Source organism: Tamlana sedimenti (genome assembly GCF_038148895.1).
In the GTDB taxonomy this organism is placed as follows: Bacteria; Bacteroidota; Bacteroidia; order Flavobacteriales; family Flavobacteriaceae; genus Tamlana.
This window is the reverse complement of the sequence record NZ_JBBVGQ010000007.1, coordinates 1-57,671: the sequence shown is the minus strand read 5'-3', so window position 1 is coordinate 57,671 and position 57,671 is coordinate 1. Positions and strand designations below refer to the sequence as shown.

Here is a 57,671-nt window from a genome sequence, read left to right as displayed (position 1 = left end):
CCAGAAACGGTTTCAACATTATTCAGGGCATCAAGAATTTCCCAATGGCGTGCGTTGAGTTGAACGGAGTCTTTGCTTTGGTTTTCAATGGTAATGGTATACCCAAAGGCATATTGTATTTTATAGTTTTTATAAAATGAGCCTTCAAAAGTAGTTTCAACCGAAATTTTAATGCCTTTTGTTACTTGCTGAACCATGCTAACTGTTGATAAACAAAGTGTTTTGCGCTGCTAAAATAATCAAAATTAAGTTTTGAGACTTAAATTTTAACGTGTTTGGTTGAAAAATTAGTTGAAATGCGTTTTAATTCGAGATATTAACTGAGCTGCCTTCACCAAGTCCGATGATTTGGTCATAGCGCGCCCCTAAATCTCTATAGTAAACCAGTACTTTGTAGTTGTTTTCGGTTTGATAAAAATTTCCGTCAATTATGCCCTCATCAATACTACCATCGTCATTTATAACAACATATTTATAATTATAAAACCCTTGTTTCAACAAAATAGGTTTTTCAAATCTATTTTGGCTTTCGTTGTATTCCATTCGGGTGCTTTCATCAATGGCGTAATTATTAAAATTTCCATAAACATGAACGGCCTTATCTTTAAAACTGTCGTTAGCGATCAACGAAAAATGCATCCAAACATAATCGGCTTCAATGCTCGGGTCATCGGCATCAATATTCAAAATAACATAGTTTCCGTTAATATCGGGGTTGTAGGTGTAGGGTCTGTTGGCGCGCGAAATATTGGCGTAAAGATAGTTGTGGTAAAGCTCTTTTAAATCGATAAATTGAATGCCGGTGTTTGCGGCTCGTACATCTTTGTTTTCAAAGAAAAAATATTCATTTCCTCCCCAAAAACTAGTTTCAGTATCGTATTTATAAATGAGTTGATTGCCGATGGTATATTGTGGTTTTAAGTTTGAAATTAAAGTGTGTAAATTGTTGTTTTGAATGATGACTGCCTTTACTGTTTGTTTTGGGTTATTGAATTGCATGTTATTCGGTGTGATAACTATGTCCACACGCTGTTTTTCTTCAATAAATTGAACATCACGTGAACGCTTTATACTCACTCCTACGCTGGCTTTATCTTCGTAAATCATGAATTTTCTGGAGAAAACCAAGTCGCCATTATTGTTGTAAATTGAAATGAGATAATTACCAGATACTTTTAAGCCTCGAGTCTGCCCATTCGGAATAGTCAATCTATAATGCGAATAAATTTGATAGGTGTTGTATGAGTTTTCATAATCGCGAATACGTTGATTATCAAAACCCTCCATAAATTCTGAGCGAACCAAAACAGACGGTGTCCAATCAAAATTAAAATGTTCAATTTTATAGTAATAATCGTCCTCATTGCCGTTCAGGGCATCAAATTCCAAAACCAAATATTCGCCAAGTCTCAGAATGGGTAATTGAGTTTCTGCTGTATTGCCTCTAAAGTTTATGGTTTTAATGTAATCGGGCGGATTTACCTCTTCAACCTGCGCGAAAATTAAGGTCGGAATCAAGCAAAAGCAATAGAGCAAAACAGACTTCAATGTCATTTCTTTCATAATTATTTGGTAAATATATGCAATTTCTATGCCCTAACTTAATCTTTTATTTAGAACGGTTATAAATAAAATAACTAACAAATAATTGAACGAATAATATAGGTATTAATTTGTATTTTTGCCCCGATTTTTAGTAAACTAATTACAATAAAAAATATGTCAAACGACATTCGTATTAAAAAAGGTCTGGACATAAAACTTATTGGTGAAGCTGAAAAAACCTTGGAAGAGGCCGTTATCAGCAACTACTGCACCATAAGACCAGAGGATTTTCATAGCGTTACACCAAAACTTGTTGCAAAAGAAGGAACCACCGTAAAAGCTGGTAGTATTTTGTTTTATGACAAAAACAAGGAAGCTGTGAAATTTGCATCTCCTGTTTCAGGAAAAATCGTTGAGATTCAAAGAGGGCCAAAACGACGCATTGATGCCATTAAAATTGAAGCAAGTAAACCGCAAACTTATGTAGATTATGGTAAGTTTGATGTTGAAGGTTCAAAGCCAGAAGCAGTTAAAGCACATTTACTAAGTACTGGTTGCTGGCCGTTCATTAAACAACGTCCTTATGATGTAATTGCAAACCCAGATAAATCACCAAAAGCTATATTTATCTCTGGTTATGCCAGTGCACCATTGGCGGCCGATTTAGATTTCACTTTACAAGGAAAAGAAGCGGAATTACAAGCTGCAATCAATGCATTAGGGAAATTAACAGAAGGTAAGGTTCATGTTTCGGTTGGTGCAAAATCAAATTCACCTCTTGCAGGGCTTTCAGGAATAACTTTGCACAAGGTTTCTGGCCCACATCCATCAGGTAATGTTGGTACACAAATCAATAAAATAGACCCTATTAATAAGGGAGAAGTAGTTTGGACTGTTAGTGCCCAAGATTTAGTTATTATTGGAGAGTTGTTGTTGACCGGAAAATTCAATGCAGAGCGCATTGTTGCTTTGGTTGGGTCTTCGGTTAAAAAACCAAGATACTTCAAAACAATTATCGGAAGCGAAGTGTCTACTATAGTTTATGATAAGGGTATTGAAAAATTTAGAGATACCCGAATTATTTCTGGAAACGTTTTGTCTGGAAAAGAAATAAGACCAGATGGCAGTTTAGATTATTACAGCAATGTGATTACTATAATTCCAGAAGGAGATGATTATGAGTTGTTTGGTTGGACAAAACCTGTATTCAATAAAATATCAACGTCCAGAGCATTGACTTTTTCTTGGTTAAACCCGAAGAAAAAATACGAACTCGATACGAATACGAACGGTGAGCATAGAGCTTTTGTTGTAACCGGAAGCTATGAGGCGGTTTTTCCATTGGATATTTACCCGATGCAAATTTTAAAGGCTTGCATGTATCAAGATTTAGATGAAATGGAAGCTTTGGGAATGTACGAGGTAGCTCCGGAAGATTTTGCATTAACAGAGTTTATATGTGTGTCTAAACAACCACATCAAAAAATAATAAGAGAAGGATTAGACTTAATGCTTAAAGAGATAGGATAATGGAATTGAAAAAGAGATTACATATTTTAAAAAGAAAGTACAGGAACAAAAAATTTGCTCCCGCTTTCAATGCTTTGCATACTTTTTTATTTCTTCCAGATGAGACTACCCATGGTGGAACCCATATAAAAGCTGCGGACGATTTAAAGCGTACCATGAACACGGTAATCATGGCTATGGTTCCTTGTTTGATTTTTGGTATGTTCAATGCAGGGTACCAACATTATTTGGCTTTGGGAGAAATACAAGCGGTGTCGGGTGGTTTCTTCAGCAGCGAATTTTGGACGCTCGATAATTTTATGGTTGGCTTTTGGAAAATTCTTCCATTGGTTATTGTTTCCTACGGTGTTGGTCTTGGAATTGAGTTTTTGTTTGCTATCATCAAAAAACATGAAGTTGAAGAAGGTTATTTGGTAACCGGAATGTTGGTACCATTAATTGTTCCAGTTGATATTCCATTGTGGATGTTGGCTGTTGCTGTTGCTTTTGGTGTGGTGATTGGAAAAGAAGTTTTTGGTGGAACCGGAATGAACATTTTAAATCCGGCATTAACCATCAGGGCATTTTTGTTCTTTGCATATCCAACTTGGATGTCTGGTGATAAAGTTTGGGTTCATGGAGCGGTTGCTCGAGATGAAGCTATTGCGGCGGGTCAAAATTTAGATGCCATTTCTGGTGAAACTATCTTAGGTAGTTTGGCACAGAGTAAAGATATTGTTTATTCAACTGCAGATATGTTTTTAGGTTTTATTCCAGGTTCTGTGGGTGAAACATCTGCATTGCTTATCCTATTGGGCGGATTGTTTTTAATCTTCACGAAAATAGGAAGTTGGAGAATCATGCTGTCATCAGTTGTAGGCGCTATTGTAATGGGGTTGATTTTTAATCAGGTAGTAGATACAGGTATAGTTAGTGAAAGTAGCAAGTTCTTCGGATTGATGAATACACCTTTTTGGGAACACTTACTTATTGGTGGTTTTGCTTTTGGTACTGTGTTTATGGCAACAGATCCAGTAACGGCTTCACAAACAAATAAAGGTAAATGGATTTATGGTTTCTTGGTTGGATTTATATCGATTATGATACGTGTGTTCAACCCAGCATATCCAGAAGGGGTGATGTTGGCTATTCTTCTTATGAACGTATTTGCACCAACCATTGACCATTATGTTGTTCAAGCTAATGTGAAGAAAAGAATGAAACGTTTAAAAGTTAAAGCGGCTTAATTATGGCAATTAATACAGAAAAAAATTCATACACTATTTTATTCGCCATTGCGATGGTAGTTGTTGTGGGGGCCTTACTAGCCTTTACAGCTTCTGCATTAAAACCGAAAATTTCAGAAAACATGCGTATAGAAAAGCAGCAAAATATTCTATATGCCATGGGAGTAAATAACAATGAAGGTGGTAGTGCCGAATTCGTTGCGACTACCGAAGCTTCCGAGCTGTTTTCTAAATACATAATAGATCAGGTTGTAATCAAGAACGGCGAGGTTTCAAAAGACGACCAGGCGTACTTAATCGACTTGAAAAAGGATAAGGCTGCTGCTGCAGGTGATGCATCAAAACGCAACCTACCTCTTTTCGTTGGAGAGAAAGACGGAAAAACATTTTACGTTATTCCTATTTATGGAAAAGGACTGTGGGATGCCATTTGGGGATATGTTTCTTTAGACAAAGATATGGTAATTCAAGGGGCATATTTTGACCACAAAGGAGAAACACCTGGTTTAGGAGCAAATATTAAAGAGCGTTTTTTTATGGATGATTTTATTGGCGAGCATGTATTGGATGCCAACGGAAACTTTAAAGGTGTTGATGTTGCCAAAGGAAATTCAGATCCAACAAATAAAGACAAAACAGATAATGAGGTAGATGCAATTGCTGGTGCTACAATTACAGGCAACGGTGTATCAGCTATGATTAAAAGTGATTTAAAGCTTTACAAACCTTATTTTGATAATCTAAAAAACAATTAATTTATATGGGACTTTTATCAAAAAAAGATGCCAAGTTAATTACAGATCCATTAGCGGATAATAACCCAATTACTATTCAGGTTTTAGGTATATGTTCGGCATTGGCAATTACGGCACAGTTGAAAGCATCAATTGTTATGGCTATCTCGGTAATGGCTGTTTTAGGTATTGGTAATGTTGTTATTTCTTTAATGAGAAACATCATTCCTTCAAAAATTAGAATCATTGTTCAATTGGTTGTTGTTGCTGCTTTAGTAATTATAGTTGACCAAGTGCTCAAAGCATTCTCTTATGAATTAAGTAAAACATTATCCGTATTCGTAGGGTTAATCATTACCAACTGTATCATTATGGGGCGTTTTGAAGCCTTCGCCTTAGGTAATGGCCCATGGCGTTCGTTTTTAGATGGTATAGGAAATGCAGCAGGCTACGGTGCCATCTTAATTATAGTTGGGTTCTTTAGAGAATTGCTTGGATCGGGTACTTTATTAGGTTTTAAGGTGTTGGGTGATCCTATTGAAAAAACTGGTTTGTACGCCATAGGTTATGAAAATAACGGTTTTATGCTGTTGTCGCCAATGGCATTAATCGTTGTGGGTATTATCATTTGGGTGCAAAGAACAAAAAATAAAGCATTAATAGAAGATCATTAAAATAGTAGGCAGTTGGCAGTCGCAGTAAGCAGTTACTGAAGACTAAATACTGAATACTGAAGACTTATAATAATATGGAACATATAGAATTATTTTTCAAATCAATATTTATAGACAACATGGTATTTGCCACGTTCTTAGGAATGTGTTCTTACCTTGCTGTATCTAAAAAAGTAAGTACGGCTGTAGGTCTTGGTGCCGCCGTAATCTTTGTTTTGGCTATTACGGTACCCTTAAACTGGTTGTTGGACCAATATCTTTTGCAACCCGGTGCTCTAACTTGGTTGGGTGAAGAATATGCCGATTACGATTTAAGCTTCTTATCATTCATCATGTTCATAGCAACAATTGCTACCATGGTGCAATTGGTTGAAATTGTGGTTGAGAAATTTTCACCATCATTATACAATTCACTTGGTATTTTCTTGCCACTTATTGCTGTAAACTGTGCTATTTTGGGAGGTTCACTATTTATGCAATCTCGTGAAATTCCTTCTTTAGGTTTAGCTTTTAATTATGGTATTGCCTCAGGAATAGGATGGTTTTTAGCTATTTTGGCTATTGCAGCTATTCGTGAAAAAATCAGATACTCTAAGGTGCCGCCAGCGTTAAGAGGATTAGGTATTACCTTCATCATTACAGGTTTAATGGCTATAGGTTTTATGAGTTTTGGAGGTATGTTAACAGGTGGTGATGATGAAGGCGCAAAAGAGGAAAAAACTGCTTCAGTTCAGAAAGAAACAGAAGATAAGGTCGTATTGAGCGAAGTAGAAAATACAGACGAAGAAGTGTTAGCTAACAACATAAAAGTAAATGAGTAACATGATTTTAGCCGCAAGTACAACAGGAACAATTACAGTAACAGTAGTAGCGTTTTTGGTTATTACGTTGTTGTTGGTTGCATTACTATTAGTTGTAAAACAAAAATTATCGCCTTCGGGCCCAGTCAAGATTACCATAAATGGTGAAAAGGAAATTGAAGTGGCCTCTGGAGGAAGTTTGCTTTCAACTTTGGGTTCAAAGAAAATATTTTTACCGTCTGCCTGTGGTGGTGGTGGAACTTGTATTCAATGTGAATGCCATGTGTTGTCTGGTGGAGGAGAAGCTCTTCCAACAGAAACCCCTCATTTTACAAGAAAGGAATTGCAGCATGGTGCACGTCTGGCTTGCCAAGTAAAGGTTAAGCAAGACATGAACATCACCATTCCTGAAGAGGTTTTTGGTATTAAAAAATGGGAGGCTGTTGTTGTTCGTAACTTTAACGTAGCGTCTTTTATTAAAGAGTTTGTGGTTGAAATCCCTGAGGACATGAACTACAAAGCTGGTGGTTACATTCAAATTGAAATTCCAGAATGTGAAATAAAATATTCTGATATTGATATTACGGCACACCCAGAAGAGCATGAAACTCCAGATAAGTTTCAAGCAGAATGGGATAAGTTTGGCCTTTGGCCTTTAGTCATGAAGAATGATGAAACAGTGGAAAGAGCCTATTCCATGGCTTCTTACCCAGCTGAAGGTCGTGAAATTATGTTGAATGTTCGTATTGCCACCCCACCTTGGGATCGTGCTAAAAATGGTTGGATGGATGTTAACCCCGGTATAGCTTCATCATATATTTTCTCAAGAAAGAAAGGTGATAAAGTAATTATTTCAGGACCTTATGGTGAATTCTTTATCAACGAGTCTGATGCCGAAATGCTTTATGTAGGTGGTGGTGCTGGTATGGCGCCTATGCGTTCACACTTGTATCACTTATTTAAGACTTTAAAAACAGGTAGAAAGGTGACCTATTGGTACGGTGGACGTTCTAAGCGTGAGTTGTTCTATTTAGACCATTTTTATAAATTAGAGAAAGAGTTTCCTAACTTCAGATTTTTCTTGGCATTATCAGAGCCTTTACCAGAAGACAATTGGAAAGTTAAAAAAGATATTGATTCTCCAGGTGATGGTTTTGTTGGGTTCATCCACAACTGTGTTATAGATAATTACCTAAGTAAACACGATGCTCCAGAAGATATTGAGTTATATTTCTGTGGACCACCATTGATGAACAAAGCTGTTCAAAAAATGGGAGAAGATTTTGGTATCCCAGATGAGAATATAAGATTTGATGACTTTGGAGGCTAGAAGATAATCGCTATTTAGCATCTCATTATAAAAATTAACCCAGTACAAATGTATTGGGTTTTTTTGTTTTAGTATTTAAGCTGAGATTTTTTCAGATTGAAAGTGAGCTTCATTAGTTTCAACTTCAAATAATTTGTTATAATCCATAACATTTGAGATACCATCAAGTTCACATAAAAAAGTAACAACGGCAGATAGTCCATCAAATAAAATATTTTTATCGGTTGGGTTTTTAGGTCTTACATGTCTATGGTGAAATGGTAATTGGTAACCACAAGCACTTAAAAAAACAGATTCAATCTGTAATAATTCCAAAGGGGAATATCCATTGAATTTCCTGCCAAGGTTTTGGTGTACAAGCCCAAGGTAATTTAACCTCAAACTTCCGTGGTCATCAGATAGATGTTTCCAGCTATCGGTATTGTCCAAAATATTTCCAACAGCACATTGTTTACAGCATTCTGGATTTAATGTGTTGTTGTGAAAAGCAGTATAAAGCCTTCTTATAGCATTTTCAAAGCGGATTGTTGTTTTCATCTTATTAAATTAGACATAATTCATTAAGAATCAAAAAAAAATGGCTGAATTTAGATTTTAAAATTCCTTTCTAAGACTATCCATTATAGGTATTACATGATATTTCAAATTGTCGTCACATTGTTTTAATATTCGGTAATGTAAATGCAACATGCCAATTACCAAGCCATCAAATTCTGGTTCGAGCTTTAATTTTTCAAGAAAAATAGAATATTCTATTTTATCCATAGTCAACCCTTCCTTTGTGTTATAGGCAACACGTTCTTCCTCATTGAGTATATTGTTAAGGGCAGATTCCATAGTCTGTCTTGCTGTAATAAGCGATTCATTCCAAGATTTAAAAAGTTTCTGGGAATTATAATAGTCTATAATTCTATTTTTAAGTTCTTCATTTTTTAAAAGCTTAATATTTCCAGTTGATCTTAAATCAGTAATAGTGTTTTCATAGGTTTGAGGGAATTGTACAAAACCAGCTTGAGAGAAACTAAAAATAAGAGCTAGCGTATCTTTATAGATTTTATTGCCAAAGTCAATTGAATCAAGCTTTGTCTTTTTTATATCATAATCGTTATCAATAAATTTTAAAATATTATTTAGTTTTTGAATGTTTCTATTAGCATTTCTACTCTTTCTTATATATTCTAAAGAATCTTTTTTAATGTCGGTGTACAAACTTTCATAATATGTTTTTTCGAGCTTTTGAAGTTTTCTTTGCTCATTCCAATTATTAATCTGTAATGCAATTAAAATTCCTAGAACCACCAATACAATTTCGCCAATAGCATATTTTAGGTAGTTGGTGGTTTTTCCCTCTGCTAATAGTTTTTTACGAATACTTCGAAATAATTTAATCATGTTGTGCGTATATGGTTAGCCAAAATTATTTGTTGTAGAAAAGTTAGGGCTTTACAAAAATTATTGTTTCTCTAAAGTTACGTTTATAATGTATTTTAAAATATGATTGGCAAAACAAACTGAAACAACAAAATTAAAAGAGCAACGGAAATTAAATTCAAGATAATCCCAACACGGGCCATTTGGTTTACTTTTATATAGCCACTGGCAAAAACAATGGCATTTGGAGGAGTTGCCATAGGGAGCATAAAGGCACAGCTGCTGGCAATAGTTACAGGAATTAGCAGATATAAAATATTTATTTCTAAACCTATGGCTATGCCTGCCACTACGGGAGCTAATACCGCTGTTAAGGCTACATTGCTCATTAGTTCTGTCATAAACAACATTAAGGCTATAAGTATCGAAGCCATGACCAATACACTGATGTTGCAATTTGAAATGATATTGGCTACAACATCTACAATACCGCTGGCCGACATGCCGTTTGCTAGGGCCAATCCTCCACCGAATAATATTAAAATTCCCCAAGCTAATTTTTGGGTATCGTTCCAATGCAAAACAAAGTCTCCTTTTTTAAGGTTAAAAGGAACTGCAAATAAAGCAATGGCACCTAAAACGCTAATCATGGTATCTGATAATCCCAAGTTTGGAATTAATGAATTGATAAGGCTCCTGAATATCCATAAGGAAACGATAACCGCAAAAACAGTTAAAACGTGTTTTTCTTTGGGGGTGGTTTTACCCAATTTTTCGAGTTCAATGTCAATAAAATCCTTTGATGCATTAAATACCAATCCTTTATTAGGAAACATCCATTTTACCAATACCAAATAAATTAGTGCAATTAAAAGTGCAGAAAAAGGTAGCCCTAAAACCATCCATTTTAAAAATGAAATTTCAATATGATATTCATTTTCAAGAAGCCCAATTAAAACCGAATTCGGCGGTGTGCCAATAACCGTTGCAATGCCACCGGCATTGGCCGAAAATGCAATACCAAGCATAACACTTACGGCAAAATTCAAATCTTTTTTGGTAAAACCGTCTTCATCATCAATCAGTAATTTTATTACAGACATAGCGATGGGTAGCATAACCACGGTACTGGCCGTATTGCTAATCCACATACTCATGAAACCGGTGGCAATCATAAAACCGAGGATAACTTTGTTGGGTGTAGTGCCAGTTCTTTTAATAATATTCAAGGCAATACGCTTATGCAAGTTGACTTTTTCTAAAGCTAAAGCCAAAACAAATCCACCAAAAAACAGAAAAACTATGGGGCTTCCGTAATTTGAGCCAACATTTGCCATGGGCATAACTTTAAAAAGTGGAAAAAATAAAAGTGGGAGCAAAGCGGTAACAGAAATAGAAACAGCTTCGGTAATCCACCAAAGCACCATCCAAACGGCCAATGCTATAACCGTAGTTGCTTTTTGGGAAATAATTTCCGGAGTTATAAATTGAATGATGACAAAGAGTAGTGGCCCGATTAAAAGTCCGATTCTTTTAGAAAAGGGATGTTTAGTCATTTATTTTTAGATGGTTAAAGTTTTATATCGCGCTTTAAATTGTTTCAGCTTTTTAATCCAGTGGTTGATAAAGGTATCAATATTCTAATTCTTTTAAAATAGACTTGCTTGAATAGGTACCACTTAAGTTAAAATTATTTTTGGCCAGTTTTGTATTTCCTTTTTTTAAATAAGCCAAGCTCAAATAGTAGTGGGCATCTTTTAAATATATAAAAGTATTGTGTAACGTTTTTTTATCAATTAACAGCAAGAGGAAAGATACAATTATTTCAAGTTAAGGCAAATATTAAATCATCAAATGGTTATCAGGTTGCTAATTTACTTGTACATAGTTCTTTTTATTGTTAAACTAAGGGTTGCCTATTATGCCATATTTTACAATTAAGACGAAAGAGATTAAAAGTGTCATCAACAAATTAACTTTTTATACTTTTGTACCATGAGTCAACCCCTAACCAAACAAGAACTACACAATCTTGCCATGAACCATGTTGGAAAGGAACTGGAGGAACGCGGTTTTGAGTTTATTGCTGTTAACAGTAAACTGAAAAAGCATCCGCAATTTGTCTGTATCGATAAAAATAAACAGTACTATTTTGTTATTGTGAGAGCAGTAATTTTGCCTGACAATCCCAATAATTATGATGTTGTTTGGATGGAAACTTTTAAGCAGCACGCCAGAGAGCAAGACGCAAAAGTGTTGTACGCAGGTGTTGGTATTGGTAGTTTAAATGGCGAAAAGTCACCCATTTACCTGGGCGAAGAATACTTAATGGAGTACAATGGTATTCAAGTTATTGAAACGAATCTTAATTAATTGAAAAACATACTATTATTTGTCGCAGTTCTTTTTGTTTCATGCAAAGCGGAAATAAAAAACACCAAGCTTACCGGTCTCGTTTTTGGAACATCCTATAATATTATTTACAACGCCGAAATCAACTACGAAAACCAGTTTGATAGCTTATTTTATGTGGTAAACAAATCAATGTCTACTTATCAGCCCAACTCAATAATTTCTAAATTGAATAGAAATGAGATTGAAGAAGTTGATGACCATTTTGTTCGCGTTTTTGAGGCTTCAAAGAAAATTTTCGAAGAAACCAAAGGTGCTTTTGATCCCACAATTGGAGCTATTGTAAATGCCTGGGATTTTGGCCCAGAGGGAAAAATCGTCAATTTGGACAGTTTAAAAATTGATAGTTTGATGCTTTCGGTTGGTTTCGATAAAGTAGAACGGATTCACAACAATATTTTAAAGCCTCAAGGTGCTTTTATTGATTTCAATGCCATTGCCAAAGGGTATGGCGTAGACGTTATTGCTGATTTTTTAGAGACTAAAGATGTTTCGGATTATTTGGTTGAAATTGGCGGAGAAATTAGAACAAAAGGCATTAATCTAGAAAAAAAAGAACCATGGAAGGTTGGTGTGGAAATGCCACATTTTGATGGAACGCAGTCTATTTTAAAAGTCATTGCTTTACAGAATAAGGCTATGGCTACTTCTGGAACGTATAGGAAATTTAAAGTTGATGAAAATGGTAACCGATATGCTCATATTATTGATACCAAAACAGGATACCCTAGTAAAACAAAGTTATTGAGCATTTCAGTTATTTCTGAACATTGTATGGAAGCTGATGCTTATGCTACGGCTTTTAAGGCCATGGGCATGGAAAAAGTAAAAGTATTTTTAAAATCGCACCCGGAGTTACAAGTGTTTTTGATTTTTGAAAATGAGAATGGGGAGTTGGAAACGTTAACGCTAAACGGATTTCCTGAAGATTAATTTTTATAGACAACAGGAATAATTTCCCCTTTTGCCAAACAGAATTTTTTAATCTCCTCATCTGAAAGTTTACTTGTGTAATCTACTTCTTCAACCTTAAAACCAATGGCCTGGAGCTTATTAAAATAATCACGACCATAAACCCGAACATGATCGTACTGCCCAAATATTTTGGCACGTTCTTTTTTATCGGTTATCGAATCGTCTTCAAAAGTTGTTTCTCTATTTAAATCCTGTGGAACTTGAAAAATACCCATGCCGTTAGGTTTCATTACCCTAAACAATTCACTCATTGCCTTTTTGTCATTTGGGATATGTTCCAAAACATGATTGCATAGAATAACGTCAAATTCATTGTCATTAAACGGAAGGTTACAAATATCGGCTTTCACATCTGCCAATGGTGAGTTAAGATCGGTTGTTACATAATCCAAATTGTCCATTTTCTTGAAACGATTGAAAAAGGCTTGCTCAGGCGCAAAGTGCAAAACTTTTAATGCCGAACTTGTTTCGGCATCTCTTAAAATAATTCTTTTGTCCACATTGCTTATGGAACCTGAAACGAGTTCAGGTTGAAAAAAATCGGTTTCATTTTTTAAATATAACCAAAGTAACCGATGCCGTTCCAAACTTAATGTTGAAGGCGATAAAACATTGTTTCGTTGTTTGCCATAGCCATAGGGCAAAAAGGTTTTAAAGCTTTTACCATCAATGGGGTCGGTAAATTTTGAGCCTTTTAAAAATAAAGCCATAACGGGCCGAACAACGTAACTCAGCCTAATCAATAAGGGTCTGGGAATGAAATTGAGTACTAACTTGAACAGTTTTTTCATCAATGTTATAGCACTAATGCTTCGCGACGAAATTCTACTTCCTCATCACTTTTAATACCAAGGGCTTCATAAATATATGCAAAAGTTGAAAGAAGTTCGGGTTTGCCATCAATAAGGGCTACGTCGTGTTCAAAATGGGCAGAAGGTTTACCATCTTGAGTTGTTATTGTCCAACCATCCCTGTGTTGTTTTATGCGCTGTGTTCCCATATTTATCATGGGCTCTATGGCAACTACCATGCCTTCAATAAATTTTTTGCCCCTTCCACGTTTGCCATAGTTGGGCATCTCTGGGTCTTCGTGCATTTTACTTCCCAAGCCATGGCCAACCAATTCCCTAACCACACCATAACCATGGTCTTCGCAGTATTTTTGAATAGCATAACCCACGTCACCCACACGATTGTTCGCCTTAAACTCTCTAATACCAACGTATAAAGATTCCTTGGTTACTTGAAGTAATTTTTCAGTTTCTGGATCAATCTCTCCTACGGGAAAAGTAAATGCATGATCGCCGTAAAAACCATTTTTAAGAGCGCCACAATCAATAGAGATGATATCGCCTTCAACTAAGAGTTCGTTATTCGGAATACCATGAACAACTTGTGAGTTTGGACTCATGCAAAGCGTGTTTGGGAAATCGTATAAACCCAAAAACCCAGGAACGGCTCCATGATCTCTGATGCATGTTTCGGCAATTTTATCTAACTGAAGTGTTGTTACACCAGGTTTAATTTCCTTAGCTAATTCACCTAAAGTTTTTGATACAATTAAGGCACTTTCGCGCATTAATTCAATCTCTTCTCTCGTTTTTACAATAATCATAACTATAAATTATAGGAATGCAAAGATACTCAAAAACTTAAATGCATTTATATTCAGAACAACCCTTGTTTTTGCTTAATTGAAAAGACCAAAAAAGCCTTTCTTTTTTACTTTAAGTGGTGGTGCAGATTCGTCTGTTAACATATGGTAGACCTCGCCCCATCCGGGAAAGCCACCAATGTTCCTGTCGTCAATAAACAAATCGGCATTAATTTTTCTACTAATATCGTTGGAGAAGTCTTCTTCAGGAAAACTTTTGTTCACGGCATAAAAGGTAACACCATTATCTTTGCAAAATTTAACGGCTTCATCCAGCCTACTACCACATCTATACGTCCATAAAATAAGTCGATGGCCATCTTCTTGTAACTTCTTTAATGTTTCGAAGGCAAAAAGCACGGGCTTCCCTATTTTTGGGTAGGCGTCTTCAACGATGGTACCGTCAAAATCGACTGCAATTATGAGTGTATCGTTAAAATTCATTTCGATTTAAGGCGTTAAAATTCAATGCAAAGTTAAACTATTATGTTTAAACTAATGCATGTTGCGTCATAGCCGCAGGTTGCTCCACGTTTAAAATTTTTAAAATTGTAGGCGCAACATCTCCTAAAATACCGTCTTTAATCTTTTTAAGGTCTTTATCTATCAAAATAATAGGCACTGGGTTTGTGGTATGTGCTGTATTTGGTGAGCCATCAGGATTAATCATGGTTTCGCAATTACCGTGGTCGGCAATAAGAAGGGTGGTGTACCCATTTTCCAAACCAGTGGTTACAACATCCTTAACACAGGCATCAACAGCTTCACAAGCTTTTATGGCTGCTTCCATCACGCCAGTGTGCCCAACCATATCTCCATTTGCAAAGTTGAGACAAACAAAATCGGCTTCACCCTTTTTAAGTTCAGGAATTAGGGCATCACGCAATTCATAAGCACTCATTTCTGGTTTTAAATCGTAGGTCGCAACCTTTGGCGAATTTCTTAGAATTCGTTGCTCACCATTAAATGGGGCTTCACGTCCACCAGAAAAGAAAAACGTAACATGTGGATACTTCTCAGTTTCAGCAATGCGAATTTGTTTTTTGTTGTTTTTCTCTAAAACTTCACCCAAAGTTTCGGTGAGGTTATCTTTATTGAAAATAACTTTGATGTTTTTGTACGTATCATTGTAATTGGTAAGCGTTACATAATGCAAATCAAGTTTTTTCATGCCGTAATCTGGGAAATCCTCTTGAGACAATACCTCGGTAAGCTCTCTACCACGATCGGTTCTGAAATTAAAGAAAACAATAACGTCGCCATTTTTTATTGAGGCTACTGGCTCATTGTTATCGTCCACAGCGATTATTGGTTTTATGAACTCGTCGGTAACATCATTGGCATAATTTTTCTCAATCGAGTTTACAAGATCAGCCGATTTTTCACCAACACTGTTTACAAGTGCATCATATACCAATTTTACACGTTCCCAGCGCTTGTCTCTGTCCATAGCGTAATAACGCCCAGAAATGGTTGCTATTTTCGTGTTGGTGCCTTCTATATGAGATTGAAGCTGTTTTACAAAAACAACTCCAGATTTTGGGTCAACGTCCCTGCCATCTGTAAAAGCATGAACATAGGTTTTTTTCAATCCGAAATCATTGGCGGCATCAATTAATCCTAAAAGGTGCTTGATATGTGAGTGAACGCCCCCATCACTTAAAAGACCTAAAAAATGAACATCTTTGTCATTGGTTTTGGCATATTCAAAAGCATCAACCAACACTTTTTCTTGGTTAAGTGTTTTATTTTGAACAGCTAAATTAACTTTTACTAAATCTTGGTAAACAATTCTACCAGCACCCAAATTCATGTGTCCAACTTCACTATTTCCCATCTGTCCTTCGGGCAAACCAACATGCAGGCCATCTGTACGTAATGTTGCATAAGGATATTTTTTGTACAAAGAGTCTATAAAAGGTGTGTTGGCATGGTCTATGGCAGAAACTTTTGGATCTGGTGAATTTCCCCATCCATCAAGTATCATTAAAATAACTTTTTTGTTCATTTTTTGTTAAAGTTTTAAGATGTTGCAAAGATAACGAAGTTTGGCAGAAAAAGAGATAAATCGTTTCTCAAATACCGCGTTAGGCAAGGGTTTTTATGAATTTTTTAAAATGGAAGTGTTCCGTTAATGTTATGCTAATTAAACGTTAAAAATACGTTATAAATCCATTTTTGTGTAACAGGGTGAAAAAATTATCGTCTCTTTAGTATATCAAAAAACGTAATCATTTAACAAATTAAAATCTTTCATCATGAAAAAAACAATCATCATTTCCGCAATCGCGTTATGCTTTTCAATCACATTTGTAAATGCGACCACCCAACATTCAACGAAAAATTACAACGTAGAAGCTTATTTTAAAGTGAACACTTTTTGTGTCTCAATTGCTAAAGGCGACTTGGAAACCGTTCAAAAACTTATAGCAAGAGGAGCGGACGTTAATGCCAAATCTAATGGAATGACTCCAGCTATGTATGCTGCTAAGTTTAATAGAACCGATATTTTAAAGCTTTTAATTACGCATGGCGCTGATTTAAAAGCTAAATCTGACAAAAAAATGACAGCTTTAAAATATGCCGAATTACACGGGGCAAAAGATGCTGCGGCCATTATAAAAGAAACACTGGCAGCAGTCAAAAAGAAAAAATAATTATAAAACGATTCCATAATTATTTTGAGTTAGTCACTCTAAAAAGCCCTGAACTTCAGGGCTTTTTTTTATTGGTTTCTGTATTTTTCTATGGCTTCTTCTATTTTTTCTATTCTATTGTCCGGATCTGGATGTGTGCTCTGAAATTCTGGAACTCGGTTTGGGCCAGCCGCCGCTTTTAAAATTTCCATAACACCAATCATCTCTCGAGGGTTATAGCCCGCTTTTATCATAAATTTTACACCTAGGTCGTCACTTTCAAGTTCATCACCCCTTCCGTTGGTCAATAACGTGTTTTGGCCAATACCACTTATAAGGCCACCCATATCTGCACCCACTGCACCTGCTGTTGTCAACCCCTGCCAATATTCGCTTTCGGCAATGCGTTCGGCACTATGTCGACCCAAAACATGACCTATTTCATGACCCAAAACACCAGCTAGCTGGTCTTCGTTTTCCAATTTTGAAAAAAGTGCATAAGTTATAAATATTTGCCCACCAGGAAGGGCAAAGGCATTTATAGTATTCTGATCGTTTAGTAAATGGAACTCATATTTATAAGGCGTTTCTCGTGCTATACTGCTGTTTACCAATTTGTTGCCAACATTGTCAACTAAAGCCTGATATTGATTGTTGGGATGTAAGCCGCCATATTGTTGTGCCATCTGTGGCGCACTTTGCAAACCAATGGCAATTTCGTTTTCTGGTGACATGGAAATGGTTTGGGTCCTGCCGGTATATGGATTAACTTCTTGTTGGCTGCATCTCTTGATTACGAAAAACAATGCAATAGCAACCCCAATAAGTAGCCTGTATTTTAGATTTCTTCCTCTCATTTTATTTGAGTTTCTTGTACTAAAATTACAAAAATATAACTTACAAATTAATGACACTAATCTATTTAAGATGTCACATTAGAAAAAATTAAAGCATCTTATACATGACAAAATGAAGACCAATGGTTTCAATTATAAATGGTTCTCCTGTAATTCGATAACCATTTTTCCTATAAAAGTTTACGGCTACTTCACGCGCATTGCACCAAACAATTTTGGTGTTTTTCTTTTTTATAATTTGTTCACCAAAATTCAAGATGTGATGCCCCAAACCTTTTCCTTGAAACTCATTTAAAACAGCCATGCCCCTAAGTTGGTATTGCGAACTTTCAGGAATATTAGCATTATTCGCTTTAAAAAATGAACAGACTCCCAATAATTTTTCTTTACTGAAAATGCCCAAATGAAAAGTGGTGTCCAAATCATCCCCTTCAAAAACACAAGTATGTTTGGGTTTTCCTGTCCGTAGAACGGGATGCCTGACTTCATGTGTCTTTTCAGGACTAATAAGTCTAATATTATAGTTAATGGCGATGACCTAAATTTTAGAATGATGTATATCAAACATAAAGAATATTTTATGGAAATACTTACCTTAGAACAAAACTTTTTTATGCCCATTGAATTTAAAATAATAGAAAAAGAAAACATTAATTTGGTCATTCCGTTGGTTGAAAAATTAAACGATTACAAAATACCTTTTGATATTTTGGAACAGCGGTTTTCAGAAATGGTGTTAAGTGAAAATTATGAATGTGCTGTTATCTTTGATAAAGAGAAATTAATTGGTGTTTCGGGTTTATGGTTTTGCACAAGACATTATTCTGGAAAAAGTTTGGAAGTTGATCATGTTGTTATTGACGAAAATTATAGAGGTCAAGGCCTGGGTAAGGCTTTTTTTGATTGGATTTATAAATACGCCAAAACTAAGGGTTGTGAGGCTGTTGAACTAAATACCTACGTGAGTAACTATAAATCACATAAGTTTTATTTTAACGAAGCCTTTAAAATATTGGGCTATCATTTTTTAAAAAAGTTGTAATTTTTTCTTTTAAAAGAAAGAACAGTTTGTATATATTTGCAGCATAGAAAGGCGGGAGTAGCTCAGTTGGTAGAGCGTCAGCCTTCCAAGCTGAATGTCGCCGGTTCGAACCCGGTCTCCCGCTCCAGAAACCCATCAAATTTTGATGGGTTTCTTATTTTAATTGGTTTAGTGATGTTCCCGTTGCTAACTCATAAGGTACTTTGTTGTACTCGAAAATTCTAGCAGATAATTTACCTTTCAAGGTAATTGATTTTCCAGATACATGTAGCCAACTGCCTTCTCTCAATCCAACAACTGGCGGGGTATTATAGGCATGAAACTCTTTTATTCTAGTTTCTCTGGTTTCGCCCATATGTTTTCTAGATGGGTCAGGGTCTAAGTAATGTGGGTTAATGTTAAATGGTACGAGCCCTAAAGCATTAAAATTTGGTGGATAAACAATGGGCATATCATTAGTGGTTTTTATGGTTAAGCCGCAAATATTGCTTCCGGCGCTCGTTCCCAGATATGGTGTTCCGATGCTTACAGCTTCTTTTAGGGAGTTTATCAAGTTGTTTTTATAAAGCTGGTAAGTTAACACAAAAGTGTTGCCGCCACCAACAAAAATGCCTTCAGCATTGTTTATGGCTTCAATGGGATTTTCAAATTTGTGAATTCCTTTTATAGCTATATCAATTTTTGAAAAGGCCATTTTGGCTTTTTCGGTGTAGTCATCATGTGAAATTCCACTGGGCCTTGCATAGGGTATAAAAACAATTGTGTTGGCGTTTTTAAAAAGCACCTTGAGGTCATCTAAAATATACTCTAAATACCCACTACCATGAATGGTTGAGGTACTAGCAATTATAATGTTTTTCATTAAAAAGAGGTTTACGTGTAAAGCTAATTAAAAATATGTTTTCCGAAATATTTTAGTGTCCAATTCTTTAAAAACTGAAAATAAAGTGGTATTTTCAAGAAAGAAAAAATAAGCTTTGAAAAAAATAATTCTCTTATTTGCATTTTTAGTTTCAGTATCTACGGTCTCCCAAAACATTAACAGAGTTACGGTTTTTGGAAAGATAATAGTTGAGGACAATGATTTGGCAGGCATTACCATTTTTAATGCATCATCCAACACAGGCACAGTAACTGACGACAATGGTGAGTTCACCATGCAAGTTGCCTTAAACGATGTTATTGAAGTCAGCGCTTTACAATACCAAAACATCAGTTTCAAAATTAACGAGGACATCATACAGTCAAAAAATATGAAGCTCTTTTTGATTGAGGAAATCAATAAATTGGACGAAATCATCATAATTACCAATGAGTTAACCGGTAACCTAAATGTGGATGCAGAAGCGGCCAAACCATTTAAGCCTAAGTTGGATGCCCTTTACTTTGGGGTGAAAAATAGTAGGGAGTATGATTTTGAAAAGGATTACAAAACAGGTGTTAAAAACGAAGCCATGAACAGTGAAGGTATTGCGGTGGTTAACGGATTAAATGTAGTGAATGTAGTGGACCAGTTGTTGTTGCCGTTGTTCAGGTCTAAAGTGCCAAACAATAAGAAATCTACTGTTCCTGATGTTCCGATAGAATCAATAAAATATTATTTTGGTTCGGAATTTTTGATGGATAATTTTAATATACCAGAACATCGTGTCGAAGATTTTATTCAATATGTACAAGCTAATGACTTCGATTTTTCATTGCTGAATTATGGAAAGGAAATGGAGTTTCTTGATCTTCTAACCAAAAAAAGTAAAGCATTTTTAGGTTCTAAATAATAGCTTAAAAGCATCTTTAACAAAATATTGCAAGCCATTTACACTTTCTTTAAGAATTGAAACGCGTTCTTTCCGCTTTTAAAATGGCTTTGTGTGAACGTAATTATTTTGTGTCTTAGTTCTGTGCAGACGACCAAAATTTTATAAAATACTACAAAGACAAGACTCATTTTAGAGTTTTCTTTTTCTAAGAATTAAATATGGATAGTATAAAGAAAATTTAAATTCGGTTGAAAGGTATTTTCTTTTGGAATGCTTTTTGAAAAGAGTACATTAGCCTAAATTTTAATAAATGAAATTTTTAAAACCTTTAGTTTTAGTTTTTGCTCTATCATTTTTGTCGTTTTCTACATTTCACGACTATTATATTAGCGTAACCCAAGTAGAATATGTTGAGGAGAAAGAGTCCGTTCAAATTATTTCAAGAATATTCCTTAATGATTTTGAAAGTGCATTACGCACGCGTTACAATGAGACCTTTACCTTTGGAGGCGAAACCGAAACAAAAGATTTAGATACATACATTGAACGTTACCTACGGGATAAAATGGCATTCAAAATAAATGAGGAAAAAGTTGATTTTGCTTACGTAGGTAAAGAATATGATTTTGACATTATTAAATGCTATCTTGAAATTGAAGGGGTAGAGCATATTGATTCAATGGAAATTACTAATAAAGTTTTGTTTGATTTAATTCAAGAGCAACAAAATATTATAAAGACAAAAATAAACTCCTACCAAAAAAGTGTTTTACTTATTCCGCAAAAGGACACAGCAGTGTTAAAGTTTAATTAAAACAAAGTTTTTTATCTGTACAATTTATTAATTTCGACTTCTTTTTGTGATAATTTTCTAATGAAAGTTCTCAAAAACCATATTTTTTTAAACAAAATTTAAAAATAAGTAATGAAAAAAATCACTTATATCTGCCTCTCACTTATACTTATGTCATCTGCAATGATTGCTCAAGAACAAGAAGCAAACACCCCCCAAAAAGGGCATACCAACACTAACAAGTTTAGGCAGTTGTATGATGAGTTTTCAACCCCAAACATGTTTAGGTCGGCATCTGGTGCACCTGGACCAGCTTATTACCAACAGCAGGCCGATTATAAAATGGATATTGTTTTAGATGACAAAATTTCCAGAATTTCAGGTAGTGAAACCATTACGTACACCAATAACTCTCCTGATGAGTTAAAATATCTTTGGGTGCAACTTGAGCAAAACAAAAGGGCTAAAGATTCCAAATCTCCGTTAATTGAATCTAGTGGTGTGGCACCCGTAATGTTTCCAAATGCATTTACCAAAGAATTTATGAGTGAGCCTTTGGAGCGCGGTTTTAACATTTTGGAAGTGAAAGATATCAATGGAAAACCACTTCCTCATACTATTAATAGAACCATGATGCGTGTTGAGTTACCAAAACCCATGAAACATGGCGATAAATTTTCTTTCTCAGTAAAATGGTGGTATAACATTAATGACCATGTTGTTGAAGATGGTCGTTCTGGTTACGAGTATTTCCCAAAAGATGGCAACAAAGCTTACGTTATAGCCCAATTTTTTCCCAGAATGGCTGTTTACAGTGATGTTGAAGGATGGCAAAATTCTCAGTTTTGGGGACGTGATGAGTTTGCACTCCCATTTGGTAATTATGAGGTTAATATCACAGTGCCGGCAGACCATGTTTTAGATGGAACAGGGATTTTGACCAACAGAAAAGAAGTTTATTCCAAAATGATGTTGGAGCGTTATGAAACAGCCAAAAGAACTTATGATAAGCCCGTTTTAATCGTTAATCAAACTGAGGCCGAGTCTGCAGAAAAAGGTTTTTCTGAAGAAACAAAAACTTGGAAACTTAAGGCCGAAAATGTTCGCGATTTTGGTTTTGCAACATCTAGAAAATTTATTTTGGATATGATGGCCGTGAAAATTGGTGGTAAAGATGTTATGGCTGTTTCGATGTATCCTAAAGAAGGAAATCCACTTTGGGAGGAATGGTCAACTCGAGTAGTAGCCAGTACTCTAGAATCTTATTCAAGAATGACTTTTGATTATCCGTATCATAAAGCCATATCGGTTCACGCAAAGCAGCAGGGTATGGAATATCCTATGATTTGCTGGAATTATGGTCGCCCAGATGAAGATGGTACATATAGCGACCGTGTAAAATACGGTATGATGGGGGTTATTACCCACGAAGTGGGGCATAACTTCTTTCCAATGATTGTGAATAGTGATGAGCGTCAGTGGACATGGATGGACGAAGGTTTAAATACGTTTGTTCAGTATGTAGCAGAACAGGATTTTGGGGAAAAATATCCATCGGCTTTATCGCCACAAGATAAGCATTTTCCTTCTGATCGCGGACCAGCGAAAATGATTATACCTTATATGGGTGGTGACCAAAATTTTATCGCTCCAATAATGACCAAAGGACTCAATACCTACCAATTTGGTAACAACGCCTATGGTAAACCAGCCACCGCTCTAAACATTTTGAGAGAAACAGTAATGGGGAGAGAGTTGTTTGATTATGCCTTTAAGGAATATGCAAATAGATGGATGTTTAAACACCCAACTCCAGAAGACTTTTTTAGAACCATGGAAGATGCTTCAGCATTTGATTTGGATTGGTACTGGAGAGGTTGGTTCTATACCACAGATTGGGTTGATATTGGCGTTAAGGAAGTTAAAAAATATTTCGTGTCTGATGAACCAAATGCCTATATGAGAAAATATATGGAAGAGCGCGGTGTAAAAAGAAATCAGTTAAAGCCTTTGGTTTACTTGGTTGAAGAAGGAAGTGAAGACTTTAAGGAAAAGATGAAAACCAAGTCTCTTTTAGAAAACTCCAAACCGCTTCAAGAGTACATTATGGACAATTTTACACCAGAAGAACAAAAATCCATCAAGGAACCAAAGTATTTTTACAATGTAACCTTTGAAAAACCAGGTGGTTTGGTTATGCCGATAATTGTGGAATATACCTATGCAGATGGGACTTCAAATCAAGTGACTTATCCAGCACAAATATGGAGGTTCAATGATAATGAGGTGAGTAAAGCCATAGCTTCAGATAAGGAAATTGTTAGTATAACTGTAGATCCAAACGAAGAAACAGCCGATATTGACACTTCAAACAACTCATGGCCTCAAAAAATTCAGCAAAGTGATTTTGACCAATTTAAAGAGAAAATTAAAGGTTAAAAACTAAAGCATTGTTAAAGTCGATTTTTAAAATCGGCTTTTTTTTATTGTGACCGAACAACTCATTATATTTGTACCGTGATACAACTAGCTACATTTTTATTCATTAGTGGTGCAGAGATAGCTTTCATATTATTTATTGTCATCATGGTTTTTGGTGCAGATAAATTGCCCGAAATTGCTCGTGGGCTAGGAAAAGGCATGCGTACCCTTAAAGATGCTACCAACGATATTAAGCACGAAATCACCAAAACTGCCGAAAAGAATGGCATTGATACAAGCATCACTCAAGATGTAAAAAAAGAACTGGATAAAGTAAAGGATGATCTAGAAGATTTTACGGGTTCAGTTAAACGGAAGTTTTAGCCGTTAATCATTTCGTCGATGTGCATTTCATCTATTAATCCAATTCTTACGACATTTTAACGAAATTTTAAATTTCATTTTACTTTAAAAAATACCTTCGGAGTCCCGAATCTATTAATTTAACTTAAAATGAAAGCGAACCTACTAATCTGTTTTCTTTGTATTTCCATGTTGGCTTTTGGAAAAAAGGACAGAGAAACCATCAAGAAAATTGATGACATCAATTCTTCAGCATTAAGTTTTTACAACAATAAAGAAATTGTAAAGTCCTTTAAGGAATTTATAAAAGCTAGGGCCTTATCAGATTCCATTCAAGACCATTATGGCTATGCTATTGCCAACTATAATTTGGGCAATATTTATAGTTTGATGGAAAATTATAAATCTGCGGAAGAGAGTTACTGGTCGGCATTAGAAGCCTTGAAGGCTGTAAACGATAATGATTTGGTTTCGGGTTCATATTTCAGCTTAGGTAAAATATACAAGGAAAAGAAGGAGCAGAATAAGGCTATTGAATATTTTGAGGAAGCCTTAAAATATACCTTGATAAACGAATATCAAATAGGATCAGATAACAAACAAATCCAAAATTTGATTTTTGATATCCGAATTAATTTGGCCGAGTTGTACATAGATAAAAATAATCTAGAACAGGCCTTAATTAATCTTTTAAAGATTCAGGAATATTTAAAAACAGAGCCTGTTAACAAAAACATAGAAGGGTGTTTCAAGTACATTTATGGTATATACTATGCCCGTAAAGAACTTTTTAATAGTGCAAATAATGAATTTAAAGAAGCCATTGCATTACTGGAAACAAACAAGGAAGGTGTTGATTTATCCCTTTTGACCAAAGTTTATATGCAATTGTCTATTTCTTTGGCAAAATCGGGTAAAAGTGCTGAGGCCTATCTTACTTTGTTGGAACACAATAAATACAAGGAGCAACTTATTGATGAAAAGAAGTTGGAACAGGCTGAAATCACAAAATCAAAACTACTTATTGAGGATTATAAAAACAATGCCTCTTTGGCCAATATAGAGAGACTTGAGCAGCTTGAAATTGCTAATAGAATAAAAAAGATTAACGGTATTATAATAATTTCCCTTATTCTTTTGTTGATTTCTGTTGTGACGATCTACATTGGTTATGTTTCAAAAAGAAGGCTGAGCAGAACCCTTAAGGAACGAAATAATGAATTGGAAAAGGCCAAAGATGAAGCCTTAAAATCATCGGAACTTAAGACAAAATTCATTTCCAACGTATCACACGAATTAAGGACTCCGCTTTACGGTGTTGTGGGTATAACCTCTTTGTTGTTGGATAGCAGTAACTTAAACAATAGGGATAGAAAGTACTTAAAATCTTTAAAATATTCTGGTGATTATCTTTTAAACTTAATAAATGATATTCTGCAAGTTGGTAAAATGGAGTCCGATAAGGTAGAACTACAAAATGTATCGGTTAATTTAGAGCGTTTGTTGGAAGATATTGCAAATTCATTCGAATACAGACTGGTAGAAACCAACAATAAAATTAAAATAATAATTGATAACCATGTGCCTGAACATATTATATGTGATAATGTTAGGCTATCCCAAGTCTTAATCAATTTAATTGGGAACAGCATTAAGTTCACAACCAACGGAACCATTAATTTAAGGGTAGTCTTGTTAAGTTTAGATACCAAAAATGTAGGTTTAAGATTTGAAGTTGAAGATAATGGCATTGGTATACCAAAAGAGAAATTTGATAGTATTTTCGATAATTTTTCACAACTAAAGGATAGTAATGTGAATTACCAAGGCACCGGACTTGGGCTTTCAATTACCAAAAATTTAGTAGAGCTTTTCAACAGTAAAATAGACCTGAAAAGCACAGAAGGCGTTGGAACGACCTTTAGTTTTGAAGTAGATTTTGAAATAGACCAACAAGCGAGCCAAACGGTTTCCAATTATGAAAACTCAAGAAATAATTTGGAAGAACCTAAGGAAAAATATGAAATCTTGATAGCAGAAGACAATAAAATAAACCAAGTGGTTACCAAAAATTTATTGGAGAAAAAAGGCTACTCATGCACGATTGTTCAAAATGGTAAAGAGGCTCTGCAGGAAGTTAGTAGTAAGAATTACGACCTAGTGCTTATGGACATCAATATGCCTGTTATGAGTGGAAATGAGGCTACCCAAGCGATTAGGGAGTTTAATGCTGCCATACCAATTATCGCTTTAACTGCAGCGGATATTGATGAGATTAAATTGATGTACAAAGGAGTAGGTTACACGGATGTGGTTATAAAACCATTTGACAACTATGAGTTTTTTCAAGTGATAGCTACCCATATCCAAAACTATAAAGGAGGAAGATTAAACCTTATTAAAGCGTCTTAAAGGGTTCTGAGTTAAAGTTTTCGGCTAATGGTCAAACCATCTCGAATGGGCAGTAAAACGGTTTCAACTCTATGGTCTTCCTTTAAAAGTTTGTTGTATTCAATAAGAGCAGGTGTTGAGGTGTCGTCTTTCTTGAATTTAGTTTCTAGAACTTTTCCGCTCCAGAGTACATTATCCGATAAAATAATACCGCCAGCATTTAATTTGTTGACAATGGCTTCAAAATAGTTTGAATAGTTTTCTTTATCGGCATCAATAAAAACTAAATCGTACACTTTATCGAGTGTGGGAATAATTTCCAAAGCGTTACCAACATGCTGAAAGATTTGGTGTCCATACTCAGATTTATCAAAATATTTTCTTTGAAAATCAAAGAGTTCTTCGTTGATGTCAATAGTGTCCAATTCACCATTTTTTTGCATGCCTTCAGCTAGACACAGTGCTGAATAGCCTGTATAGGTACCTATTTCCAAAATATTTTTTGGATTGACCAATTTTGAAATCATACTCAACAATCGGCCTTGGTAATGCCCGCTTAACATGCGTGGTTGCAATATTTTTTGGTAAGTCTCTCTACTTAATTGCTGTAACAATTCCGGCTCATCTTCAGAATGGGTCATTACATATTCATCTAAATCTTCGGGTATAAAGTGCATTAACTCAATATTCTGTTAATTAATTTTTCTTTGGCTTTTTGGTCATCACCACAAAGCCATTGTATTACATTGTCCTCCCAAATAGCATCATAATCATCTTGATTGATTATTTTTCTTTCCAAGGCCAAATCCAATATTTTTCCTGGGTAAGATGATTGTTTAGCGCTTTCCATTTCACCAAGTGGATAAGGATCATCCAGTCCCATTAAGACTTGTTTTGCGCCTTGGTTTTCGATGAGGAGTTTTAATGAACCAGTGTCGTGTACCAATGTATCGAAGAATATGTTTTTGTGTCCTACTGCTTTTCTTGGGTGGTGTTTGCCCTCAAACAAATCGGGTCTTCCATCAAAGCCTTGTATACGCCTACCCAAGTTAATTTGCGCTAATTGTCCGCCATGGGCAAAGCATGTACGCATATTTGGGTATTTTTCTTGGTAGCCATTTAAGGTTAAAAAATGATAGGCATCAGCACATTGGGCAAGCATCCAAATAAGGTGGAAGCGCCAAGAGGTGTTTTCCAATTTTATGAACTTTTCACCATCATATGGGTGAATTTCAACAGCCAAATTGTACTTACTGGCTAATTCAAAAATAGGTTCATTTTCTTCATCAAAAATACAACGCCATGTGCCAATGGTGTCCATATAGTGCGTTGGCAAACATAAAAGTTGCATGCCATGGGTTTCTACACAACGTTCAATTTCCCAGCAAGCACTTCTAACAAAACCCGGATGTACCACAAAACCACAGGTGAATTTACTCGGGTGCTCATGCTGTATGCGCGCATTAAAATCATTTTGAAAACGAAGGGCTTTTTTCATCTCTTCTACACGTAAGCCATTTCCGTACAATTGTGATAAATTCAAAACAACGGCATGGTCAATTTTGTAGCGGTCCATCCATTCCAATTTTTCGTGAAGAAAGAAACTGGAATCTGTAACCGGTCTGCTCCAGTCTTTTTGAAGCATGAACTTTCGGTCTTTATCCACCCAAAAGATGCCTTTTTCTCGCATATATTCGGGAATTTCCTCGGGGTAGGGAAGTAAGTGAGAGTGACCGTTTATTCTGAGTTTTCGTTTTTCCATGGTCGTTATTGCAAGGCATTTACCTTGCAATCTATTTATAAAGAGATTACCTCGTCATACAACCTCGTAATGACGAATCTAAATGATTAATCAATTTTAACTTTCTTCGGTGGTTGCATAACCGCTCCACAATTTGGGCAAGTGCGTTTTTCTTGGTCACCGTAATATTTATCAAATATTTTGGGCATATCGGTTTCAATATTGTCCAACGTAAAATCCTCTCCGTATAATTTTGTGTTGCAGTTTTCACAAAACCAAAGCAGGGCGTCGCGCATGCCTTTAGGGCGCTTATATTCAATAACCAACCCCACGGTATTGGCACCACGCTGAGGGGAATGTGGCACTTTTGGGGGCAACAAATAAATATCGCCTTCCTTTATGTGAACGTCTTTTGGCGTGCCTTTATCAATTATTTTAAGAACAATATCACCTTCAATTTGATAGAAAAATTCGGGAGTTTCATTGTAATGATAATCCTTTCTGCTGTTGGGCCCACCAACCACCATAACAATAAAATCGGCATCTTTCCAAACCACTTTATTTCCAACAGGTGGCTTCAAAAGGTGTCTGTTTTCTTCAATCCAATCTTTAAAATTTAATGGAGAAACTAACTTGCTCATAGTTTATTTTTTTGTGCGTTACCACAGGGGTCGGGCTTTACGTTATTAGTTTTGGCTCGATGCTTACCTCGCCAAAAGCTAACCACTACAATCCCTAACGCCATTTAAGATATAAAGTTACAAACTTTTTGTGCGACCACCATCAACGGGAACGTTAATTCCGTTCACATAACTAGCGACTTCACTGGCCAAAAATGTTATGACGTTTGCCGTTTCTTCTGGCTTGGCAAAACGTTTGGCAGGAGCGTAGCTTTTCATGATTTCGGTCATTTCTTCTATCGTTTTGTCTTCATGGGATGCCTTGATTTTTATAATTTCAGATAAACGTTCCGTTTCGGTAAAACCAGGAAGTACATTGTTCACTGTAATGCCATAGGCTCCAAGTTCTACAGACAATGTTTTGCTCCAATTGCCCACGGCGCCCCGAATGGTATTGCTAACACCCAATCCTGGGATAGGTTCTTTTACGGAGGTGGAAATGATATTAACAATCCGCCCAAAACCTTCAGCTTTCATAAACGGAATTGTGGATTGTGCCAATACATGGTTGCACTTTAAATGCATGGTAAATGCATTGTCGAATTCATCTAAACTGGCCGTCAAAATTTCACCACTTCTAGGGCCTCCTGTATTATTAATGAGGATATGGAAACCATGATTTTTCTCAATAAACTTAATCACTTGCTCCTGTAAATCCCTTGGGTTTGCAAAATCTGCAACAATGTAGCTATGATTGTCTGGTTGCGGCAATTCAGCTAAAACTTCTTTTAATTTTTCTCTATTTCGGGCAACCAAAGTAACGTTGACGCCTTCAGTTGCTAATGCCATAGCGGTTGCTTTTCCAATGCCTTGCGTGCTGCCACATACTAGGGCGTTTTTGTTTTGTAATTTTAAATCCATATTTCTGTCATTCCTGCTTTAATAGGAATCTTTTTAATTTTTTTCAATTATTGACAATTTGTTGTCAATATTTAATACAAACATTTTTAGCCTCGGTAAAAAAACGCAGGGCTTCAAAGCCACCTTCTCGACCGACGCCACTTGCTTTTACGCCACCAAAAGGGGTGCGTAAATCACGCATCATCCAAGTATTTACCCAGACGATTCCCGCTTGTAATTGGTTACTCATTCGCATGGTTCGTTTTAAATCGTTCGTCCATAATGTAGCCGACAAACCATACTTTACATCGTTGGCCATCTGCAAGACTTCATCTTCACTTTCAAAAGACATTAGGGTAACTATCGGGCCAAATATTTCTTCTTGGTTTAGCTTACAGTCGTTGGTTTTTGCTTCAATCACGGTTGGTTCAAAATAATAGCCATTTTCAAAACCTTTTACGGTTACTTTTTGTCCACCACACAGTATTTTATTTCCTTCGTTTTTTGCAATTTCAACATAACCCATGATTTTTTCTAGATGCGGTTTTGAAACCAATGCACCTATATTAGTGGAATGTTCGGACGGATGCCCAACTTTTAGTTGTTTTACTTTTTCAACAAAATCAACTTTAAACTTATCGTAAATAGTCGATTCAACAAAAATACGGCTTCCGCACAAACAGATTTGCCCTTGGTTTGAAAATGAGGAGCGCACCGTGGTTTCCAGCATATCCTTATAATCGCAGTTCGCAAAAATAATATTAGGGTTTTTTCCGCCCAGTTCCAACGACAATTTCTTAAACATCGGTGCAGCCGTTCTTGCTATATGGGCTCCTGTTACCGTTCCTCCCGTAAAACTAATGGCTTTTATGTCAGGGTGTTCAACAATAGCTTGTCCGGTTGTTGTGCCCCATCCGTGAACAATGTTTAAAACCCCCTTTGGTAAGCCTGCTTCATTACAAATTTCGCCCAATAAATAAGCTGTCATAGGGGTAATCTCGCTGGGTTTTGCCACTACGCAATTACCTGCTGCAAGTGCGGGGGCTATTTTCCAAGTAAATAAGTAGAGAGGAAGATTCCAAGGTGAAATACAGCCCACAACCCCAATGGGTTGCCTTAAGGTATAATTGATGGCATTTTGACCGACGCTTTCATGACTTTCGCTAGCAAATTGCGTGATGGCATTTCCAAAAAAGCGAAAGTTGCTCGCTGCCCTCGGAATATTGATTGATTTAGCTAAACTTACAGGTTTGCCATTGTCTTTACTTTCAGCTTCAGCAAAACGGTCAAGATTTGCTTCCAGAAGTTCTGATATTTTAATTAAAATCCTGCTACGCTCGTCCAACGTGGTTTGCGACCATATTGGAAATGCAGATTTTGCAGCAATGTATGCGTTTTCAACATCTTCTTTGGAAGAATTTGGTGTTTTACCGTAAACTTCTCCATTGGCTGGACAAAAATTATTAATCCATTCATTGTTTAGAGGATTATGAAAACTTCCATTTATATAATTTTTGATATTCATTTCTTATGGGCAACCAACTTAATCTCGACCAATAAATCAGGATGAGGTAATTGATGTACAGCCACTGTTGTACGTGTTGGCCCTGTTTCGGCATCAAAAAACTCTGCATAAGCTTTATTGTAACCGGCAAAATCGTTCATGTTTACCAAAAATGTTGTGACATCTACGGCATCTTTTAAACTGGCTCCTACGGTTCGCAAGTTTTCATTGATGTTTTCCAAAACTTCACGGGTTTGCACTTCAATGTCCAGATGTTTTGTGCCCATGTCGTCAATCATTTTTACCCCAGCAATTGAATTGTCTGGTTGTCTGGAACTAGTGCCAGATACAAAAATAAAATCGCCCACTACTTTTACAGGTGGGTAAGCGCCTCGTGGTTTTACTATATTGCTCATAAGGTTATTTTAATCCCGCTATTCTATCATCTTCTAGAATGGCTTCGGTTTCTTTCATTACTTTTTCCAGTGTTGATTTTAAATCATCTTCAAGGCTTATTTCATCATTGGTTAAAAGATTTAAAATGGCCTTGTCTTGGGCTCTTCCACGAAGCATGGCTTCTCTGTAACCTATATTTTCGTTGAAGGTTACTAACGAATATTTTGACGAATACCTATCGGGAAATTCCTTTTCTAAAGCCATTTCTAATTTACGCTTTTTTTGGAAAATAGGGTGGGCGACATGGTCTTTCATTTCATGAAAATTATCAATAGCCAAATCGGCTATGGCATCGGTATTTTTTTTACGATTGCTTTCATAGGTTTTAAAAACCTGCTCCCAAGTTTTTAAATTTTGGGCTAAAACTTTGTCAAATTCAACCACGTCCTCAAAGGAAGCGTTCATGCCTTGACCATAAAAAGGAACGATGGCATGGGCGGCATCACCCATTAAAAGCGTATTGCCTTTATAATGCCATGGCGAGCATTTTATGGTGCCCAAAGGGGAAGTGGGATTTTTGAAAAAGTCATCCAAAAGATTTGGCATGATTACTAGAGCATCGGGAAATTCTTTTTTGAAAAATTCCAAAACACTTTTTTCGGTAGTTAAATTATTGAAATTGTATTCGCCATCTTCATAACTTAGGAATAAGGTGACGGTAAAACTGCCATCTAAATTGGGCAAGGCTATGAGCATAAAATCTTTTCGTGGCCAAATGTGCAAGGCGTTTTTATAAGTTCTATAGCCATTTTTTTCATCAGGTAAAATGCTCAATTCCTTATAACCATGTGTTAAATAATCTTGCGAAAAGCTGAACAAAAACTTTTTGCCCAAATAATAACTTTTGCGCATGGCAGAACCTGCACCATCGGTGGCGATTATGACATCGGCGTCCTCAACAAATTGTTTTTTCGTTTCATAATCTTCAAATAAAGCTGTTGTTTTTTCAAAATCTACCGATTTACATTTTCTGTTGAAGTAAATATTGACGTTTTTGTGCATTTCGGCTTCGGTTAAAAGTAATGCATTTAAATCACCACGTGACACCGAATTAATGAATTCGTACTCCCGTCCGCTGTAATTGGATTGAAAGGTATTCCCATGTACATCATGAATCATGCGCCCATTCATGGGAATACAGAGCGACTTAACCTGTTCTTCCAGTCCAACCAGCTTAATGGCTTTATTGCCACGGTCTGAAAATGCCAAATTTATAGAGCGCCCTGCACTGATGTTTACTTTACGCAAATCTGGACGCTTCTCGTAAACCGAAACATTGTAGCCTCTTTGGCCCAATCGCAATGCTAAAAGACTTCCACAGAGTCCTGCGCCTATGATGAGTATATTTTGTTGTTTGTCTGTCATGTTTGTAATTTTTGCAAAGACAGGAATCATTATCTAATTTAAAATGCTTTTCAGTTTTTCGACCAGCCTATAAACATCTTCAAATGAATTATAGAGAGGTACAGGTGCACATCTTATCACATCAGGTTCTCGCCAATCACTTATTACACCGCTTTGGGTTAATTTTTCATGTAAGGTTTTATCTGCATTTTTTACTTGAATGGATAGCTGGCAACCACGTTCTTCAGGATTGCTCGGTGTAATAATCCTTATAGTGTCTTCGCCCAATTTTTTCAACAAAAACTCAAAATAGCCCGTTAGCTTTTTTGACTTGGCAATGAGCTTTTCCATACCCGCTTCATGGAACATGTCCAGGGATGCTTTTATCGCCACCATCGATAAAATTGGGGGATTGCTTAACTGCCAACCCTCAGCACCCGCCAATTGGTCATATTTACCGCGCATGTTAAAACGTGTTTGCTTGTTGTGGCTCCACCAACCCGCAAAACGGTTAAGGTTTTTGTTGTAGGCATGCCGTTCGTGAACAAAACACCCAGCCAAACTTCCAGGGCCAGAATTTAAATATTTATAGGTACACCAAGCAGCAAAATCGGCTCCGGAATCGTGCAGATTTAAGGCAACATTTCCAGCGCCGTGGGCACAATCAAAACCAACTTTACAACCGTATCGGTGCCCAAGCTGGGTAATACGTTTTAAGTCGAAAAACTGCCCCGTGTAATAATTAACGCCACCAATCATAATCAAGGCAATTTTATCACCATGTTTTTTTAAAATTTCTTCTAAATCTTTATATTTCAAAAGTTCCTCGCCTTTTCTAGGTTTCCAAAGAATTAACCCTTCCTTATCATCAAACCCATGGTGTCTTAACTGCGATTCCACGGCATATTTATCAGACGGAAACGCATCGCTTTCAATCAAAATTTTATAACGGGTATTGGTGGGTTGGTAAAACGACACCATTAAAAAATGAAGGTTCGCCGTAAGGGTATTCATCACCACAACTTCAATAGGTTTTGCACCCACAACTTCTCCCATGCTATCGGTTAAAAACTCGTGATAGGGAAGCCAAGGTGTTTCGCCTTCGGTGTGCCCTTCAACACCTAAATTTGCCCAATCTTCAAGCTCTTGGTTTACGTAGGCTTTTGTGGTTTTCGGCTGAAGCCCCAAAGAATTCCCGGTCATGTAAATCAAATCGTTTCCAGACTTGTCTTTTGGGATATAAAATTGATTTCTATAGGGCGCCAATTCATCCATTTGGTCTTGTTCTTTGGCAAATTCAAGCCCCAATTTATAGTCGAGCAATGTGAAAAGTTTTTCGGTTTCTAACAAAAATAAGCATTCTAAAGTTACAAACGAAGCGGGAAAAGCAACAGAATAAAGATGGTGTTTTTTTGTATATTTAGTAAAACTTCAACATCAAGGCTATGGAAAAAACGAAAGAATACTCAAACGGGGAAGTAACGGTGGTTTGGGAGGCCAAAAAATGCATTCATTCAGGAATTTGCGTCAAAGGGTTGCCTAAGGTATTTAGGCCTCAGATGCGCCCGTGGGTGAGCATAAATGAGGGCACCACGGAGGATATTATTAACCAAGTAACCCAATGTCCATCCGGTGCGTTAAGTTACTATATAAACGGACGTGCCAATGATAAAACAGCCGCCATTGAAGCCAAAGTAGAGCTTTTAAAAAATGGGCCATTGTTGGTGCACGGCATTATTAAGGTTATTGGTTCGGACGGTTCTACCGAGGTAAAGGATAAAACCACAGCCTTTTGCAGGTGCGGTGCTTCAAACAATAAACCTTATTGTGATGGTACACACAGAAAGGTTGAATTTAAAGACTAAATAAGCAAGTATAAATCAATGAAAAAGCGCTTAAACCAATGGTTCAAGCGCTTTGATATATATGGGCGCAAATGCGGAATATTTCTTCTTTGATTTTATATACGCATGTTACTGATTCTTAGATGTTTTTGTTGATAACTTATTCCAAAACCACATGCACGTCGGTAAAACCTAAACTCCAGTTATTCTCTGGATTCTTATGGTCCAGTGCAATTTTAATACCATTAAAATCTTGGTAGTTTTCAAAAGTGTTCGCTAGTGTAGGTTCTTTTTGGTTGCCTCTTCTAAAAATCCATTCTCTAATGAGGTAATCGTCATCAAAATAAATATCGTAGGCATCACCTGGCGTGTAGCCACCTTCGTTGGGGTAACTTAGGGTGATTTTATTCAGTTCAGTTTTACCAATGGGTATAGTTTTTTTTATGGGTTCGGAAATGGATGCGCTTTTATCCCAAACCAATTGAAACGGAATCAACAGCCAAAACTTGTCGTTAACAAAGGCTCTATCGGCATTAATCGATAGGCTATCCACACTTTTTCTATTGTAGCTGATGGTGTCGGTTGCTGTTGTTAGGGTAACATCGTTTGTTTTTGGGCTCCATGTCCAATGTCGTTTTGCATTAAAGTTAAAAGTGATTTTTGAAACATTTTTCCAGTACTCAAAGCCATGGGCATTGGCAATTTTTTCGGCTACAGAAAGCTCTTTTTCTTCTGTTTGTTGTTCCGTTTTTTGCTTGCATCCTATGAAAAGTAGTATAGTAAAACCTATGTAAATGACATTTTTCATCTGTTAATATTTGTTGTTTTTATAAGGTCAGATGCAATGCTCATATTATTAAATCGGTAGGTTTGCAATTTATTAATGGGCATTTCATAACTTAGAATTTTAGTAAAGATAGTTTAACACGATGACAACCAACAACAAATATTTTGAAACCAATAAAGCCACTTGGAACAAAAAAGTAAAAGTGCATGCCCAAAGTGAGATGTACCATTTGGACGCTTTTAAAAAAGGAAAAACATCTTTAAAGCCCTATGAATTGGAAGTTTTGGACGATGTGGCAGGAAAAAGCTTGCTGCATTTACAATGCCATTTTGGGCAAGATACCCTGAGTTGGAGCAGGATGGGAGCGCATTGCACGGGTGTGGATATTAGTGATGAAGGCATAAAATTTGCCAAACAGTTAAATGCAGAATTGGGTTTGAACGCCAATTTTGTGTGCTGCAATGTTTTGGAAACCTCCAAATATGTACAGGGAACTTTTGATGTTGTGTTTACAAGTTACGGCGTAATAGGTTGGTTGCCCGATTTAAAACCTTGGGGACATATGATTGCCGAACGCCTAAAAAAGGGCGGCACATTTTTTATGGCAGAATTTCACCCCATTGTTTGGATGTTTGATTATTTGGATGATCAACCCAAAATGACTTACAGGTATATGCAAAAGGAAGTGATTTACGAAGAATACGAAGGCACTTATGCCAATAAAAATGCTAAAATAACAAGCAAAGAATACGGTTGGAACCATGGCTTGGGTGAAGTGGTTACGGCATTAACAGAAGCTGGACTGCATATAGATTATTTAAAGGAATATGATGAAAGCCCTTACGATGTCTTGCCCAATTTAATTGAAACTGATTCTGGTATGTTTGTAACAAAGGATAAATTATACCCTTTGATTTTTACTTTGAGGGCGACGAAATAAAATTTTGCCTATAGCTATTTTAATGCTCTTCTTTCAACAACTCTTTTGGAAATTTTGCCTTAAATCGGTTTAACCTAGGTATAGATACATTTTGTATATAAGGGTTGTTGGGGTGAAGTTTTTCGTAATCTTGGTGGTAATCTTCGGCTACCCAAAATTTCTGGAACGGGTAAACCTCGGCAGCAATGGTTACATTAAGTTTTTTTGCCAAGTCGGCTTTCTTTTTTAAAATGATTTCTTTTTGTGCCTCGTTTTGGTAAAAAATTATGGAGCGGTATTGTGGTCCTCGGTCATTGCCCTGCCCGTTAACCTGAGTCACATTTTGTGATGCAAAATACACATCAACCAAGGTTTCAAAACTTACTATTTTGGGGTCATAGATTATTTCAACAGCCTCGGCGTGGCCTGTTCTTCCCGTGTTGCTGGCCGCATAGGTTGGGTTTTGGGTATGCCCGCCAGAATATCCAGAAATAGATTCCTTAACCCCTTTTACGCTTTCGTAAATGGCCTCAACACACCAAAAACAGCCACTGGCAAAATAAGCTTTGGCCAAACCATTTTCCATAGGTATTTCAACGGGTTGGGCATTGGTTATGGCCTCTTGTTTTTTCTTGTTTTGTGCCGAATTTTGGCAGCTGAATAATAAGGCTACAAATAAAAGGGTGATAAAATTTTTCATAGGTTTAGGTTTCTTATTCTAAATAGACGAAAAAAATACGTAAACCTTAAATAAAAAGTTACATAATGTAATAATGCCAGTAATAATAAAAGTTGTCACATCGAGCGGAGTCGAGATGCTATTTTGACCTTTCGACTGCGTTCAAGTTGACAAGCAGATACAATTTGAGTAAATATTTAATCACTGGCAAATGCTTTAGAATCAATTAAAAAAGCCTTCAAAATTAATTTTGAAGGCTTTTGGTATGTTTTAAAGAAAAACGGTTAGTTTAATTTAGCGAACAGTTTATCCATTTTTTCTTTTTCCTCTTCAGCTAAAACAGGATCCACTAAAATACGGCCACTGTGTTCGTCCGTAATTACTTTTTTGCGTGAAGCAATTTCAACTTGTATTTGCGGTGGAATGGTAAAGAAAGATCCACCAGAAGCACCTCTTTCAACAGGTACAACAGCCAAACCGTTTTTTACATTGGTTCTAATTCTGGTGTATGCAGCAATTAAACGGTCTTCAATTTGCTCTTTGTACTCTTCAGATTTTTCCAAAAGGGCTTGTTCTTCTTTTTCGGTTTCTGCCAAAATAGCATCCAACTCACCTTTTTTGTGTTTCAAATGAGTTTCGCGCTCTTTTAAACGCTCTTTAGTTTCAGCAATTACTTCTTTTTTCTGCTCTATTTGGGCTTTAAATTCCTTTATGTGCTTTTCAGCCAATTCAATTTCTAAATCCTGAAATTCAATTTCTTTGGTCAAAGAGTTGTATTCCCTGTTATTTCGAACGTTTTTTTGTTGCTCGCTGTACTTTTTAATTAAAGCTTTAGATTCTTCAATTAAATTTTTCTTGCCTGCAATATCATGATCTATAACTTCCAAACCGGCAACCAGTTTTTCCAATCTTATGTTTAATCCAGCAACTTCATCTTCTAAATCGCGAACTTCCAACGGTAGTTCTCCACGAACATTTCTAATTTCATCTATACGGGAATCAATGAGTTGTAAATCGTAAAGCGCTCTTAAACGCTCTTCCACAGTAGCTTCTTTCTTTTTAGCCATACTTTAAAAATACTTAACGGGATTTGTATTTGTCTTTGATAAAATGATTGCAAAATTAGTAATTTTTTTTGTAAGATATGCCACTAAAAGATTTTTTGTGAACTGCTCACTTTCATAATGTCCAATATCGGTTAAAAGAATAGAATTTTCGGCCTGAAAAAAGTCGTGATATTTTAAATCGGCCGTTACAAAAGCATCGGCACCAGCGGCTTTTGCAGCCTGAATGGCGAAGCTACCCGAGCCACCCAAAACGGCCACTTTTTTTATTTTTTTACCAAGCAATACTGAATGCCGAATAAACCCTGTGTTCATTTTATCTTTTAAATAGTTGAGGAAATCGGTTTCGTCCATCGGTTTTTCTAATTCGCCAACCATACCCATACCAATATTTTGGTTTTTGTTTTCAAGGGTTGTGATTTCGTAGGCCACTTCTTCATAAGAATGTGCCTTAAAAAGGGCTTTAATGACCTCAGATTCCAAATGTTTGGCAAACGTTACCGTAATTTTGGTTTCGGCCTCAGTGTGAATAGAACCTTTTTGTCCTTTTGTAGGGTCAGAGGCTTCATTGCCATTAAACGTGCCATAACCTTCAACGTTAAAGCTGCAATCGTCATAATTACCTATACTTCCGGCACCTGTTTCAAATAGGGCTTTCCGCAGATTTTCGGCTTCATTTTTGGGTACGTATGTGGTCAGTTTTTTTATGGTTTCACTTTGTGGTATTAAAATACGTTTGCTGGTAAGTTCAAGTTGATTGCATATCATATCGTTGACGCCCTGCAATGCGTTGTCTAATGCGGTGTGCATGCTGTAAATGGCGATGTCATGCTTAATGGCTTTCATCACAACACGTTCCACATAGTTTTTTCCCGTGAGTTTATTTAAGCCTTTAAAAATTATGGGATGGAAGCTCACAATAAGGTTGCATTGTTTTTGAATGGCTTCATCCACAACAGTTTCAAGCGCATCCAGAGTGACCAAAATACCCGTGACTTCAGCATTTTTATTTCCCACTAAAAGCCCAACATTATCAAAATCTTCGGCATAGGCCAGAGGTGCTAGGTCTTCCAAATGGTTTATGACGTCTTGTACAATCATAATATTTTTACAATTTGATTATTAAACAAATATAAAATATTTACTTTGCCATGTTGAAAATATTGAGATACATATTGTTTCCGGTTGTTCCCATTTACTATTTGGTGACTTGGTTGCGCAATAAATTGTACGATTTAGGTATAAAGAAATCCGTTTCTTTTGACATGCCGTTGATATGCGTCGGGAATTTGAGTGTAGGAGGAACGGGCAAAACCCCCATGATTGAATATTTAGTCAATTTGTTAAAAGACGATCATAAGCTTGCTACCCTAAGTCGCGGGTATAAACGAAAAACAAAAGATTTTCAGTTAGCCAATGAAACTTCTAAGGTTGAAACTTTGGGAGATGAACCTTTTCAGTTTTATAATAAATTTAAGGATGATATTCTGGTAGCTGTGGATGCGGACAGACGAAACGGTATTGAAAATTTACGCGCTCTAGAAAATGCCCCGAATATTGTTTTGCTTGATGACGCCTTTCAACACCGAAAAGTAAAAGCTGGTTTTAATATTTTGTTGACGACCTATAACAAGCCATATTTTAAAGATTTTGTTTTACCAACAGGCGATTTAAGGGAGCCAAGAAGTGGTGTAAAACGGGCGGACGTTATTGTGGTTACAAAATGCCCGAGGATTTTAAGCGAATCTGATAAAAAAACCATTGTGAACCACATAAATCCTGAATCCTACCAACATCTGTTTTTCAGTTCTATAGGATATTCCGAAATAGTCATTTCTGATGATAAAACATTAAAGCTTGAAAAACTCAACCATTTTACCCTTGTAACAGGTATTGCTAATGCTGCCCCATTAGTAAAATTTTTAAGGAGTAAAAACCTGGATTTTGAGCATTTGAACTTTAAAGACCACCATAATTTTACTCACGGTGATATCGAGGAACTCAATAAAAAAGATTTGATTTTAACTACCGAAAAGGATTATATGCGCCTGAAACAATACAATTCCTTAAAAGCAAAACTGTTTTATTTGCCCATTAAGGTTGTTATTGATGAAAATCAAAAATTGAATAAACTAATTCAAGATTTCGTTACGCGCTCGTAGAAGTTCCTTTTTTACCGGCCAAAGCATTGTAGAGTTTCTTCTCAAACTCTTCCTGTTTAAATGGTTTTGGAATAATATCCGTAAAACCAGCTTCTTCAAACTCATGCATTTTGTCTTCAATGGTTACAGCCGTAAGTGCAAAAATGGTCAATTCCTTGTCAAAAGAACGTACAATTTTTGTGGCTTCAATACCGCTTATGCCGGGCATATGAATGTCCATTAGGACAATGTTGTAATTATTGGCTTTTATTTTTTCAACCGCGGCTTCACCATTGTCTACAATATCGCATTTAAGCTCCATTTTGGTCAAAATTTTCTTGGTAATCATTTGGTTGATTTTATTATCTTCAACCACCAAAATCTTAACGGTGCTTAAATCTATATCTTCTATATTACCCTCAAAATAAGTAACTTTATTTTCTTCTCCTTCTTTAATTGTTGATTTTTCAAGAGGTATTTCAAAATAGAAAGTGGTGCCTTTTTCCAATTCGCTCTTAACGTAAATCTTACCTTTTAAAATATCTATTAAACCTTTAACGATTGACAGACCAAGCCCTGTACCTCCATATTTACGGTTAATTTGAATTGAGCCTTGGGAGAAACTCTCAAACATATTGTCTTGTTTTTCTTGGCTTATACCAATACCATTATCCTCTACTTCAAAACGCAAGGTATAGGTTTTGCCAGCTTCTTCAATTTTGTATACGCGAATCCATATATCCCCGTCTTTGGTGAATTTGATGGAGTTACCGATTAAATTGATTAGGATTTGGGATATTTTAAGTTGATCGGCAATGAAGTTTTCAGGTAAGTCTTTATCGTACTCAAAATGCATTTTAACACCATTGTCTTGGGCTGAGTTGTTCAGCGCCAAAATAATGTTGTTTATTTTCTTTTTGAGGTTGAAAGGCTCTGGCTCTACTTCAACTTTATTGGCTTCAATTTTATTGATTTGAAGGATGTCGTTTATAAAGGTAAGCAGATAATCTCCTGAAAATTTTAATGATTTTAGATGCTGAACCTGCTCTGGTTTTGGGTTTTCGTCCAAAAGCATGTTACTTAAACCTGTTACGGCGTACAATGGTGTGCGTAATTCGTGCGTTACCGTGGATAAGAAATTTGCTTTGGTTTTTGATGCTAACTCAGCTTTTTCTTTTGCAACAATAAGCTCTGCATTCTTTTTGTGGAGCATGTTGTTGGTTTTTAACCTAATGTTGTTGTTTTTATACAATGACAAGGTTAAAAGCGATAAAATGGTAATTAAGGCAACACTGAGAATAGATGTGAGTGTCTGTAAATTATTGGTGTCTTCCGCTTTTTCCAGTTTTTCTAATGCCTGCTTGTTTTTTTCAATCTCTTCACTTAAAAGGTATTGTGCCTCTTGGTTTCTTGGCGAGTTAATTCTTGTCATGCTTCTTATAGAATCTGAAAGTTTTACATAAGCCTGCAAATAATCTCTGGAGGCCTTATGGTTATCCTTGTTCTTGTAGAGATTACTCAATACAAAATAGCCTTCATTTAAAATACTAGTGAACTCGTTGGTTTTAGCAATTTGTACACTCTCATGAGCTATTTCCAAGGCTCTATCGTTGTTACCAATTTTCTCATAAATCTTTGCCTGATTGATAAGAGCATCACTCAATGTTTTTTTGAAATCGTAGTTTTTGGCAATAGCCAAAGATTGTTCGATAACGTCTCGCGCTTTTTTATAATTTTTCAAAGCTTCATAAACTTTGCCTTCTTGTAGCAAGGTTTCCGCTAAATATTCATTCAAACCTTCTTCTTCAAACTTTGATTTAGCAGCTGTATATGAGTCAAGAGCCGAATAATAATCTTTTTTGGCTGAATAAACATCGCCGAAAGTTTTATAAGAGGTACCTAGATTTTTATTGTCATTGATGTTTCGCTGAACTTCAATAGCACTGGTTAAAGAATTAATAGCTTGGTCTTCTTCCTCAATGATGAGTTGTAGACGTCCCTTTAGTCCATAAATCAAGCCAATACTTTTTTTAAGATCAGCTTGTTGGGCTAATTCCAGAGCTTCGTCGAGGTTCTTTTTTGCCTTGAAATAATTAAAATTATCAAGCTCTGCCTGGGCCTCAGCTATGCGGTAGTTTATATTATTTTGTGTTAACTCAGGGTCATTATCGATGGTTTTTTGCGATAATGCACTAAGGCTGAACAGCAAAACAAGTATATATATGTAGTTCTTAATTTGGGACATAATTCAAACTATTGCGGACAAATATAATTATTTTATCGATAAAACGCACTTTTTTTCCGATAAATTACATATTAAGTCAATAATTCGGCTAGAATAGCCAGTTTCATTGTCGTACCAACCTATAATTTTTACCATTTTTCCGATAACTGAGGTCATCTGTGCATCGAAAATACAAGAATGGGTATTTCCAACAATATCAATAGAAACAATTGGGTCTTCAGTGTACTCTAAAATATTTTTATAGTGATGTGCTGAAGCTTCTTTAAATGTTTGGTTAACTTCTTCTATTGAAACCGTTCTTTTTACGTTAAAGGTAATATCTGTTAGAGACCCATTGATTACAGGAACTCTTATACCACAGCCTCCAATTACACCTGAAAGTTGAGGAAATATTTTGGTAAGCGCTTTGGCAGCACCAGTTGTAGTTGGTACAATGGATTGCCCAGCGGCTCTAGAACGCCTTAAATCTCGATGGGGTTGGTCATGAAGACTTTGGTCGGTGGTATAAGAGTGCACCGTTGTTATATAAGCTTGGTCAATGCCACAAAGTTTATTTATGATGTCAATCATAGGTGCCGCGTTGTTTGTTGTACACGATGCATTTGAAATGATGGTTTCAGTTCCATCTAAAACAGTGTCGTTGACCCCTAAAACAATGGTTTTGATATTATCATCGAGTGGAGGAACACTTAAAATCACCTGTTTTGCCCCATTGTTTATATGGTGTTGTAAATCGGAAGTTGTTTTAAATTTTCCCGTGGATTCAATTACAAAATCTACATTAAAAGGTTTCCAGTTGATGTCTTTTGGGTGCTTTTCATTAGATAAGGCAATTTTTTCTTCATTAACAATGAGTTGATTTGAATTATAAGTTACTTCACCTTTAAAAATCCCGTGAACACTATCGTATTTCAATAAATGGCTTAGGGTTTTGGCATCCGCCAAATCATTTATGGCAACAACTTTTATGTTCTCATAACTTTGAAGAAGCCTAAAAACACGCCTGCCAATCCTTCCAAAGCCGCTGATAGCAACCCTAATCATAATTAATGAATGTGTTTTTGTGCATGGTAGGAAGACCTAACCAACGCACTACTCTCTACGTGACGGAAGCCCAATTCCAAAGCAATTTCTTCGTATTCCTTAAATTGGTCGGGGTTAATAAATTCCTTAACCGGCAGGTGTTTTTTACTAGGTTGAAGGTATTGCCCAATGGTTACCACGTCAACATCATTAGCTTTTAAATCATGAAGTGTATCAATTACTTCTTCTCTCGTTTCACCCAGACCAAGCATAATTCCCGATTTTGTTCTCCGTTGACCTTGGCTTTTCAAGTATTTTAAAACAGCCATACTTCGGTCGTACTGAGCTTGTATTCGTACTTCTCTGGTCAATCGGCGTACAGTTTCAATATTGTGTGATACCACTTCTGGAGCAACACCAATAATTCTATCAATATGTTTCTCAATGCCCTGAAAGTCTGGAATTAATGTTTCAAGCGTGGTTTCAGGATTCATACGTCTAACGGCCTTTACCGTTTCCGCCCACATAATGCTACCCATATCTTTTAAATCATCACGGTCAACACTGGTCAACACTGCGTGTTTAATATTCATAATTTTAATGGAGCGTGCCACTTTTTCTGGTTCATCCCAATCAACCGATTCTGGCCTTCCTGTTTTTACACCGCAAAAACCACATGAACGTGTACAAATATTACCTAAAATCATGAAGGTGGCGGTTCCCTCTCCCCAACATTCACCCATATTTGGGCAGCTTCCCGAAGTGCAAATGGTATTCAGTTTGTATTTATCAACCAATCCACGTAGTTCAGTGTACTTTTTCCCCGTGGGAAGTTTTACACGAAGCCATTTTGGCTTTGGTTGACGTTCCGGTAATATATTTGAAGCTGTTTCCGTATTCATATCTAGAAAATATAGGGAACAAAGATACGAAGTATTCTTTTAAATGAACCCTATATGGTGGTTAGATACCAGATGCTAAATCCAATCAAGAAAACGATTCCGAGTGTACTTAAAACGTGAATATATTTTGAAGGTCTCCACGCTTTTGGCGTGTGCTTGCTCGATATTAATTTGTAATTGATAATCGCATAAAAAGGAGCCGTAATAAAAGATAATATGGTTGCTATTTGAATTAAAAGGCCCATTTCTGAAGCCAAAAATAGAAAGATGCAAATAGTGCCAATGGAAAGCAAGGTTATCCAAAAAGCATAATTGAATTTTGAAGCTTTTTTGAACAATAATTGGGTGGTTTTTTCCATAGCTCTTGGCGAAGCATCCAAAGTAGTTAGTGTTGTGCTGAACATGGTTGTAAATGCTGCAATACCAATAATAACATAAGCCCAATCTCCAAGATTTGTGGTGTAAATGCCAATTAACTGTCCAGAAAAGACTGTTGCCGAATTACTGAAGGTTTCTCCACTATTGAACATGACCAAAGTACCCAAAAGAACAAACCCGATACCTAAGATAATTGTGCCCAAATAACCGACATTAAAATCAAACAATGCCGATTTGGTATTGTATTCTTTTGTTTCCTTGTTTTTTTCTATGGACCATAACGATTGCCATACTGCTATGTCCAAAGGTGCCGGCATCCAACCCATAAAGGCTATTAAAAATGAAATTTCCAATGCATTATTTGGAAGTACTTGATTTAGTGACACGGCATTTTCGTTGTTGAACAATGCAATGCTAACAGCGGCCAATGTGCTAATTGTTAATGTTAGTATTATGATTTTCATTAGCCTGTCCAACAATTTATATTTTCCGATGATAAGCAGCATCAAACAGATGAAAATGATAACAATTGTCCAAGCTTCTATGCCTAAAAAATCACCGAAAAGGGAAGAGGCCAACCCGGCAGTTACTATGGTTACGCCAGCCTGAATGGTAAAGATGGTAGCCAAACTGAGTAAAAAATATGCCATTAAAATGCCTTTGCCAAGTTTTTTATAGCCATCTAGCAAACTTTCGCCAGTAGCTGTGGCATATCTAGGGCCGAATTGAAAAAAAGGGTATTTAAATAAATTGACCAATAATAAAGCCCAAATAAGGCCCATGCCAAAATCTGCACCAGCCCTAGTAGATTGCACCAAGTGAGATACCCCAATGGCTGCACCGGCGAATAACAATCCTGGCCCTAAGTTCTTGAGTTTAGCTATCATTTACTTTTCTCTAATAATTTCGGCCAGTAGTTTTTTCGCGCGTAGTAATTTCACTTTTACATTGTTTATGGGTTCATCCAGCTCCTTTGAAATTTCCTTATAGCTCAATTCTTGAAAATAGCGCAGGTTTATAATTTCCTGATAATGTGGCTTTAGCTTTTTAATATCTCGAAGCAATTTTGCTAAGTGTTGGTCGGTAATCAACTTATCTTCTGGGGAAGGCGATTCGTCCAAAACCTGAAAAACTTCACGGTCATCTTGGGATAGCACCTGAGAAATGGAGTTTTTTTCTTTCCGAAGTAAGTCTATGTGGATGTTTTTTGAAATGGCAATCAACCATGTTTTAAAGGTGTATTGCTCATCAAAAGTTTCAATTTTGTCAAATGCTTTAGAGAAGGTTTGAATGGTAATGTCTTCAGCATCGTTTTCATTTTGGGTACGTTTCAATTGAAAACCATAAACATCATCCCAATATAAATCCAATAAATAATTAAACGCTTTTTGGTCGTTCTTTTTGGCACGTTTAATGGCATCAATTATTTCCAATGATTGGGCTTTGAGATAAGATTATTTATAAAGATAGTTAATTGCGCCATAATTAGAAAAATTTCAAGGAACGGCAAAAGCAGCAATAAATCACTTTCATTAAGCTTTCTTGATAAGCTACCTAAAATGATGTATTGAATGGTGAGTCTGGCCAAAAATAACCCCAAAACGATGGGCCATTTATATAGTGTTACAAAAAGAATGAGGGTAAATAGCCAAAATAAAAGAGTGGAGCTATATAAAATTGCCAGCAAGACTTTGTGTTCTAACTTGTAATGTTTTGCTGTTGAAACATGACGACGTTTTTGTTTAAACCACTCTTTAAAAGTGACTTTTGGTGTTGATATAGTAAAACTTCCATTAGGAATGCATATGGCTGTATTTTTGTTATTAGCTACCTGGTTGACAAATAAATCATCATCTCCAGAGCGCACTTTTATATGGTTTATAAACCCATTGGCTTTAAAAAACTCAGATTTTGAATAAGCCAAATTCCTCCCAACTCCCATGTAAGGAGTGCCGGCCAAAGCAAACGAAAAATAATTTCCAGCAGTGATTAAGGTTTCAAAACGAACCAGTTTATTTAGTAAAGACTTTTTAATTTTAGCATAAGCGCCATACCCCAAAACAACCGATTTTTCAGAATCAAAATGAGCGCACATCTCTTTTATCCAGTATTTTGAAACTGGCTTGCAATCGGCATCGGTAAACAAAAGATAGTCATTTTTAGCGGCTTTTATCCCAAGCGTTAAAGCGTACTTTTTATTTCCCCAAAAGGCTTCAATGCTTTTTACATCAACTACTTTAATGTTGCTGTGTGCTTTTGCGAAGTCTTGCATAACTTCCAGAGTATTATCTTTTGAAGAGTCATTGATTAGAACAACTTCAAAATTGAGATAATCTTGCTCGATAATTGAAGGAAGGAAGCGCCTTAAATTTTCAGCTTCATTTTTGGCACAAATAATAACTGAAACCGCAATATTTTTTGAAACTGCTTTTTGAGGCTTAAAAAAAGCAAATTTTCCAAAGACAAATACGTAAAAAATGAATTGGATAACAACTACAACGATAAATGCGAAGTAGATAAAACCAAGAAGCCCCATATATTAGTTAAGAATGTTGAGGTTCTTTGCAATCACTAAATTGGTCTGGTGTTCTGCCACAAAAGCCACAAGTTTCACCTTCTTGGTTCAACATGGGGTTTTGACTGGCACATGTACCGGCAAATTTTCCATCTTTTTTTGACCAAATTTTAATGGCTATGCCTGCAAAACCTATTCCTAAAAGTACTATGGTTATTAAAAGAAGTTTCATAAGGGTGTAAATCTTTTTGCAAAGATAATGTTTTTGATTCTAAATTTTATGCGGAAGGAAATAAATGGGTCAAGTGACCAATTTATTTTTAGGTGTCTAATTCTTAAATAATTACTTTAGTAAAATTCTAATCAATTAATAAACTATTTAGTCATGAAAAAATTATTTGCAGAGTTTTTTGGAACATTTTGGCTCGTTTTTGGTGGTTGTGGTAGCGCTATTTTTGCAGCTGGCTACCCAGATTTAGGTATTGGCTTTGTTGGAGTGTCTTTAGCCTTTGGATTAACGGTTTTAACTATGGCCTACGCTGTTGGGCATATTTCGGGTGCGCATTTTAACCCGGCGGTGTCTTTGGGTTTATGGGCTGGCGGAAAGTTTGAAGCCAAAAATTTGCTGGGCTATATAATTGCTCAGCTTGTTGGTGCCATTGCGGCCGCTGGTGCTCTTTACCTTATTGTAACGGGTAAATCTGATTTTGTTAATATTGGCGGGTTTGCTGCCAATGGCTATGGAGAATTGTCTCCAGGGGGTTATAGCATGACATCGGTTTTAATCGCGGAGTTTTTATTGACGATGTTTTTCTTGTTGATTATTTTGGGAAGTACTTATGTTAAAGCACCTCAAGGTTTTGCAGGAATAGCTATTGGTTTGGCTCTAACGTTAATCCATTTAATAAGTATTCCCATTTCAAATACATCGGTTAACCCTGCCAGATCAACCAGCCAAGCCTTATTTGCAGGTGGAGAGTTTACTTCACAATTATGGTTGTTTTGGGTCGCGCCTATTGCTGGTGCCATTGTTGGTGGATTTATTCATAAAACCTTTTTCAGTAAGGAATAAAACTTTGCTTTAGTCCATTAAAAAAGCCTCATTTTAAAATTAAAATGAGGCTTTTTATATTATAGCTATTAATCTATTGTAAATTAATTTCTGCTACCGAATTCTCGGTTGATGCCACACTATTGCCACCTTTAGGCTCTATGGTAATGTTAAGTGCAAGCGCGTCTTCCATGTAAGGAATATTTTTAAGTTTTCTGTCTGCTTTGTCCAAAATACCCAAACTCACCATTTTTCCTTGCAATTCTGCCCATATTTGGTAGCATTGTTCTTCCGGTAATTCGGGTAAAGAAACTACATCAATCATCGATGTTTTTTCCTTAGGATTAATGTATGCCACAGTTTTTAAATCTTTGGCACGTTCATTTCCATTTATGATATATTTTTCAGTTTCAGGATTGTTAAGCCTTAAAAGCTGACGCATTACATTGTCAAGCATTGCGTTGTTTTTTGCAATGTCGCTTCGTAAATCAAAAATTTCATCTACAACTACTTGATTCTCTTTAGATAGTTTTTGATTTTGATTATAGAAAATATACGAAGTACCAGCAAAAAGCAGTGCTGCAACACTTGCCGCGATACTGAATTTATACCATTTTTTGTAAGACCTTTTTACATTAAGTGCTACGACAGGAGCGTCGTCAAGCTCATCTAAAATATTATTTAAGATGTCTTGTGGGGCTTCAACAGCATTAACTTTGGCAACCACTTCTAGGTTGTGTTGCAATGTGTTGTAGGCATTCTGTACTTCTGGGTATTTTGATATGAAAGACTCAACTTTTTCTGTTTCCACAGAAGTAGTTTCACCTATTAGATATTTTTCTAGTAGGCCAGAATTTAAAAAAGTAGTTATTTTCGCATTCATGACGTTTTTTATTCAGGATCGTAGATTCTTTTTAATTCCCGCAATCCTATTTTTAATCTCGATTTTATAGTTCCCAACGGAATATCCAGTTCTTCACTGGCTTCTTGCTGGGTCATGCCCTCAAAAAAGAGCGCATTTATTACTATTTGGTACTTCTCATCCAAACTATTCAGATGCTTTTTTATGTCTAAAACATCTTGATTTAATTCGTCTGAGTTTAACTTATATACGTTGGAAGTTTCAATTTGGACTTCGTTGCCACTTTTGTTCTTTTGCGACCTAACCTTATCTATGGCCGTGTTGTATGCAATCCGATATAGCCAAGTGAACAATTTGGCCTTGCTAGAATCGTATTTTTTTGAATAACGCCAAATTTTTACAAAACTCTCTTGAAGAACATCTTGGGCCGTGTCATCATCTGTAATGATCTTTTTAATGACCCCAAAAAGAGCATCGGCATAGTATTCATACAATAATTTAATGGCTTTTTTATCGCCATTTTGTAATAATGAAACTATTTCTTTTTCTATTGCTGATACCAATGTGGCTAGTTTTGTTTAAATGGACAAAGGTTGTTCATAATATCAAAGTTAGAAATTTCTTTTGAGATTATAGGATATTTACTTCGGCTTCAATGGCTATGCCAAAAAGCCGTTCCACCGTTTTTTGTATTAGTTTAGAAAGTTTTAAAATATCTGAACCATTGGCGCCGCCATAATTGACAAGTACCAAGGCTTGTTTTTTGTGTACACCGTAATTACCGAAGCGTTTTCCTTTAAAGCCTGCTTTTTCAATCAGCCAACCCGCAGGCACTTTAACTTCGTTATCTGAAACCGTGTATGAAGGTATGTCTGAAAAGTTTTTTGAGAGGCTATCGAAATGTGATTTTGAGATAACAGGGTTTTTAAAAAAACTACCGCTGTTTCCTATTTCTTTTGGGTTTGGAAGTTTGCTTTCACGAATGGTGATAACCGCTTGTGATATATCTTTTATTGTTGGGTTTTCAATACCCTGATTTTCTAATTCAGCCGAAATAGTCCCATAATTTACATGACTTTTATGGCTGTGTTTGGTCAATTTGAAATCAACACTCGTGATGATATATTTACCTTTGGCCTTTTGCTTAAAAATAGAGTTTCTGTAGTCAAAATTACAATCCGATTTTGTGAAGGCTTCTATGGTTTTTGACTCGAGAGATATGGCTTCGCAAGATTCAAAAACGTCTTTAAGTTCCACGCCATAGGCACCAATATTTTGAATGGGAGCCGTACCCACATTGCCTGGAATTAAGGATAGATTTTCAACGCCTCCAAAATCATTATTGATGCACCAAAGCACAAACTCATGCCAATTTTCACCGGCTTGAGCCCGAATCGTTACAAGGTCATCATCTTCAGAAACTATTTCTATCCCCTTTAAATTGATATGAATAACCAGACCATCAAAATCTTTGGTCAATAGCATATTGCTGCCGCCACCCAAAATCAATTTGTTCGGATAATTTTGCAGAGATATAACCTCCTTAAGGGCTTCAATGGAATCTACTGAAACAAAATGTTTCGCAATAACATCAATGCCAAAGGTGTTGTAAGGTTTTAAGGATGTATTCTGCTTAATTTGCACTAGTCTTTATAAACTTTTAGGGCTTCTTTTAAAATATGTACGGCTTTAATCAAACTTTCTTTGTTTAAAACATAGGCAATCCGTATTTGGTTCAAGCCAACTCCTGGCGTTGAATAAAATCCTCCTGCTGGCGCAACCATAACTGTTTCACCATTAACATCAAAATGCTCCAAAAGCCATTGGGCGAAATCATCCGAATTTTTAATTGGTAATTCTGCAATGCAATAAAAAGCACCCTTTGGTGTTGCTACTTTTATGCCATCAATTTTTTGTAACTCGGCAATTAAGGTATCTCTTCTTTCAACATATTCCTTTATTACGTCATCAAAATAGCTTTGAGGTGTATCTAATGCCGCTTCACTTGCAATTTGTGCATATGTTGGTGGACTCAATCTTGCTTGGGCAAATTTAAGTACCGTTTGCATAACCGTTTTGTTTTTTGACACCAAACAGCCAACGCGTGCACCACACATGCTATAACGTTTGGAAACAGAGTCTATTATAACGGCGTGTTGGTCTATGCCTTCTACCTGTAAAATGGAGTAATGTGAGTTACCATCATAAACAAATTCTCTGTAAACCTCATCGGCCACTAAAAATAAATCATGCTTTATAGCCAATGCGGCTAACTGTTCAATTTCTTCCTTTGAATATAGATAACCCGTTGGATTTCCAGGGTTGCAAATTAAAATGGCTTTGGTTTTTGGCGTAATTAATTTTTCAAAAGTTTCAATAGGGGGTAATGCAAAATTGTCGTCAATATCACAAATAGCAGGAACAACATTAACGCCAGTAGCTGTTGAAAAAGCAATGTAATTGGCGTAAAATGGCTCGGAAATAATTACCTCGTCCTCAGGATCCATAATGCTGCTAAACAAAAAAAGCAATGCTTCACTTGCTCCAGTGGTAACAATTATATCGGTTCGCGAAACCTCAATATGATGCCTTTTATAATACTTAGCCAGTTTTTCACGATATTCATCAGAACCTTCCGATCTGGAATATGAAAGGATGTCTATATCATTCTCTTTAACAGCTTTTAAGGCTACTTCGGGGGTTTTTATGTCTGGTTGTCCAATATTCAAATAATAGATGCTTTTCCCGTTTTCAATAGCTTGTTCGGCATACGGAACAAGTTTTCGAATAGGTGAAGCGGGCATGTCATGTCCTTTTTTAGAAATCGTTGGCATTAAATCTGTTTTAGGCTGCAAAAATGAGAAAATTATCTTAAAGTTTTTTTAAAAAACGGGCTTAAATTGTAAAGCCGCAATAAAGATTCGTAAATTGAATTAGCCATTATTACTTGCTTCAATGAAGTTTCGCATTATCTGCATATTGTTGTTTTTTTGTTTTAACCTGTTTGGGTTTTCCCAAGGTAAATTTGTTATTCAGAATAAGCGTAAATCTGATAAAATAAAGTTCAAACTTATAAATAATTTAATAGTAATCCCTGTTGAGGTTAACGGTGTTAAGCTCTCATTTTTGTTGGATACTGGAGTTAGCAAGCCCATTATTTTTAATTTTTTAAACGTTTCGGACACTTTGGAAATCAAAAAAACCGAAACCATATTTTTACGTGGTTTGGGTGAGGGACAAATGGTAGAAGCCTCAAAATCTGAAAATAATATTTTTAAAATAGGTGATGCCATAAAGTTAAATCAGGATCTCTACGCTGTTTATGGTGAGAAATTAAATTTGGCGCCAAGATTGGGAATCCCCATTCATGGGATACTTGGGTTTGATTTGTTTCGAGATTTGGTGGTTGAAATCAATTACTCCTCTGGATATTTAAGGTTGACCGAACCTCAACATTTTACTTATAAAAAATGCAAAAACTGCGAACGATTTAATCTGGAATTCTACAACGGTAAGCCCTACATCAATTTGGATGTTGCCTTAGAAGAAGAGAATATTCCAGTTAAACTTTTGGTAGATACTGGCGGTAGCGATGCCTTGTGGCTTTTTAAAAACGATTCTTTAGGTCTTGGGTTAGGTGATAAGCGTTTTTACCATGATTTTCTGGGTCATGGGCTTAATGGTAGCGTTTATGGAAAAAGAGCTAAAGTTAATGAGATAACCTTGAAAAGTTTCGTCTTAAAGAATGCCAATGTTGCTTTTCCAGATTCATCAGCGGTTTTATTTGCGCAAAAAATTAGGAACAGGAATGGCAGTTTGTCTGGAAACATCTTAAAGCGGTTTAACATTATTTTCGACTACCAAAAGGCACGGATGGTTTTAAAAAAGAACAAATTTTTTAATGAAAAATTCACATATAACAAAAGTGGAATAGAATTGGCCCATGATGGCATGAGGTTAGTTAGGGCAGCCGACGATAAGATTTCAAAGCAAAGAAATCAAGGCTTCAACAGAACGAATATTAATATAGAAACACAGTATAAGCTTTTGCTTAAACCTGCCTACACCATTGTTGAACTTAGGGAAGGCTCGCCTGCCCATGCGTCAGGTTTGAAAATAGGGGACGTGCTAATGACCATAAATGGAAAACATGCTTTTTATTATTCTTTACAGGAAATAATGAACATGTTTCATGGCGATACTGGAAAAAAGATAAAGCTGAAAGTTGAACGGGATGGAAGGCCTTTGTATTGCACCTTTGCCCTTGAAGAGCTATTATAAAAAAAGAGCTTGAAAATTTTTTCAAGCTCTTTTAAATTATACTGTTTACTTTTATTGCTGCTGAACAATACTTTTGTCCTTTTTATCCAGTAAGCTTACTTTGCTCGGGTCAATAACTTCACCTTTAATTTTTAGTGCCACAGTTGGTGTTTCGGCATTAGAGATTACGGTTATCGTTTTTCTAATTGGGTTTACTCTATTGGTGTCATATTTCACTTCAATTTGTCCTGTTTTTCCCGGTAAAATAGGGTCTTCAGGTTTTTTAGGAATGGTACATCCACAGCTTGAAGTTACTTTAGATATAATTAGAGGCTCATTGCCTGTATTTGTAAACTCAAAAGTTCTAACACCATTAGATCCTTTTTCAATGGTTCCGTAATCAATGGTTTCAGATTTAAATTCAATTTTAGCCTGTGCATTAACGGCAAAACTGATTAATCCGATAAATAAAATTGTAATTAATTGTTTCATAATTTTAAGTTTTATTGTTCAATTTTGGGTATCCTTATTAATTGCAAGAAGTGTTAAAAACTGCCTTGTCTTCTGTTTTTGATTAAGTCAAACATAGTCACTTTTTCCACAACCTGCAAAAATAATGGATGAAATACATGTTAATTTATTCATTAGTTCCTATTAAAAGTAACTTAAATTTCCATTCAATTTAAAATTTTAGGATATAAAAACAGCCATAAAATTGCTTCACCTAAAAGCTTATATAGTTTTTATAGAATAAGAAATATAAGTACTTTTGCACATCATTATTCAAAAACTATTCCAAAGCATGCAAATTCCATCAAAATATGATGCAAGTCAGGTAGAAAACAAGTGGTATAACTACTGGATGAAACATAATTACTTTCATTCAGAGCCAGATGAAAGAGAGCCTTACACCATTGTCATTCCACCGCCTAATGTAACAGGGGTACTTCATATGGGGCATATGCTGAACAATACCATTCAGGATGTTTTGATACGCCGCGCACGTTTATTGGGCAAAAATGCATGTTGGGTGCCTGGTACAGACCATGCATCTATTGCTACTGAGGCCAAAGTCGTGGCAAAATTGAAGGAGCAGGGTATTGATAAAAATGATTTGTCGCGCGAAGAATTTTTAAAGCATGCTTGGGAATGGACGCATGAATATGGTGGTGTAATTTTAGAACAGCTTAAAAAACTGGGCTGCTCTTGTGATTGGGATAGAACCAAATTCACTATGGATGATGATATGAGTGAAGCCGTAATTCAGGTTTTTGTGGATTTATATAACAAAGGCTTGATTTATCGTGGTTACCGTATGGTAAACTGGGATCCAGAGGCTAAAACAACATTGTCTGACGAAGAGGTTATTTACGAAGAAAAACAAGGGCAATTATACTACCTAAACTATATAATTGAAGGTAGCGAAGATACATTGACCATTGCCACCACACGTCCTGAAACCATTTTTGGGGATACCGCCATTTGCATTAATCCAAATGATGAGCGTTTTACACATTTACGCGGAAAAAAAGCCATTGTGCCCATTTGCAATCGTGTGGTGCCCATTATAGAAGATGAGTATGTAGATGTTGAATTTGGTACAGGTTGTTTGAAGGTAACTCCGGCACATGACGAAAACGACAAAATGCTGGGCGATAAACACAATCTTGAAGTTGTTGATATTTTTAACGAAGATGCCTCTTTAAATAGCTACGGATTGCATTACGAAGGTAAGGATAGATTTGTGGTTAGAAAAGAAATTGTTAAGGAGTTAGAAGAAAAGGGCTTTTTGTTAAAGACCGAAAACTACATTAATAAAGTTGGAACTTCCGAAAGAACCAAAGCTGTTATCGAACCTCGATTAAGTGACCAATGGTTTTTAAAAATGGAAGAACTGGTAAAACCTGCCATAAAAGCAGTTTTGGGCGAAAACCCAGATATTAAGTTAGTGCCTAAAAAGTTTGAAAACACTTATCGCCATTGGATGGAGAATATCCGTGATTGGAATATTTCCCGTCAACTCATGTGGGGACAGCAAATTCCGGCGTACTATTATGGTGATGGCAAAGAGGATTTTGTTGTAGCCGAAAACATTGAGAAAGCGGTTGAATTAGCAAATAAGAAACTTAATGTCACGCTGAGCGCAGTCGAAGCGCCATTAACAGTAAACGATTTACGTCAGGACAAAGATGCCCTCGATACTTGGTTTTCGTCTTGGTTGTGGCCTATGTCGGTTTTTGATGGTATAAGAAATCCAGAAAACGACGATATAAACTATTACTACCCAACCAACGATTTAGTAACGGGGCCAGATATTCTGTTCTTTTGGGTGGCACGTATGATTATTGCCGGTTACGAATACAAAGGCGAAAAACCGTTTAACAATGTGTATTTAACGGGCTTGGTTCGCGATAAACAACGTCGAAAAATGAGCAAAAGTTTGGGTAACTCACCCGATGCCCTAAAGCTTATTGAAGAATACAGTGCCGATGGCGTGCGCGTTGGTTTGTTGTTGAGCAGCGCTGCGGGTAACGATTTATTGTTTGACGAAGCCCTGTGCCAACAAGGTAAAGGTTTTGGAAATAAAATTTGGAATGCCTTTAGATTGATTGAAGGTTGGGAAATTGATGAAATTATCCCGCAACCAGAAACGTCCAAAATAGGGCTGGAATGGTACGAAGCCAAATTTCAAAAAGCTTTAATTGAGATTGAAGACCATTTTAGAAAATACCGTTTAAGTGATGCTTTAATGACCATCTATAAATTAATCATGGACGATTTTTCGTCGTGGTTGTTGGAAATCATAAAGCCAGCCTACCAAAAACCCATTGATGCCAAAACACACCAAGCGGTTATTGAAGCTTTGGAAAATAATTTAAAGATTTTGCATCCATTCATGCCATTTTTAACCGAGGAAATTTGGCAATATATTACCGAAAGAACACCTGCAGAAGCTTTGATTATTGCAAAATGGCCAGAACCAAAAGCAGTTAACCAAGCGTTGATTTCTGAATTTGAATTTGCTACAGAAGTTATTTCTGGTATTAGAAATATTAGAAAGCAAAAGAACATGGCGTTTAAGGATGCTATAGGTTTTTCGGTAATAAATAACGAAAACACCAAACCTACTTTTGATGGTGTAATAGCCAAATTGGGTAATTTGGAAGGCATTGATTATGTTACCGATGCTATTGAAGGCGCGTTGACCTTTAGGGTAAAAGCCAACGAATATTTTATACCTATGGCCGACGCCATTGATGTAGAGGCAGAAATTAAAAAACTGACCGACGAGCTTAACTATACCGAAGGCTTTTTAAAATCGGTGCAAAAGAAACTCTCAAACGAGCGTTTTGTGGCAGGTGCCCCAGAGCAAGTAGTTGCCAGTGAAAAGAAAAAAGAAGCCGATGCTTTAGCAAAAATTGAGACGCTCAGGGCTAGTTTGGCTAGTTTGGAGTCTTAGTTTTCGAAGCTAATGATTTTTGGTTTAGCATGTTGTGAGCAATGGATTATAGCCAGTGTTGTGTATAGTGTTTTTAATTTATCCAACTTTCGCTAACGACCTTATCAATTTCACCATCCTTAAAAAAGAATAAATAAATTCTTCCGCTTGCTCCTTGCTTACCTACTCTTTTAGTAGTTACCTGAATTAATAGTGATTCCTTGTCCATTTTGGATAATATCACATTCGGTTTACGACTTTTTGTATTTACGCAATTAAGTTCCAAAGATTTCCCTGACATATAGGCTTTATTTTCCATCATTTTCCATAATTTATTCTCCTCTTCAGAAGAACTATTAAAGACCGAATCAACAGTTATGTTCAGTTTATAAGCCACATATTCTGGTGCCAATGATATCTATGACATTTGCAAATTAAAATCATATAATTTTTGATTTTTGACCATTGCGAACATCCTATGGACTA

Annotated in this window: 58 protein-coding genes and 1 tRNA gene (1 of these 59 running past the window's edge); 22 read left to right on the top strand and 37 right to left on the bottom strand. The window is 36.2% G+C overall.

Annotation, left to right across the window (positions count from 1 at the left end; genetic code table 11):
- Both apaG and WJN01_RS14725 read right to left on the bottom strand, forming a co-directional pair.
- Positions 1-197: the 5' portion of a Co2+/Mg2+ efflux facilitator ApaG/CorD gene (gene apaG, locus WJN01_RS14730; RefSeq protein WP_370476960.1), read on the bottom strand. 190 nt of this gene lie to the left of the window's left edge; only the first 197 of its 387 coding nucleotides appear in the window; it begins with the start codon at positions 195-197; the stop codon falls past the left edge of the window.
- A gap of 106 nt (positions 198-303) precedes the next feature.
- Positions 304-1,554 (bottom strand): type IX secretion system plug protein, encoded by a 1,251-nt coding sequence (locus WJN01_RS14725; protein ID WP_445197975.1) that lies wholly within the window; start codon positions 1,552-1,554, stop codon positions 304-306.
- Between the two features lie 165 nt (positions 1,555-1,719).
- On the opposite strand from WJN01_RS14725, the gene WJN01_RS14720 reads away from it, so the two are divergent.
- The 6 genes from WJN01_RS14720 to nqrF all read left to right on the top strand — a co-directional run bounded on the left by WJN01_RS14720 (position 1,720) and on the right by nqrF (position 7,839).
- A complete protein-coding gene (locus tag WJN01_RS14720) occupies positions 1,720-3,075 on the top strand; it encodes a Na(+)-translocating NADH-quinone reductase subunit A (RefSeq protein WP_445197921.1) in 1,356 nt (451 codons plus the stop codon).
- Entirely contained in the window at positions 3,075-4,301 is a 1,227-nt protein-coding gene (locus tag WJN01_RS14715; RefSeq protein WP_445197920.1) for an NADH:ubiquinone reductase (Na(+)-transporting) subunit B, read from the top strand. The genes WJN01_RS14720 and WJN01_RS14715 overlap by 1 nt, the downstream gene beginning before the upstream one ends.
- Positions 4,302-4,303: 2 nt before the next feature.
- Positions 4,304-5,056, top strand: a complete 753-nt coding sequence (locus tag WJN01_RS14710) for a Na(+)-translocating NADH-quinone reductase subunit C (protein WP_445197919.1) — start codon at positions 4,304-4,306, stop codon at positions 5,054-5,056.
- A 5-nt stretch (positions 5,057-5,061) separates the two neighbouring features.
- The gene (locus WJN01_RS14705; RefSeq protein ID WP_370476955.1) at positions 5,062-5,709 is read left to right on the top strand and encodes an NADH:ubiquinone reductase (Na(+)-transporting) subunit D; all 648 of its coding nucleotides are present in this window, start codon (positions 5,062-5,064) and stop codon (positions 5,707-5,709) included.
- Positions 5,710-5,783: 74 nt separating this feature from the next.
- Positions 5,784-6,530, top strand: coding sequence for an NADH:ubiquinone reductase (Na(+)-transporting) subunit E (gene nqrE, locus WJN01_RS14700; protein WP_445197918.1), 747 nt, complete (start codon positions 5,784-5,786; stop codon positions 6,528-6,530).
- Between the two features lies 1 nt (position 6,531).
- Complete coding sequence (gene nqrF / locus WJN01_RS14695) at positions 6,532-7,839, top strand: NADH:ubiquinone reductase (Na(+)-transporting) subunit F (RefSeq protein ID WP_370477096.1); 1,308 nt, start codon at positions 6,532-6,534, stop codon at positions 7,837-7,839.
- Between the two features lie 75 nt (positions 7,840-7,914).
- Here nqrF and WJN01_RS14690 read toward each other — a convergent pair whose 3' ends face one another.
- The 3 genes from WJN01_RS14690 to WJN01_RS14680 all read right to left on the bottom strand — a co-directional run bounded on the left by WJN01_RS14690 (position 7,915) and on the right by WJN01_RS14680 (position 10,766).
- Positions 7,915-8,376 (bottom strand): Na(+)-translocating NADH-quinone reductase subunit F, encoded by a 462-nt coding sequence (locus tag WJN01_RS14690; RefSeq protein ID WP_445197917.1) that lies wholly within the window; start codon positions 8,374-8,376, stop codon positions 7,915-7,917.
- Between the two features lie 57 nt (positions 8,377-8,433).
- Positions 8,434-9,231, bottom strand: a complete 798-nt coding sequence (locus tag WJN01_RS14685; RefSeq protein ID WP_445197916.1) for a DUF6090 family protein — start codon at positions 9,229-9,231, stop codon at positions 8,434-8,436.
- A 95-nt stretch (positions 9,232-9,326) separates the two neighbouring features.
- Positions 9,327-10,766 carry an SLC13 family permease gene (locus WJN01_RS14680; protein ID WP_445197915.1) on the bottom strand — a complete coding sequence of 480 codons (1,440 nt, stop codon included), beginning with the start codon at positions 10,764-10,766 and terminating at the stop codon, positions 9,327-9,329.
- Positions 10,767-11,205: 439 nt separating this feature from the next.
- On the opposite strand from WJN01_RS14680, the gene WJN01_RS14675 reads away from it, so the two are divergent.
- Both WJN01_RS14675 and WJN01_RS14670 read left to right on the top strand, forming a co-directional pair.
- A complete protein-coding gene (locus WJN01_RS14675) occupies positions 11,206-11,583 on the top strand; it encodes a DUF8840 domain-containing protein (RefSeq protein ID WP_445197914.1) in 378 nt (125 codons plus the stop codon).
- On the top strand, positions 11,584-12,555 hold the full coding sequence (locus tag WJN01_RS14670; RefSeq protein WP_445197913.1) for an FAD:protein FMN transferase: 972 nt from the start codon (positions 11,584-11,586) through the stop codon (positions 12,553-12,555).
- Here the strand turns inward: WJN01_RS14670 and WJN01_RS14665 are convergent.
- From WJN01_RS14665 to gpmI, 4 genes are all read right to left on the bottom strand, one after another.
- Entirely contained in the window at positions 12,552-13,388 is an 837-nt protein-coding gene (locus WJN01_RS14665; protein WP_445197912.1) for a class I SAM-dependent methyltransferase, read from the bottom strand. The two genes, WJN01_RS14670 and WJN01_RS14665, sit on opposite strands and share 4 nt — an antisense overlap.
- A 5-nt stretch (positions 13,389-13,393) precedes the next feature.
- Positions 13,394-14,212: a type I methionyl aminopeptidase gene (gene map / locus WJN01_RS14660; RefSeq protein ID WP_445197911.1), complete on the bottom strand. Its 819-nt coding sequence runs from the start codon at positions 14,210-14,212 to the stop codon at positions 13,394-13,396.
- Positions 14,213-14,287: 75 nt separating this feature from the next.
- On the bottom strand, positions 14,288-14,695 hold the full coding sequence (locus WJN01_RS14655; protein ID WP_445197910.1) for a BT0820 family HAD-type phosphatase: 408 nt from the start codon (positions 14,693-14,695) through the stop codon (positions 14,288-14,290).
- Positions 14,696-14,741: 46 nt separating this feature from the next.
- On the bottom strand, positions 14,742-16,259 hold the full coding sequence (gene gpmI, locus WJN01_RS14650; protein ID WP_445197909.1) for a 2,3-bisphosphoglycerate-independent phosphoglycerate mutase: 1,518 nt from the start codon (positions 16,257-16,259) through the stop codon (positions 14,742-14,744).
- Positions 16,260-16,509: 250 nt separating this feature from the next.
- Between gpmI and WJN01_RS14645 the strand changes: the two genes are divergently transcribed.
- A complete protein-coding gene (locus WJN01_RS14645; protein WP_445197908.1) occupies positions 16,510-16,908 on the top strand; it encodes an ankyrin repeat domain-containing protein in 399 nt (132 codons plus the stop codon).
- A gap of 68 nt (positions 16,909-16,976) precedes the next feature.
- On the opposite strand, the gene WJN01_RS14640 is transcribed toward WJN01_RS14645, so the two are convergent.
- Together WJN01_RS14640 and WJN01_RS14635 are read right to left on the bottom strand one after the other, a co-directional pair.
- Entirely contained in the window at positions 16,977-17,744 is a 768-nt protein-coding gene (locus WJN01_RS14640; RefSeq protein WP_445197907.1) for a M48 family metalloprotease, read from the bottom strand.
- A gap of 88 nt (positions 17,745-17,832) precedes the next feature.
- A complete protein-coding gene (locus tag WJN01_RS14635) occupies positions 17,833-18,165 on the bottom strand; it encodes a GNAT family N-acetyltransferase (RefSeq protein WP_445197906.1) in 333 nt (110 codons plus the stop codon).
- A 129-nt stretch (positions 18,166-18,294) separates the two neighbouring features.
- On the opposite strand from WJN01_RS14635, the gene WJN01_RS14630 reads away from it, so the two are divergent.
- Entirely contained in the window at positions 18,295-18,786 is a 492-nt protein-coding gene (locus WJN01_RS14630) for a GNAT family N-acetyltransferase (RefSeq protein WP_445197905.1), read from the top strand.
- 51 nt (positions 18,787-18,837) lie between these two features.
- Positions 18,838-18,913: transfer RNA gene (locus WJN01_RS14625), tRNA-Gly, on the top strand.
- A 27-nt stretch (positions 18,914-18,940) separates the two neighbouring features.
- On the opposite strand, the gene pepE is transcribed toward WJN01_RS14625, so the two are convergent.
- Positions 18,941-19,648 (bottom strand): dipeptidase PepE, encoded by a 708-nt coding sequence (gene pepE / locus WJN01_RS14620; protein WP_445197904.1) that lies wholly within the window; start codon positions 19,646-19,648, stop codon positions 18,941-18,943.
- A gap of 115 nt (positions 19,649-19,763) precedes the next feature.
- Here pepE and WJN01_RS14615 point away from each other — a divergent pair, with 115 nt between their 5' ends.
- The 5 genes from WJN01_RS14615 to WJN01_RS14595 all read left to right on the top strand — a co-directional run bounded on the left by WJN01_RS14615 (position 19,764) and on the right by WJN01_RS14595 (position 26,532).
- A complete protein-coding gene (locus WJN01_RS14615; RefSeq protein WP_445197903.1) occupies positions 19,764-20,561 on the top strand; it encodes a carboxypeptidase-like regulatory domain-containing protein in 798 nt (265 codons plus the stop codon).
- 292 nt (positions 20,562-20,853) lie between these two features.
- Positions 20,854-21,357, top strand: coding sequence for a DUF6702 family protein (locus WJN01_RS14610; protein ID WP_445197902.1), 504 nt, complete (start codon positions 20,854-20,856; stop codon positions 21,355-21,357).
- A gap of 111 nt (positions 21,358-21,468) precedes the next feature.
- Positions 21,469-23,775, top strand: coding sequence for a M1 family metallopeptidase (locus tag WJN01_RS14605; RefSeq protein WP_445197901.1), 2,307 nt, complete (start codon positions 21,469-21,471; stop codon positions 23,773-23,775).
- Positions 23,776-23,853: 78 nt separating this feature from the next.
- The gene (locus WJN01_RS14600) at positions 23,854-24,141 is read left to right on the top strand and encodes a Sec-independent protein translocase subunit TatA/TatB (protein ID WP_445197900.1); all 288 of its coding nucleotides are present in this window, start codon (positions 23,854-23,856) and stop codon (positions 24,139-24,141) included.
- Positions 24,142-24,270: 129 nt separating this feature from the next.
- Positions 24,271-26,532, top strand: a complete 2,262-nt coding sequence (locus tag WJN01_RS14595; RefSeq protein WP_445197899.1) for an ATP-binding protein — start codon at positions 24,271-24,273, stop codon at positions 26,530-26,532.
- A gap of 11 nt (positions 26,533-26,543) precedes the next feature.
- On the opposite strand, the gene WJN01_RS14590 is transcribed toward WJN01_RS14595, so the two are convergent.
- The 8 genes from WJN01_RS14590 to kynU all read right to left on the bottom strand — a co-directional run bounded on the left by WJN01_RS14590 (position 26,544) and on the right by kynU (position 34,399).
- Positions 26,544-27,188: an O-methyltransferase gene (locus tag WJN01_RS14590; protein ID WP_445197898.1), complete on the bottom strand. Its 645-nt coding sequence runs from the start codon at positions 27,186-27,188 to the stop codon at positions 26,544-26,546.
- A complete protein-coding gene (locus WJN01_RS14585) occupies positions 27,188-28,273 on the bottom strand; it encodes an amidohydrolase family protein (RefSeq protein ID WP_445197897.1) in 1,086 nt (361 codons plus the stop codon). The genes WJN01_RS14590 and WJN01_RS14585 overlap by 1 nt, the downstream gene beginning before the upstream one ends.
- Before the next feature lie 86 nt (positions 28,274-28,359).
- Positions 28,360-28,893 carry a 3-hydroxyanthranilate 3,4-dioxygenase gene (locus tag WJN01_RS14580; protein ID WP_445197896.1) on the bottom strand — a complete coding sequence of 178 codons (534 nt, stop codon included), beginning with the start codon at positions 28,891-28,893 and terminating at the stop codon, positions 28,360-28,362.
- A gap of 117 nt (positions 28,894-29,010) precedes the next feature.
- Positions 29,011-29,793, bottom strand: coding sequence for an SDR family oxidoreductase (locus WJN01_RS14575; RefSeq protein ID WP_445197895.1), 783 nt, complete (start codon positions 29,791-29,793; stop codon positions 29,011-29,013).
- A 64-nt stretch (positions 29,794-29,857) separates the two neighbouring features.
- Positions 29,858-31,297 (bottom strand): aldehyde dehydrogenase, encoded by a 1,440-nt coding sequence (locus WJN01_RS14570; RefSeq protein ID WP_445197894.1) that lies wholly within the window; start codon positions 31,295-31,297, stop codon positions 29,858-29,860.
- Positions 31,294-31,692 carry a RidA family protein gene (locus tag WJN01_RS14565; RefSeq protein ID WP_445197893.1) on the bottom strand — a complete coding sequence of 133 codons (399 nt, stop codon included), beginning with the start codon at positions 31,690-31,692 and terminating at the stop codon, positions 31,294-31,296. Before WJN01_RS14565 ends, WJN01_RS14570 begins: the two co-directional genes overlap by 4 nt.
- A gap of 4 nt (positions 31,693-31,696) precedes the next feature.
- Positions 31,697-33,097 carry an FAD-dependent oxidoreductase gene (locus tag WJN01_RS14560; protein ID WP_445197892.1) on the bottom strand — a complete coding sequence of 467 codons (1,401 nt, stop codon included), beginning with the start codon at positions 33,095-33,097 and terminating at the stop codon, positions 31,697-31,699.
- 33 nt (positions 33,098-33,130) lie between these two features.
- The gene (gene kynU / locus WJN01_RS14555; RefSeq protein ID WP_445197974.1) at positions 33,131-34,399 is read right to left on the bottom strand and encodes a kynureninase; all 1,269 of its coding nucleotides are present in this window, start codon (positions 34,397-34,399) and stop codon (positions 33,131-33,133) included.
- A gap of 122 nt (positions 34,400-34,521) precedes the next feature.
- Between kynU and WJN01_RS14550 the strand changes: the two genes are divergently transcribed.
- Positions 34,522-34,941 carry a (4Fe-4S)-binding protein gene (locus WJN01_RS14550; protein WP_445197891.1) on the top strand — a complete coding sequence of 140 codons (420 nt, stop codon included), beginning with the start codon at positions 34,522-34,524 and terminating at the stop codon, positions 34,939-34,941.
- 139 nt (positions 34,942-35,080) lie between these two features.
- Here WJN01_RS14550 and WJN01_RS14545 read toward each other — a convergent pair whose 3' ends face one another.
- Positions 35,081-35,728 carry a hypothetical protein gene (locus WJN01_RS14545; protein WP_445197890.1) on the bottom strand — a complete coding sequence of 216 codons (648 nt, stop codon included), beginning with the start codon at positions 35,726-35,728 and terminating at the stop codon, positions 35,081-35,083.
- A 121-nt stretch (positions 35,729-35,849) separates the two neighbouring features.
- Between WJN01_RS14545 and WJN01_RS14540 the strand changes: the two genes are divergently transcribed.
- Entirely contained in the window at positions 35,850-36,647 is a 798-nt protein-coding gene (locus WJN01_RS14540; protein ID WP_445197889.1) for a class I SAM-dependent methyltransferase, read from the top strand.
- Between the two features lie 19 nt (positions 36,648-36,666).
- On the opposite strand, the gene msrA is transcribed toward WJN01_RS14540, so the two are convergent.
- The 3 genes from msrA to WJN01_RS14525 form a co-directional block, all read right to left on the bottom strand.
- Positions 36,667-37,326 (bottom strand): peptide-methionine (S)-S-oxide reductase MsrA, encoded by a 660-nt coding sequence (msrA, locus tag WJN01_RS14535; protein WP_445197888.1) that lies wholly within the window; start codon positions 37,324-37,326, stop codon positions 36,667-36,669.
- 263 nt (positions 37,327-37,589) lie between these two features.
- Positions 37,590-38,372, bottom strand: a complete 783-nt coding sequence (locus tag WJN01_RS14530) for a zinc ribbon domain-containing protein (RefSeq protein ID WP_445197887.1) — start codon at positions 38,370-38,372, stop codon at positions 37,590-37,592.
- A gap of 3 nt (positions 38,373-38,375) precedes the next feature.
- A complete protein-coding gene (locus tag WJN01_RS14525; RefSeq protein ID WP_445197886.1) occupies positions 38,376-39,470 on the bottom strand; it encodes a Nif3-like dinuclear metal center hexameric protein in 1,095 nt (364 codons plus the stop codon).
- Positions 39,471-39,520: 50 nt separating this feature from the next.
- Between WJN01_RS14525 and lpxK the strand changes: the two genes are divergently transcribed.
- Complete coding sequence (lpxK, locus tag WJN01_RS14520) at positions 39,521-40,531, top strand: tetraacyldisaccharide 4'-kinase (RefSeq protein ID WP_445197885.1); 1,011 nt, start codon at positions 39,521-39,523, stop codon at positions 40,529-40,531.
- Here lpxK and WJN01_RS14515 read toward each other — a convergent pair.
- The 7 genes from WJN01_RS14515 to WJN01_RS14485 are packed head-to-tail and all read right to left on the bottom strand — an operon-like array spanning position 40,518 to position 47,805.
- On the bottom strand, positions 40,518-42,755 hold the full coding sequence (locus WJN01_RS14515) for an ATP-binding protein (protein ID WP_445197884.1): 2,238 nt from the start codon (positions 42,753-42,755) through the stop codon (positions 40,518-40,520). The genes lpxK and WJN01_RS14515 overlap by 14 nt on opposite strands.
- A gap of 27 nt (positions 42,756-42,782) precedes the next feature.
- Positions 42,783-43,799, bottom strand: coding sequence for a type I glyceraldehyde-3-phosphate dehydrogenase (gap, locus tag WJN01_RS14510; protein ID WP_445197883.1), 1,017 nt, complete (start codon positions 43,797-43,799; stop codon positions 42,783-42,785).
- A 2-nt stretch (positions 43,800-43,801) separates the two neighbouring features.
- Complete coding sequence (gene lipA, locus WJN01_RS14505) at positions 43,802-44,680, bottom strand: lipoyl synthase (RefSeq protein WP_445197882.1); 879 nt, start codon at positions 44,678-44,680, stop codon at positions 43,802-43,804.
- A gap of 50 nt (positions 44,681-44,730) precedes the next feature.
- Positions 44,731-45,945, bottom strand: coding sequence for an NRAMP family divalent metal transporter (locus WJN01_RS14500; RefSeq protein ID WP_445197881.1), 1,215 nt, complete (start codon positions 45,943-45,945; stop codon positions 44,731-44,733).
- The gene (locus tag WJN01_RS14495; protein ID WP_445197880.1) at positions 45,946-46,491 is read right to left on the bottom strand and encodes an RNA polymerase sigma factor; all 546 of its coding nucleotides are present in this window, start codon (positions 46,489-46,491) and stop codon (positions 45,946-45,948) included.
- The gene (locus tag WJN01_RS14490) at positions 46,482-47,594 is read right to left on the bottom strand and encodes a glycosyltransferase (RefSeq protein ID WP_445197879.1); all 1,113 of its coding nucleotides are present in this window, start codon (positions 47,592-47,594) and stop codon (positions 46,482-46,484) included. The genes WJN01_RS14495 and WJN01_RS14490 overlap by 10 nt, the downstream gene beginning before the upstream one ends.
- Before the next feature lie 7 nt (positions 47,595-47,601).
- A complete protein-coding gene (locus WJN01_RS14485) occupies positions 47,602-47,805 on the bottom strand; it encodes a membrane or secreted protein (RefSeq protein ID WP_445197878.1) in 204 nt (67 codons plus the stop codon).
- A 153-nt stretch (positions 47,806-47,958) separates the two neighbouring features.
- Between WJN01_RS14485 and aqpZ the strand changes: the two genes are divergently transcribed.
- Entirely contained in the window at positions 47,959-48,645 is a 687-nt protein-coding gene (gene aqpZ, locus WJN01_RS14480; RefSeq protein ID WP_445197877.1) for an aquaporin Z, read from the top strand.
- A 73-nt stretch (positions 48,646-48,718) separates the two neighbouring features.
- On the opposite strand, the gene WJN01_RS14475 is transcribed toward aqpZ, so the two are convergent.
- The 4 genes from WJN01_RS14475 to WJN01_RS14460 all read right to left on the bottom strand — a co-directional run bounded on the left by WJN01_RS14475 (position 48,719) and on the right by WJN01_RS14460 (position 52,320).
- On the bottom strand, positions 48,719-49,507 hold the full coding sequence (locus WJN01_RS14475) for an anti-sigma factor domain-containing protein (RefSeq protein ID WP_445197876.1): 789 nt from the start codon (positions 49,505-49,507) through the stop codon (positions 48,719-48,721).
- Positions 49,508-49,515: 8 nt separating this feature from the next.
- The gene (locus WJN01_RS14470) at positions 49,516-50,049 is read right to left on the bottom strand and encodes an RNA polymerase sigma factor (RefSeq protein ID WP_445197875.1); all 534 of its coding nucleotides are present in this window, start codon (positions 50,047-50,049) and stop codon (positions 49,516-49,518) included.
- Between the two features lie 67 nt (positions 50,050-50,116).
- Positions 50,117-51,130 (bottom strand): UDP-N-acetylmuramate dehydrogenase, encoded by a 1,014-nt coding sequence (gene murB / locus WJN01_RS14465; protein WP_445197874.1) that lies wholly within the window; start codon positions 51,128-51,130, stop codon positions 50,117-50,119.
- Positions 51,130-52,320, bottom strand: coding sequence for a pyridoxal phosphate-dependent aminotransferase (locus WJN01_RS14460; RefSeq protein WP_445197873.1), 1,191 nt, complete (start codon positions 52,318-52,320; stop codon positions 51,130-51,132). Before WJN01_RS14460 ends, murB begins: the two co-directional genes overlap by 1 nt.
- A gap of 121 nt (positions 52,321-52,441) precedes the next feature.
- On the opposite strand from WJN01_RS14460, the gene WJN01_RS14455 reads away from it, so the two are divergent.
- Positions 52,442-53,767 (top strand): aspartyl protease family protein, encoded by a 1,326-nt coding sequence (locus WJN01_RS14455; RefSeq protein WP_445197872.1) that lies wholly within the window; start codon positions 52,442-52,444, stop codon positions 53,765-53,767.
- 51 nt (positions 53,768-53,818) lie between these two features.
- Here the strand turns inward: WJN01_RS14455 and WJN01_RS14450 are convergent, their stop codons facing one another.
- Positions 53,819-54,238: a DUF1573 domain-containing protein gene (locus tag WJN01_RS14450; RefSeq protein WP_370476903.1), complete on the bottom strand. Its 420-nt coding sequence runs from the start codon at positions 54,236-54,238 to the stop codon at positions 53,819-53,821.
- 310 nt (positions 54,239-54,548) lie between these two features.
- Between WJN01_RS14450 and WJN01_RS14445 the strand changes: the two genes are divergently transcribed.
- Complete coding sequence (locus tag WJN01_RS14445; protein WP_445197871.1) at positions 54,549-57,206, top strand: valine--tRNA ligase; 2,658 nt, start codon at positions 54,549-54,551, stop codon at positions 57,204-57,206.
- A 73-nt stretch (positions 57,207-57,279) separates the two neighbouring features.
- On the opposite strand, the gene WJN01_RS14440 is transcribed toward WJN01_RS14445, so the two are convergent.
- Positions 57,280-57,597 (bottom strand): hypothetical protein, encoded by a 318-nt coding sequence (locus WJN01_RS14440; protein ID WP_445197870.1) that lies wholly within the window; start codon positions 57,595-57,597, stop codon positions 57,280-57,282.
- Positions 57,598-57,671 lie beyond the last annotated feature (74 nt).

What these genes read in the sequence shown, in the direction of transcription:
- WJN01_RS14725 (WP_445197975.1), bottom strand. Translation starts at nt 1,554, where the DNA reads ATGACATTGAAGTCTGTTTTGCTCTATTGCTTTTGCTTGATTCCGACC.
- WJN01_RS14720 (WP_445197921.1), top strand. Translation starts at nt 1,720, where the DNA reads ATGTCAAACGACATTCGTATTAAAAAAGGTCTGGACATAAAACTTATT.
- WJN01_RS14715 (WP_445197920.1), top strand. Translation starts at nt 3,075, where the DNA reads ATGGAATTGAAAAAGAGATTACATATTTTAAAAAGAAAGTACAGGAAC.
- WJN01_RS14710 (WP_445197919.1), top strand. Translation starts at nt 4,304, where the DNA reads ATGGCAATTAATACAGAAAAAAATTCATACACTATTTTATTCGCCATT.
- WJN01_RS14705 (WP_370476955.1), top strand. Translation starts at nt 5,062, where the DNA reads ATGGGACTTTTATCAAAAAAAGATGCCAAGTTAATTACAGATCCATTA.
- nqrE (WP_445197918.1), top strand. Translation starts at nt 5,784, where the DNA reads ATGGAACATATAGAATTATTTTTCAAATCAATATTTATAGACAACATG.
- nqrF (WP_370477096.1), top strand. Translation starts at nt 6,532, where the DNA reads ATGATTTTAGCCGCAAGTACAACAGGAACAATTACAGTAACAGTAGTA.
- WJN01_RS14690 (WP_445197917.1), bottom strand. Translation starts at nt 8,376, where the DNA reads ATGAAAACAACAATCCGCTTTGAAAATGCTATAAGAAGGCTTTATACT.
- WJN01_RS14685 (WP_445197916.1), bottom strand. Translation starts at nt 9,231, where the DNA reads ATGATTAAATTATTTCGAAGTATTCGTAAAAAACTATTAGCAGAGGGA.
- WJN01_RS14680 (WP_445197915.1), bottom strand. Translation starts at nt 10,766, where the DNA reads ATGACTAAACATCCCTTTTCTAAAAGAATCGGACTTTTAATCGGGCCA.
- WJN01_RS14675 (WP_445197914.1), top strand. Translation starts at nt 11,206, where the DNA reads ATGAGTCAACCCCTAACCAAACAAGAACTACACAATCTTGCCATGAAC.
- WJN01_RS14665 (WP_445197912.1), bottom strand. Translation starts at nt 13,388, where the DNA reads ATGAAAAAACTGTTCAAGTTAGTACTCAATTTCATTCCCAGACCCTTA.
- map (WP_445197911.1), bottom strand. Translation starts at nt 14,212, where the DNA reads ATGATTATTGTAAAAACGAGAGAAGAGATTGAATTAATGCGCGAAAGT.
- WJN01_RS14655 (WP_445197910.1), bottom strand. Translation starts at nt 14,695, where the DNA reads ATGAATTTTAACGATACACTCATAATTGCAGTCGATTTTGACGGTACC.
- gpmI (WP_445197909.1), bottom strand. Translation starts at nt 16,259, where the DNA reads ATGAACAAAAAAGTTATTTTAATGATACTTGATGGATGGGGAAATTCA.
- WJN01_RS14645 (WP_445197908.1), top strand. Translation starts at nt 16,510, where the DNA reads ATGAAAAAAACAATCATCATTTCCGCAATCGCGTTATGCTTTTCAATC.
- WJN01_RS14640 (WP_445197907.1), bottom strand. Translation starts at nt 17,744, where the DNA reads ATGAGAGGAAGAAATCTAAAATACAGGCTACTTATTGGGGTTGCTATT.
- WJN01_RS14630 (WP_445197905.1), top strand. Translation starts at nt 18,295, where the DNA reads ATGATGTATATCAAACATAAAGAATATTTTATGGAAATACTTACCTTA.
- pepE (WP_445197904.1), bottom strand. Translation starts at nt 19,648, where the DNA reads ATGAAAAACATTATAATTGCTAGTACCTCAACCATTCATGGTAGTGGG.
- WJN01_RS14610 (WP_445197902.1), top strand. Translation starts at nt 20,854, where the DNA reads ATGAAATTTTTAAAACCTTTAGTTTTAGTTTTTGCTCTATCATTTTTG.
- WJN01_RS14605 (WP_445197901.1), top strand. Translation starts at nt 21,469, where the DNA reads ATGAAAAAAATCACTTATATCTGCCTCTCACTTATACTTATGTCATCT.
- WJN01_RS14595 (WP_445197899.1), top strand. Translation starts at nt 24,271, where the DNA reads ATGAAAGCGAACCTACTAATCTGTTTTCTTTGTATTTCCATGTTGGCT.
- WJN01_RS14590 (WP_445197898.1), bottom strand. Translation starts at nt 27,188, where the DNA reads ATGCACTTTATACCCGAAGATTTAGATGAATATGTAATGACCCATTCT.
- WJN01_RS14585 (WP_445197897.1), bottom strand. Translation starts at nt 28,273, where the DNA reads ATGGAAAAACGAAAACTCAGAATAAACGGTCACTCTCACTTACTTCCC.
- WJN01_RS14580 (WP_445197896.1), bottom strand. Translation starts at nt 28,893, where the DNA reads ATGAGCAAGTTAGTTTCTCCATTAAATTTTAAAGATTGGATTGAAGAA.
- WJN01_RS14575 (WP_445197895.1), bottom strand. Translation starts at nt 29,793, where the DNA reads ATGGATTTAAAATTACAAAACAAAAACGCCCTAGTATGTGGCAGCACG.
- WJN01_RS14570 (WP_445197894.1), bottom strand. Translation starts at nt 31,297, where the DNA reads ATGAATATCAAAAATTATATAAATGGAAGTTTTCATAATCCTCTAAAC.
- WJN01_RS14565 (WP_445197893.1), bottom strand. Translation starts at nt 31,692, where the DNA reads ATGAGCAATATAGTAAAACCACGAGGCGCTTACCCACCTGTAAAAGTA.
- WJN01_RS14560 (WP_445197892.1), bottom strand. Translation starts at nt 33,097, where the DNA reads ATGACAGACAAACAACAAAATATACTCATCATAGGCGCAGGACTCTGT.
- WJN01_RS14550 (WP_445197891.1), top strand. Translation starts at nt 34,522, where the DNA reads ATGGAAAAAACGAAAGAATACTCAAACGGGGAAGTAACGGTGGTTTGG.
- WJN01_RS14545 (WP_445197890.1), bottom strand. Translation starts at nt 35,728, where the DNA reads ATGAAAAATGTCATTTACATAGGTTTTACTATACTACTTTTCATAGGA.
- WJN01_RS14540 (WP_445197889.1), top strand. Translation starts at nt 35,850, where the DNA reads ATGACAACCAACAACAAATATTTTGAAACCAATAAAGCCACTTGGAAC.
- msrA (WP_445197888.1), bottom strand. Translation starts at nt 37,326, where the DNA reads ATGAAAAATTTTATCACCCTTTTATTTGTAGCCTTATTATTCAGCTGC.
- WJN01_RS14530 (WP_445197887.1), bottom strand. Translation starts at nt 38,372, where the DNA reads ATGGCTAAAAAGAAAGAAGCTACTGTGGAAGAGCGTTTAAGAGCGCTT.
- WJN01_RS14525 (WP_445197886.1), bottom strand. Translation starts at nt 39,470, where the DNA reads ATGATTGTACAAGACGTCATAAACCATTTGGAAGACCTAGCACCTCTG.
- lpxK (WP_445197885.1), top strand. Translation starts at nt 39,521, where the DNA reads ATGTTGAAAATATTGAGATACATATTGTTTCCGGTTGTTCCCATTTAC.
- WJN01_RS14515 (WP_445197884.1), bottom strand. Translation starts at nt 42,755, where the DNA reads ATGTCCCAAATTAAGAACTACATATATATACTTGTTTTGCTGTTCAGC.
- gap (WP_445197883.1), bottom strand. Translation starts at nt 43,799, where the DNA reads ATGATTAGGGTTGCTATCAGCGGCTTTGGAAGGATTGGCAGGCGTGTT.
- lipA (WP_445197882.1), bottom strand. Translation starts at nt 44,680, where the DNA reads ATGAATACGGAAACAGCTTCAAATATATTACCGGAACGTCAACCAAAG.
- WJN01_RS14500 (WP_445197881.1), bottom strand. Translation starts at nt 45,945, where the DNA reads ATGATAGCTAAACTCAAGAACTTAGGGCCAGGATTGTTATTCGCCGGT.
- WJN01_RS14490 (WP_445197879.1), bottom strand. Translation starts at nt 47,594, where the DNA reads ATGGGGCTTCTTGGTTTTATCTACTTCGCATTTATCGTTGTAGTTGTT.
- WJN01_RS14485 (WP_445197878.1), bottom strand. Translation starts at nt 47,805, where the DNA reads ATGAAACTTCTTTTAATAACCATAGTACTTTTAGGAATAGGTTTTGCA.
- aqpZ (WP_445197877.1), top strand. Translation starts at nt 47,959, where the DNA reads ATGAAAAAATTATTTGCAGAGTTTTTTGGAACATTTTGGCTCGTTTTT.
- WJN01_RS14475 (WP_445197876.1), bottom strand. Translation starts at nt 49,507, where the DNA reads ATGAATGCGAAAATAACTACTTTTTTAAATTCTGGCCTACTAGAAAAA.
- WJN01_RS14460 (WP_445197873.1), bottom strand. Translation starts at nt 52,320, where the DNA reads ATGCCAACGATTTCTAAAAAAGGACATGACATGCCCGCTTCACCTATT.
- WJN01_RS14455 (WP_445197872.1), top strand. Translation starts at nt 52,442, where the DNA reads ATGAAGTTTCGCATTATCTGCATATTGTTGTTTTTTTGTTTTAACCTG.
- WJN01_RS14450 (WP_370476903.1), bottom strand. Translation starts at nt 54,238, where the DNA reads ATGAAACAATTAATTACAATTTTATTTATCGGATTAATCAGTTTTGCC.
- WJN01_RS14445 (WP_445197871.1), top strand. Translation starts at nt 54,549, where the DNA reads ATGCAAATTCCATCAAAATATGATGCAAGTCAGGTAGAAAACAAGTGG.